The organism is Polaromonas sp. P1_F4, assembly GCF_056405675.1.
Genome location: NZ_JBFUBP010000016.1, coordinates 54,845 through 97,602 on the forward strand (window position 1 = coordinate 54,845; position 42,758 = coordinate 97,602).

The following is a 42,758-nucleotide window of genomic DNA, read 5'->3' on the forward strand; positions in this document are numbered from 1 at the left end:
TGTTCGAGCTGCAGGCCGCCGCCAAGGGTCTCGGGTTCCGCTTTGAGACAAGCGGTCATCTGCCGGAGCTGGTGCGGGCCGATGAGAAACGCGTTCGGCAGATTCTCATCAATTTGCTGGGCAACGCCATCAAGTTCACGGCGCAGGGCCAGGTGATTTTCAGGTTGCGCCACGCGCGCGAAATGGCCTACATCGACATTGAAGATACCGGCCCGGGCATGGGTGAGGCGGAGTTGGCGCAGATTTTTGAGCCCTTTGCACGCGGGGCTACAGCCGGCCAAAGCGCGGAAGGTACACCGGGCGCCGGTTTGGGTTTGACGATTGCCAAGATGCTGACCGACCTGATGGGTGGCGAGATGACGGTGGTCAGCACCCCGGGCGAAGGCTCGATTTTCCGCATCCGGCTGTTTTTGCCCGAAGTGCACGCGGCCGCAGGGGCCGTCAAGGATGCCGCCACCAAACCGGCAAGACGCCAGCCGCGCGGCTATGAAGGGGTTCGCCGCAAGCTGCTGGTGGTCGACAACGAAGAGCCCGACCGTGAACTGCTGGTGCAACTGCTTGAGCCCATGGGATTTGAATTGCGTACCGCCGCCAGTGGTCACGATTGCATGGACCTGCTGGCCAGCGGATACCGGCCCGACGTGATCTTCATGGACCTGGCCATGCCGGGGATTGATGGCTGGGAAACCCTGCGCCGTGTGCGTGCGTCAGGGCACGAGGACATTCATCTCGCCATTGTTTCCGCCAACGCATTCGACAAGGGCGCCGAGAACGATGCCGGCATCCTTCCCGAGGACTTCATCCTCAAACCGGTGCGCCACACCGAATTGATCGACTGGCTTGAGCGGCGGCTGGCCCTCAGGTGGCGTTATGACCTTCCTGTGGATGATCGCGCGCCTGTAGCTCAGGCTGCGCCACCGCGTGTACTGCCCGATGCGTCTCAACGCGCGGCCCTGCTCGAGGTCGTCAATCTCGGGTTTTACCGGGGCATCATGAACAATCTGGCAGAGATTGAAAGGCAGCGGCCGGAGGCCGCGGCCTTTGTGGACGAAATGCGCGTGCTGGCGCGGCAATTTCAGTTTGAAGCCATGGGCCGCCAGCTAGCGAACAAGGAGACGGGCCATGAGCAGCGTGCTTGACGACGGACCAACGCTGGATCGAAAACTGGACCGCACACTGGACCGGGCCAACAGCGATATCGTGCTGATTGTGGACGACGTACCCGACAACCTGTCGGTCCTGCACGATGCGCTCGATGAATCGGGCTATACCGTTCTTGTGGCCACCAGCGGCGAGGCAGCGCTGCAGCGTGCGCTGCAGGCTTTGCCCGACATCGTCCTACTCGACGCCATGATGCCCGGGATGGACGGCTTCGAAGTTGCCAAACGCCTGAAGGCCATGGCTGAAACGGCGCATATCCCCATTATTTTCATGACCGGCCTCACGGAAACCGAGTACCTCGTGGCGGCCCTGGAAGCCGGTGGAGTGGACTACGTCACCAAGCCTATCAAGCCCAAGGAAGTGATGGCACGCATGGGCGTGCATTTGCAGGGTGCCCGCCGTGCCAGGCAGGAAGCGCGGCAGGCAGGGCAAGCACGCAATGCGTTGGACGCTTTCGGCTACGCCAGCATCACGGTGCGCATGGGCGGTGAGGCAGACGGGAAACTGATCTGGCAAACGCCGCTGGCGCGCGACCTGCTCATGCGCTATTACGGTACGTCCGCGCCGCAAACACCCGAACCTGTACTCAACTGGTTGCGTCGCCACATGGCGGAGGCGGAGCGCCAGGTTGAGCCGCCGCGCCTGGCGGTGGAGCTTGGTCCGCGGCGCCTGACCTTCCGGCTGCACCAACAGACCGGCGACGGGGACCGCGGCGGTGACTGGCTGATCGTCATGCGCGAAATTTCCGACGACGCAGTGGTGGAAGCCATGAGCCTGAGCTTCAAGCTCACCGCCCGCGAAGCCGAAGTGCTGTATTGGGTGGTCAAGGGCAAAACCAACCGTGATATCGGCGATATCCTGGGTTCCAGCCCGGCGACGGTGAAAAAGCACCTGGAACGGGTGTATGCCAAGCTGGGCGTCGAAACCCGCACCGCTGCCGCGGGTATGGCGATGAACCGCATACGGCAGCTGCACCCGCAGTTTGAGGGCTAGATATGGCCCCCACGGTCGCTCACTGCGTGTAGCTTCCTGCCCCCCAAGGGGGCCGCTGCGTCTGCGGCCCGGCAAAGCCGGTTCCGCGGCCCCTGCTTGCAAGAAGAAGGGCTGCCTGGCGCTGTATGAGGGGCAAAGATGGAGCCCCCACGTTCGTTCGCTGCGCGTAACTCTCTGCCCCCCGGGGCCGCTGCGCCTGCGGCCCCTGCTTGCAAGAAGGGGGCTGGCCGGCACCGTATGAGGGTAAAAAGCGTGATTTACGCCGGGCGGTTACAATAAGAGCTTCGGTAAAGCATCAGCTTTTTTCATCGAGGCCTTTTCCCAACAGGCTTCCTTCTCAATTGCGGCGCTTCCCAGAGCCCGAATCCACAGTGTTTTCAGTGCCCATACAGCCCTGAACCCTCTCAACACTGTTCCGTTTTTCCGGCGAGCACTATTCCCGACAGTGCCACGCATGGCTCAACCAGCCCAGCCCCTGACAAGGGCCAGGTGGGTGGACACCGAACACCCGCCGGCTTGCTCGCAAGCCGATTACTCCTTATTTATCAAGCCGGGACACATACCCGGCACGGACTTTTTATGAACGTAGATCACACCAAAATCGCGGTGGGCAAGTACCTTGTCTCACCACTGGCCAAGCAGCAAGGCGAACGCTACGCTGCATCGGTCTCCATCCGCTCAGGCAGCGGCAGCGCCACGCATGACCGCGTGATGCGCTTCAGCGGCCTTTTCGACAGTGCGGCCGCGGCCGTGCATTACGCGACGGAACATGCCCTCGGCTGGATCCACGAGCGTTCGACGCCGGCCTGCGCATAAGCCTTGCCAGCCCTTACAACAGACATCACTGACAATTTTTCCAATTCCCTAGGAGTTACATCATGGCCAAAGAAGAACTGATTGAAATGCATGGGCTGGTAGACGAAGTGTTGCCTGATTCGCGCTTTCGCGTCACGCTCGACAACGGCCACAAGCTCGTGGCTTACACCTCGGGCAAGATGCGCAAGAACCACATCCGCATTCTTGCGGGTGACCAGGTGTCGCTGGAGCTCTCGCCCTACGACCTGAGCAAGGGCCGCATCACCTTCCGCCATATCGCTGGCCGCGGCCCCGGCCCGGCACCGCGCCAGGCTCGCTAAACCGGCGGCTCGTCGCGCCCCAAAAAAGCACAAAGCCCGGCAGGCGGAGAATCCTCCGTTTGCCGGGCTTTGTTGTTTTTCCCTGAACTGTGAACAGGCCCTAGCGCCGGCCGGTCGCCATGTGCTCGGTCTTCTTGTTGATCAGCACTTCGGGCTCCTGGGCCTCGACCCAGGTTTCATTGTTGAGCCCGGTCTGGAGCCGCTCGGTGTCCAGATCATTCGTCCATTTGGCGACCACTATCGTGGCCACGCCATTGCCGATCAGGTTGGTCAGCGCCCGCGCTTCCGACATGAAGCGGTCAATTCCCAGAATGAGCGCCAGTCCGGCCACAGGCACGGTACCCACCGCCGACAGCGTGGCGGCCAGCACAATGAATCCGCTGCCGGTGATGCCTGCCGCGCCTTTCGAAGTCAGCAATAGCACCGCCAGCAGCGTGAGTTCCTGCGTGAGGGTCATGGGCGTGTTGGTGGCCTGCGCGATGAACACCGCCGCCATCGTGAGGTAGATTGACGTGCCGTCCAGGTTGAACGAATAACCGGTCGGGATCACCAGGCCGACGGTGGTTTTCTTTGCGCCCAGGTTCTCCATCTTTTCCATCATGCGCGGCAGCACGGACTCGGACGACGAGGTGCCCAGCACGATCAGCAGCTCTTCCTTGATGTACTTGATGAACTTCCAGATGCTGAACCCGTGCAGGCGCGCAATGGTGCCCAACACCACGAAGATGAAGATCAGGCAGGTCGCATAGAAAGCGGCCATCAGCTTGCCGAGCGACACCAGGCTGTCCACGCCATAAGCGCCTATAGTGAAGGCCATTGCGCCGAAAGCGCCTATGGGCGCCACCTTCATGATGAAGCCGACAATGGTGAACAGCACATGCGAGGCTTTCTCGACGAAGTCGAACACCAGCGTGCCGCGCCCGCCGAAACGGTGCAACGCGAAGCCGAACATCACCGCGATCAGCAGCACCTGCAGAATTTCACCCTTGGCAAAGGCATCCACCACGGTGGACGGAATGATGTTCATGATGAAGTCGGTCGTGCCGACCATCTTTCCGGGGCCGGTATAGGCCGCGATGGCCTTGGTGTCCAGCGTGGACACGTCGACATTCATGCCTTCGCCCGGCTTGAATACGTTGACCAGAACCAGCCCGATGATCAATGCGAAGGTGCTGACGACTTCAAAGTACAGCAGCGCCAGGCCACCGGTCTTGCCGACCTTCTTCATGTCCTCCATGCCGGCGATGCCGATCACGACGGTGCAGAAGATGATGGGTGCGATCATCATCTTGATGAGCTTGATGAAGCCGTCGCCCAGCGGCTTCATGAGCTTGCCGGCCTCAGGGTAAAAATGCCCCAGCAGCACACCGACGATCACGGCGCAGATCACCTGGAAGTAGAGCGATTTGTAAAGGGGTGGCTTGCGGCTTGTCTTCGTTGTCGTTGTGCTTGTCATGGCCGGGTCGCATCAGCGAATGCGCGGGTTGTGGGGGACGGGTTCAATATAGCCACGCCACGCGATTTGTCCATGTGGGAAACCACAGATAACAAATCTTTACGCCGCTCCAGCGTAAGCTCAGCCGGCCGGGCTGCCGCTGCCAGTACCCGCGGCCGGCGGGCGGGCCATCCACGCAATCAGTGACGAGCGCATGGCTTCTTCCACCGACATGTCGATAGGCTGCACCCACTCCGTCGGCACAAACACCGTGTAGCCGCCGATCATGTAGCCCATGGGCAAATAAACCGCAACACGCTCACCCGGAAGGAATCCGGAAGGCAGGTCGGCAAAGCTGCGGCGTGTGATCAGGCCCACGATTTCCATCGCGTGCCCAGGCATGCGCAATATCACCACGCTTTGCTCGCCCTGCTTGCCCGAAGGTGAAAAGTAGTCGGCAAAACTCTTGAGCGACGAGTAGATGCTTTTGACCACCGGCAAATTGGTAAACGGCAATTCCGCAAAAGACAGCACTTTGCGCACACTTTGCTGGGATACGAGGAAGCCAATCGCCAGAATGGTCAGGATGCCGAACACCAGGCCCATGCCGGGCAGGTAAAAACTGCCGATGAGAGGGCGCAGGATCCACAGGGCGGCAGTTTCCATCCATGCCAGAAAGATATAGAGGAGGTATACCGTCAGTGCCACCGGCAGGATGGTGATGAGGCCACGAAAGAAATATTTATAGAGGCTTTTCATGGGCTTTTCGTTGGCTTTTCGTTAAGGCGCGCTGCGCATGGTGCATTTTTCTGGCTAGCCTGCAATATAACCATTTCGCATGACACACCTCGCCAGGGAGGGTGTCGGTCTTCTCCTACATTTTCACGGTACTAATCACTGCCGGGTGTCACAGTCTCTTGCTTAAACTGTCGCAGTGCAGCCGTTACCCAACATTAGCCAAATTACCCGTTGCTGCTTCAAGGCAATAACAAAAATCAATCAACCCACAGCCCCAAGCCCAGTGCTGACATGAACCCGGACCCAGGTCTTCTTCCCGCTCACATCGTGCTTGCACCTGAGCAGGTGCCGATGCTGAAAGTTACCTTTCATTCCCTTGATATTTTTCGGCTGCGCTATCAACTGCGCAATAACGTCATGCCTGGCCATCCCGGCCTTTTTCTAGGATATTTATGAGCCAATCCACGCTGGTCAATGCGCAACTCAATGCCCCCTTGCGTTCCCTTGCCCTGACAGTCGAAGAACCCGCGCCAGGCGAATTTTGCTGGCGCATCCTGGAGAGCCACGCGGATTCTCTGGTGTTTGAATCGGTGTCCTGCTCCGATATCAGTTTTGCCGCATATGACACTGCATTGGCCACCGGTTACGGCGAGTTGCAGCGCCTGATCGGCCCCGACCTGCAATACGGCCCGCGCAGCGACGAGCCGCAGCAGGTCGATCTTTTCGGTGCTGCCAGTTCTGCGAAGAAAAATACGGCGGCCGGCAGCCCGGAAATCCGTGCGGCGAGAGACACCGGCATCAAACCGGGTGCGGTACCTGCGTGAAACCCGATCTGCAAGCGGAGTACGTACGGCTTCGCGCACAGCTTGAAGCCCTGGGGGCGGGACCGGTAAAGAATTTTCCGCGCATAGACCAGCTCATCGATGAGCTTGAAAAAATTCAGCTGGCCATCAAGGCCGAGCACGGCCTCAAGGGCAACAATCCCAACGAATAGTCCGCCGGATAAATATGCAGAAACAAGGGGGACCGCGGCATGTGGCGAGTGCGGCCCCATTCAGCGCGGAACGCGCAAGAAATCTGGGCAACCTCGAGTCATTGAATCAGGCCCAGGTGTTTATATTGGTTCGGTGCGTAGCATTTTGTGACCTCGCTTGTCCTACATGACAGGCCGTACCGGACCGACGCCATGTCCCAGGCTCCCCTCGTAAATTGGAATTAGCTGGCAATACGGCCAGCCATTTACCAACCCTGATTGCCTGTGATGGGCATGACTTAAGGAGCAAGACATGAAGTTTTCCAAATCCCTGGCCTCTGCCGTAGCCGCCGCCGCTGTTGTGAGCACCATTGGCCTGGCATACGCCCAGACCGAAACCCCAACGGCACCAGCTGCGCCTGCAGAGTCGTCCGGCCAGACCATGCAAAACCAGGACACCACCACCCCTAGCAGTGCGGCACCTGCCACCACGACTGAAAGCAACACGGCTGGCTTCCAGACCGAGCGCCCAGCACAAGCTGACCGCAACTAAACCCAGACCGTCATGCACCTTGGTGTGACACCGCTCCGGTTTGCCATGTCTTTTAAGGCGCGGCTTCCGGAGCGTTTTCACATGGCTGCCGGATCGTCATTGTTTTAGCGCAGGCCATGCGTCGTATTTTCATGAACATGTTTGCGTCGCCCACGCCCTCGGCCGGCGATGGGCCCGGCACCAGCCGCGCAGACGTTCTTGACGGCATCAAGCAAGGCATCTTGCTGGGCTCGGCACTGCTTGTCCTGACATTGCCGCTTTTTCATGCCCGTCCGGTTTCTTCTCCGGCCCTGAACCCCATCCCTTCCAGCGCCTTGCAGCTGGCGCCGTCTTTGCGCTTTGCCGATTTTGGTGAAGAGCCTGCGTCGGATGAGGCGCGGCAGGTTGCCAATTGGGTGGTTGCCTCGGGGGACAACCGCAGGCTTTTCTTTATCGTCCTCGACAAGATAAATACCAAGGTTTTTGTTTTCGAACCCTCCGGCAAGTTGCGCAGCGCCACGCCCGTGCTGATCGGTGCGGCGGTCGGCGATGATTCCGTGACCGGTATCGGCGGGCGGCCCATTGCGCAGGTGCAACCCCACGAACGCACCACACCGGCGGGCCGGTTTATGGGGGAGCCTGGCCGCAACACCTTGGGTGAAGATGTTGTCTGGGTGGATTACGAGGCGGCTGTTTCCATGCACCGCGTACGAACACTCGAGCCCAAAGAGCGCCGGCTGGAAAGGCTTGCGTCTCCCGGTACCGAGGACAACCGTATTTCCTACGGGTGCATCAACATGCCGGTGGCATTTTTCGAAGATGTACTCAAGCCCGCGTTCAATGCGAGCTATGGCGTGATTTACGTTTTGCCGGAAATCAAACCACTGGCTGAGGTTTTTCCTGCCGCCCATGCGCTTGCCGCAAAACAGGGGCTTCGCCCCGCCGCCTGACACCCGCCTGTTCGCTCCTTCGATCACCTCTCGCGAAGAGTGAGTTGTAACAACCCCTGACGTACTGTTGCGCGCTCGCATCTCCCATGCGAAAAATGCCCACATGTGGCCGCTGTTACCAAATTCCTGAGTAGCTAAATCTGGCTGCAAAAAAAGCATTGCATGACAATGTAGCAAACGATTTATTGCTATTAAAAGCATAGCAAAATTCCAGAGGATTTCAGGGTTTTTCCGTTGTGAACATTTGCTTGCATCGCTAACATGGTGCAACCACAGCCGGGCTCCTACCCAAAAGGTTCGAGGCCGGCTTTTTCATGTGCTCCGCACATGGCAATGAATTCAACCCACGGGATCAGGATGTTGTTCAAAGGAAAGGCACTGCGCGCAAAAACCGTCTGCACGGCGGCTATTGCCTTTCTCGCTGCGATTCCCGCATGGGTATCGGCCACTCCCACAGACCTGCAACCGGTGCGCAGCCCCGATGCCGTGATGCCGGTGCCGGGTGCCGGCAATTCCGCTGACATGACACTGGTGGCGGCATCGGCCGATGCACGCTACGCCCTGCGCTGGATCATGAACGCACGCGATAACCAGGGCCTGCCATTTGTGGTGGTCGATAAAAAAGGCGGGCGCATTTTTGTGTTCGACGCCACAGGGCAATTGCGCGGCGCATCGCCCGCATTGACCGGCCTGACACCCGGCGACCACACGGTGCCGGGCATGGAGCAGCGCAACGTCGCCAGCCTGCGCGCAGACGAACGCACCACGCCGGCAGGCCGGTTTGTTTCCGAACCCGGCCACAACCTTCACGGTGAGGCTATTGTGTGGATCGACTACACGGCCAAGCTGGCAATCCACCGTCTTCGCCCTGCGGCTCCGGCAGAACGCCGCGCCGAACGGCTGGCTTCTGAAACACCTGACGACAACCGCATTTCGCTGGGGTGTGTCGTAGTGCCCGTCAATTTCTACGAAACCGTCGTGAACCCCGTGCTGGGAAAAAGCCATGGCGTGGTGTATGTCCTGCCTGAAACCCAGCCCGTGCAGCGCATGCTGGGCGCGCTGCAGTTCAGCCAGCGCTAAATCCTCAAAGCAGCTTCGCTAACGCCTCTGCATGCCGGGATGCTGCCGGTCCCTGGCCTGTGATTTGTGGCAACTGCCAGAACGGCGAACAGCATTCCTTGCTGATTGAGGTGACAAGGTTGCTATCATTTTCGGAGCTGCTTGCGCCCGTCCCGATTGACCTGCAGGCCGATTTTGCTTGAATTCTGGGTGTTTTCATGCTGGACTGCAGGCGGGCGAGCCGCACAACTACACGCGCGTCAGCGATTCCTTACTTGCAGCAAGCCTTCAGGCTGGCATGGCCGCCCCCGGACGCAATCTACATTGAAGTTGTCTTCAATTTGACAACTTTCAGGAGAATCAAATGCCTCTCATTGCCTGGTTACTGGGTGTTCCCCTTAGTGTGGTTCTTATCCTCATGCTGCTGGGCGTGTTTTAGGCCCCGCATGGTGAGCGGCCTTTATGGCCGTACAGGCAAAAGCCCGCGGACGCGGGCTTTTGCTTTAGTGATTCAGGGAGTGGGGCTCCGACAACGCCGCGGCCGGTTCCCGCCGCCTGGCGCGCAGCCGCGCCACTTTCCACCATCCCGGCAGCAGGCTTTGTACTTCGGGCCGGGTGAAGCGGTCGTCCATGAGATAGACCACGCCGCGGTCCGAGGTGGTGCGTATGACCCGTCCGGCCGCCTGCACGACTTTCTGCAGGCCGGGATAAAGGTAGGTGTAGTCGTAGCTCTGGGCCGCGCCGAAGTTGACGCCCATGCGTTCGCGGATCTGCTCGTTCACCGCATTGACCTGCGGCAGGCCCAGTGTGGCGATGAACGCGCCTATCAGCCGGTCGCCCGGCAGGTCTATGCCTTCGGCGAACGAGCCACCCAAAACCGCAAAGCCTATGCCTTGCGAGGCCGGCGTGAAGCGCGCCAGGAAGGCGTCGCGCGCGGCTTCCTCCATGCCGCGCGTCTGTTCCCACACGGGAATATGCGGGTAGCGCCGCCGGAACAGCGTGACCAGTTTTTGCAGGTAGTCGTAGCTGCTCAGGAACGCCAGGTAATTACCAGGCCGGCTTTCATACTGGCGCGCCATCAGGTCGACGATGGGCGAAAGCGAGTCGTCACGGTGTTGAAAGCGCGTGGAGACGTCGCTCACCACCGAAACCTGCAGCTGCTCGGCCAGGAAGGGTGACTCCACCTCTGTCCACACGGTGCCGGCCGGCAGGCCCAGCGTGTCGGCGTAGTAGTTTTGCGGGCTCAGCGTGGCGGAGAAGAGTGCCGTCGACTGCGCGGCGGCAAAACGCGGCGCCAGGAAGGGCGCAGGCACCACGTTGCGGATGTTGAGCACCGCGAGTTGCTGGCCGAGTACCTGGCCCAGCGCGTCGCGGCCGGCTTCCTGCTGCAGCGTCACGTCAAACAGCGAGTGTTCGCCGAAGTCTTCAGCCATGCGCGAAAAGTGCAGTGCCTCGAAATAAAAATCCTGCAGTTCGCCGTCCATGCGGGTCGGGTTGGCCAGCAGGAAGTCGGTGATCTGGGTCAGCGCCTGCGCCAGGGTTTTCAGAAAAGGCACGGGCAGCTCGGGATGGACCTGGTAGGCCTCGCCGCGCGCCTGCTGCGCCTCCTGCAATTCCAGCAGGCTGCGGTTGAGCCGCTCCAGTGCGCCGCGAACGGCGCGGGGCGCGGTGGCGTGCACCTGTTGCAGCTGCGCCTGGCTCAGCGTGGCTGAGTACATCTTGCGCGCGCGCTCCACCAGGTTGTGCGCTTCGTCCACCAGCACGCCTACGCGCCACTGGTTGCCCACGGCCTGGCCGTGCAGCAGCGCGCTGGTGTCGAAGTAATAGTTGTAGTCGCCCACCACCACGTCTGACCAGGTGACCAGTTCCTGGCTCAGGTAGTAAGGGCACACATGGTGGGCCAGCGCCAGTTCACGCAGCGCCGCCTTATCTAGCGGGCCTTGTGCGGCGGCATGCTGCACCGCAGCGCTGCGCGCCTGGGGCAGCCGGTCGTAAAAGCCCTGGGCGAGCGGGCAGGCGTCGCCGTGGCAGGCCTTGCCCGGGTGTTCACAGGCCTTGTCACGCGCCACCAGCTCCAGCACGCGCAGCGGCAGAGCCGTCGTGCTGCCCTTGATGCGGTCCAGCGCATCGAGCGCCAACCTGCGGCCCGGTGTTTTGGCCGCCAGGAAAAACAGCTTGTCGAGTTGCTTTTTCGGCACAGCCTTGAGCAGCGGGAACACCGTGCCAATGGTTTTTCCGATGCCCGTGGGCGCCTGTGCCATCAGGCAGGTGCCGGCCTGGGCTGTCTTGTAAACCGCTTCGGCCAGCTCGCGCTGACCCGGCCTGAATGCGGGGTGCGGAAATGCCAGCGTGGCCAGCGCAGCATCACGCGCCTGGCGGTGCGCCAGCTCCTGGTTGGCCCAGCCCAGAAAGCGCTCGCACTGCGTTTCAAAGTACTCCTTGAGCGACGCGGCGGAAAAATGTTCGGTCAGCGGTGTTTCCTGCGTGCTGGCCACGTCAAAGTACACCAGTGTCAGGTTGACGTCCTGCAGCTTTTTGGCTTCGCAAAGCAGCCAGCCGTAAATCTTCAGCTGTGCCCAGTGCAGGTGCCGGCGGTTGTCGGCCATGGCGTGCAGGTCGCCCCGGAAAGTCTTGACCTCTTCAAGCTGGTTGCGTTCAGGGTCGTAGCCATCGGCACGGCCGCGCACCTTCAGGGTCTTGTACTCGCCCTCCAGGCTGATTTCGGCCTGATAAGACTCTGAGGACTCTGCACGGCGCGACGCCACCATGGCGTGCCCGGCCATGCCTTCCTGTGCGGAAGGTGATGGCGTAAAACGCAGGTCCAGGTCGCCATGCTTGGCGGTGAACTCGCACAGGGCCCGGACAGCCACAAGGTATTTCAATCGGTAGTCGCTCTCTGAGTCACATGAACAGGGGAAGGGTTCATGGTAGCGCAGGCGCCGGGCGCCGCCTCCCAAAATCAGCCCAAATAACCCGAATTGCCCGAATTGTTCTCCCTATGGAAAAAGAACATTCACCGGGCCACCATTTACTGCTGCGCTGTAGCCGTCTACATTGCATCAATGGGCAACAAAAGCGGAGCTGAACGGCTTTGCAGCCCGCAACGACCCCCGCAGAAAGTAACGCGATTCCATGGAACAGATCATTGTGTGGCTCGAGCACTACGGGCTCGCCGCCGTTTTCCTGAATGTCGGGCTGGAACAGCTCGGCTTGCCGATTCCCGCCTATCCGGTATTGATCCTCACCGGCGCGTTGAGCTTTAACGGTCAATACTCCGCAGCAGGCCTTATCTTCACCGCCGTGCTGGCTTGCCTGGCCGCGGACAGCGTCTGGTACTGGGCCGGCCACCGCTACGGCAGCCGTGTGCTGAAAACGCTATGCCGCATTTCGCTGTCGCCCGACTCCTGCGTGCGGCAAACCGAATCCATCTTCACGCGTTGGGGCGTCAAGTCGCTCATTCTGGCAAAGTTCATTCCCGGGTTTGCTTCGCTGGCCACGGCGCTGGCCGGACGCACCGGCATTCCCTTCGGCCGCTTTTTGGTTTTTGATGCGCTGGGTGCAACGCTTTACGCCGGTGCCGGTGTGGGGATCGGCATGATTTTTCATGACGCGGTGGCCGACGTGCTGGCCATTTTCGAGCAGATGGGGCGCATCGGGCTGATGGTGCTGCTGGCTGCGTTTGCGCTCTTCCTGGCGCACAAATGGTGGCAGCGGCAGCGCTTTTACCGGCAGCTGCGCATGGCCCGCATTTCACCGCAGGAGCTGCTGCAGCTCACGCAGCAGAACAAGCCTGCAGTCATCCTGGACGTGCGCACGGAGCTGGCGCGTGCCGGTGGCGGCATTATTCCGGGAGCGCTGGTCTGGTCGGACCTGGACCGAACCCGGGCATCGCTTGACATCCCGCACGATGTCGCCGTGGTCGTTTATTGCGCTTGCCCCAACGATGCTTCTGCAGCCCTGGTGGCCAAGCGCCTGATGGCGGCCGGGTTCAGCAATGTCAGGCCGTTGCACGGCGGGATTGATGCCTGGCAGGCGGCCGGGCTGGCGCTGGAATACCCCCAGACTGCCTGAGTGGAGTGGTGGTAATAATTGCCAAATACCGAACCGGCAATTCATGTAATTCCGAGGACCTATTAACTGCCGTCATAGGAGGTCTTAAGTATGCAAAAACTAGGCCAATCTAATCGAAGGCACGGCCAAAAGAAATCAGGGTGTTGTCCTATAGTGCAATTAAATGCAGCATTACACACTTGCACTGCGGCAGCTACAGAAAGCGGGGCCTTGATAGAGCCGCGCACCTTTGCAAAGAAAGTCACCACCGGCGGATGAACCCCAGTTTGCCAAGCGCATTCACCGCAGTCCACCGTGAGCCTGGCCTGATGGGTGCGCCCATGCCCCTGCCGCGTCGGCCCGGCACGGTTACCGGTCAGGTGCCGCGATGAAACGCGACGAGACGGCAGAGCAGTCCCAGCAGCGCATGCAGGCTGAAGCGCTTGCGCTGGCAGCCGCCAATGATGCGTTGAAGCTTGAGATCGTTGAGCAGCAGCGACTGGTCGAATCGCTCAGGGACGACATCAGCAGCTTGCGCAGCCTGGCCACCGTCTCGGCGGACTGGTACTGGGAGCAGGACGCGGAGTACCGTTTTACCGACTTCACGGCCGAGTACAGCAGCAAGTCACAAGATAAGGATCTCGACAGTTCCGTCGGCAAATGCCGCTGGGAACTGCCTGGCGCCCTGCCGGTCACCATGTCATGGGAAGACCACCGCGCCGTACTGGCTGAACGCAAGCCTTTCCGCGATTTCGAATACATACGCGTGCTGGAGGATGGCGTCGCGCACTATTTCTCCATCAGCGGCGTGCCGGTGTTCAACAAGCATCAGGAGTTCATGGGTTATCGGGGTATCACGCGCGATGTCACGGCCAGCAGGCGCGCGGAGGAAAAAGAACGCAAAGTCGCCCGCCTGCTCGACGACATCGTTGAGAACATTCCGATCGCCATGAACCTGAAAGCCGTCACGGACCACCGTTACGTCGCATGGAATCGCGCGGCGGAAGAGCTTTATGGTTTCACTCGGGCGGAAGCGCTGGGCCATACCGTCCATGATCTGTGGCCCAAGGCCCATGCCCACAACATGCATGCCTCGGATCTCGCCCTGATTGCTGCCGGCAAGATGCAGGAATTCCCCGACCGCCTTGTCCAGACCAAGCACAAGGGTGTCATTCGCGTGCACATGCGCAAGGTTCCGCTGAAAGATTCCAGTGGTGTGGTGACGCACGTCCTGGTTACGGCGGAGGACATAACCCAGCAGCTGGCGGATGAAGAGCGCTTGCGCAGCAGCGAGCAGCAGTTCCGTAGCCTGACCAGTCTTTCGTCCGACTGGTACTGGGAAACCGATGCCAATTTCCGCTTCACCAAGCTGTCCGGCGGCCAGACGGAAGAAGCCAAGCGCGCGATCAAGGAGCATCTCGGTAAAACACGCTGGGAGATCGACCACAGCCAGGCCAACCAGGAAATGTGGGCACATCACCGCGCCCTGCTGGAGCGTCACGAAGTCTTCCGGAATTTTGAATACGAACGCGTAGAAAAAGACGGCAAGCGCGTGACCTTGTCCATCAGCGGAGAGCCAATGGTGGACGCCAAAGGCCGCTTCACCGGCTATCGGGGCGTGGGTAGCGACATCACCGCGCGGCTGGAGGCCGAGGCCAAACTGCGCCGCAGCGAAGAGCGCTTTCGCAGCCTCACCGGTCTTTCGTCCGACTGGTACTGGGAACAGGACACAAACTTCCGCAACGTCTTTGTCTCCAATGATCCGCAACGCTTCGCCCTGGGAACCCAGGTCATTGGAGAGGGGCAATGCCGATGGGACCTGCCTAACTCCACACCGCTTGTCGGCACATGGGACGAGCACAAGGCGGTGTTACAGGCGCATTTGCCGTTCCGCAATTTTGAATACCGGCTGACCAAGGAGGATGGCAGCGTCGTTTACCGCAGCGTCAGCGGGGAACCGGTGTTTGGCGACGATGGAACCTTTGCGGGTTATCGGGGTGTGGGCGCCGACATCACGTCACGCAAGGAAGTGGAGATCGCGCTGCGGGTCGGCGAAGCCCGCTTCCGGGCGGTTGTGGGTGCCTTGGCCGAAGGCGTGATCCTGCGGGACGCCCAAGGGCATATTGTCGATTGCAATGCCAGTGCAGAGCGCATCCTCGGCCTGGCCCTGGCCCAGCTGAAAGGCCAGACCTCGGTCGAGCCGGAATGGCAAAGATTCCGTGAAGACGGCACGCCAATGCCCAGGGAAGAGTGGCCCAGTGTTGTCGCCGTGCGTACCGGCCAGCCACAGCTGAACCGTGTGGTGTGCCATCGCAGGCCCGACGGCAGTGAGTTCTGGGCGCTGATCAACGTGCAGCCCCTGGTGGACGGGAACGGCGCCCCGTCGGGGTATGTCAGCACCATTACCGACATCAGCAAACGCCGGCAGGCTGAGCAGGAAATCGTCCGGCTGAACGTCAACCTGGAAAAACGCGTGCTGCGCAGGACCGCCCAGCTGGAAGTCGCCACCCGGGAGATCGAGGCCTTCTCATATTCCGTGGCGCATGACTTGCGGACACCGTTGAGCACCATCGACGGATTCTGTGCGCTGCTTGAAAAAGCGGTTCCACCTGAGTCGGGGGAGCGCGCGCATCACTTCATGGGCCGCATACGCAGCAGTGTGCGCCGCATGGGTGAGCTGACCGACGGTTTGCTGTCCCTGGCCCAGTTGTCGCGGACCAGCCTGAACTGGGAGTCTGTCGACATCAGCACCGAGGCGGCCAAGATCATCAAGCAATGGACGGAAAACGATCCAGACCGGCGGGTGCGGATCACTGTCGAGCCCAACCTGTGGGGCCGGGCGGACGTTGCGTTGCTGCGTCAGGTGCTGGAGAACCTGATCGCCAATGCATGGAAGTTCACCTCGAAAAAACCGCACACCGAAATCCTGGTCGGAAAAGAAGCAGGGCCCGAGGACCAGGTGGTTTACTTTGTGCGGGACAACGGTGCCGGCTTCGACATGGCGTATGCCGACAAGCTCTTCGGCACCTTTGAGCGGCTGCATTCACCGGAAGAGTTCGCCGGCAGCGGCATCGGGCTGGCCACGGTCAAACGCATCATTACCCGTCACGGCGGAAAAATCTGGGCCAAGTCAGCAGTGGGTGAGGGCAGTACCTTTTATTTCACGCTCGGAGGCGAGCAGGCCGGGGCCATGCCGGCTGAGGGGGACGTGTTTGACGATTCAGGCGTTGCGCTGACGGACGGCGGCGCCAGTGCGTTCGAGGACGCCGGAGAAGTAAGTCCCAAGGGGGCCGGCCCCATCAGCACGGACAACGATGTCTTCACGGTCAGTGACCAGCAGTTCAGCAATGCGTTTGAACACGCGGCCATCGGGATGACGCTGATCGGCATCGACTCGCGCCGGCTGAAGGTCAACACCGCTTTTTGCCAGATGCTGGGGTATTCAGAGGCGGAAATGCTGTCGCGCACTATCCATGACCTGACTCATCCAGACGATATTGCCTGGGACCTGGAGCAGCGCCGCAGGGCATTGGCCGGCGAAATCGAATCGTTCCACGTCGAAAAGCGCTACATCCACAAGTCCGGCCGCACTGTCTGGGGCTACATGAGCTGCTCCCTCGTGCGCGATGCAGACAGAAAGCCGCTTCAATTTATCGCGCAGATCCAGGACATCACCGAGCGCAAGCAGACCGAGCAGGTTCTGCGTGAAAGCGAGGAACGCTTTCGCGCGCTCACGGCGCTGGCCTCCGACTGGTTCTGGGAGCAGGACGAAAACTTCCGCTTCGTCGAGGTTCCCGGCGAAGCCCCAAGCGCCTCCGGCATCCCGAAATCGGCCCATGGCAAGACTGCCTGGGAGCTCGACTACATCAACATCGAAGCCGGTGCGTTGGCCGAGTACAAGGCCAAAATAGCCCGGCACGAGGTTTTCCGCGACCTTGAAAGTACACGGCGCGACTCCAAGGGGCGGCCGCGCTACTTCAGCATCAGCGGCGTGCCGAAATTCGACGCCAACGGAAAATTCACCGGCTATCGCGGCACGGGACGCGACACCACCGAAATCCGCCGTGTCACCGAGGCCCTGCGCACCAGCGAAGCGCAGATGCGCGAAATCACCGACACCGTGCCGGCCTGGATCACTTACGCTGACGCCGATCAGCGCCTGTGCTTTCATAACCGGGCCTACGAGGAAGTCTTCGGCATGACGCAAGCGCAGCTCGAAGGCAAGACCATCCGGGACATCGTGGGCGATGAGATGTACGCCCTGATCAAGCCCCGGGTGGAAGAGGTGCTGCAGGGCTATCCGGTGGTCTACGAGCGTACGCAGAAAACCGCCCGCGGCGGCGTGCGCGACTACGTGGTCAATTATTTCCCGCGCTACGGCGACGGCGCCGACGAGGGCAAGGTGATCGGCTTCTACACGCTGGCCAACGACGTCACCGAGCTCAAACGCATTGACCGCATGAAGAGTGAATTTGTCTCGACGGTCAGCCATGAACTGCGCACGCCGCTTACCTCGATCCGGGGCTCGCTGGGCCTGATTTCCGGCGGTGTTGCCGGCCAGCTGCCCGACGCCGTCAAGACGCTGGTGGGCATCGCGAAGACCAACTGTGAGCGCCTGATCCGGCTGATCAACGACATCCTGGACATCGAGAAGATCGAGTCCGGCAAGATGACCCTGGATTTCCAGGCCATCGAACTCAGGCCCTTGCTGGAGCAGGCGCTGGCCGCCAACGAAGGCTACGGCGCGGCGAAGAATGTGCACCTGCAGCTCGAGTTTCCCGATGAAGACCTGCAGGTCAGGGTCGACAGCGACCGGCTGACGCAGGTGGTGACCAACCTGCTGTCCAACGCGATGAAGTTCTCGCCCGAAGGCGGCACGGTGGATATTCACGTGGCACGCAGCGAGACGGGCATACGCGTCGAGGTGCGAGACCACGGGCCCGGCATTCCGGAGGAATTCCGCAACCGCATCTTCCAGAAATTCTCCCAGGCCGACTCCTCCGATACACGGCAAAAGGGCGGCACGGGCCTGGGCCTCAATATTTCACGGGCCATCATCGAGCGCCTGGGCGGCAGCATCGGTTTTCATACCGACCCCGGGGTCGGTACCACCTTCTTCTTTGAACTGCCCGAATGGGTGGATTCGCCGGAGCGTACTTCAGGTTTCTCGGCACTTGTTGAACAGCGGCCGCGTGTTCTGGTTTGCGAGGACGACCCGGACATCTCCCGCCTGATCAGCATGATGCTCGACAAGGGCGGTTTTGACACCGAAATGGTGTACACGGCCAAGCAGGCCGTCGCGGAGCTGGCAAGAAGGCGGTACGCCGCCGTCACCATAGACCTGAAGCTGCCCGACCAGGACGGCATTGCGCTGATCAGGGCGCTGCGCGCCCAGCTGCATACACGCGACGTGCCGATCGTGGTGGTGTCGGCCTCGGCGGCCGAGGGGCGGATCCAGTTCAACGAGCAGTCCCTGACCGTATCGGACTGGCTGGAAAAACCCATCGACGAGAACATGCTCGTGCTGGGCGTGCGGCGCGCCATTGCGGGTTCGGTCGAAGCCCGCGCCGTCATCCTGCATGTTGAAGACGATCCGGACATCCAGCGCATCGCAGCGACCATTGCCCAGGGGTTTGCGACCTTCGTCTTTGCCGACACGGTGCAGGAAGCACGCGACAGGCTGAAGGAACAGCGCTTCGACCTGATCCTGCTGGACCTCAGCCTGCCGGGCGGCTCCGGCTGGGATTTGCTCAAGGACGTCGAGGCCATGGACGGTCCGCCGCCGGTGGTGATTTTCTCGGCGCTGGAGGTGGACAGGCTTCAGGCCACACGGGCAGCCGCCGTGCTGGTCAAGGCCAAAACCTCCAACACCGAGCTCCTCGAAACCTTGCGGCGCGTGCTCGGGCAAAGCAATTCTGCGGGATCGCCGACGGACGAAGCCTGAACCTGTACCGGGCCCGCGGCGGGCTACGGGGTTCCTAGCGCGCTAGTGAATAAATCCGGGCTGTAGCCTTTACTGTCGGGCGCAAGCAGCTATGTTTTTCATAGCAAATTCACGCAGAAGGCGTGGTCATCAACGCGGTATAGCGGCGCTGCATTTCTTCTGGCGACACGGTTTCAATGCTGTGCCCCACACTCCAGCGGTAGCCTGCCGGATCGCGAAAGCTGCCCGAGCGCTCACCATAAAACTGGTCTTGCGCCGCCATTTCCAGCGTGGCGCCGGCTTTCAGCGCACGCGCAATCACATCGTCGCAGTTGTCCACATGCAGGTGCAGCGTGACGGTGGCCGGCGCGCCGGCATCGGGCGCCCGGGTGCCGTACTCCGGGAATTCTTCCGACACCATCAGCGTGGCGCCGTCAAAGTCCAGTTCGGCATGGCCGATGCGGCCATCGGGTTCTGTGAGCCGGAATTTTTCCGTGGCACCAAAAACCGAGATGTAAAACGCCATGGCCTTTGCAGCACTTTTGACATGAAGGTAGGCAAACAATTCGTGGGTGGCCATATCGTCTCCGTCGGTGATGTGAAGGAACCAGGCGAGGCCTGAGGTGCTGCCAGCCTGTCCTGAAATTATGAAGCGCATTGGGGCTCAGTGACAACCCGGCGTGCTGCGGGCATGCACCGCCAGGCCAGGCGCCAGAAGAACGCGGCCACGCTACTGTCACCGAACCGTCATGCAAAGGCAACACACTGTATGACCGCCACTGCCCGGGGCAGGTCACCCGATACCGGCTGCCCTGCGCCTGCAATGTCCGATTCACTCCAATTTTGACTACTTCACGCCACTTCTGAATGGACATCACTTATGGCGCCGACAGAACCGGCCTGCTCTGCGGCTACAGGTTTGAAAACGGCGCGCCCGGCATACCGGTAGATCTCCTGGAGGCGGCCGCTTGGCTGCAGGACAAAACCCCCAAGGGAAAATCAGATTTCGTCTGGCTCCACTTCAACCTCAGTGACGCCGCGGCAGAGGCGAGCATCCGCAAGCATCTGCACGCCGTACCCGAGTTCTTCGAGGCCTTGCACGCCGGCTCAAGGTCCACCCGCATAGAAGATGCGCACGACACGCTGATTGCTGTCGTCAACGATGTTGCGTATGAATTCGCGTTTGACCCGGCTGAAATGTCCAGCCTGTGGCTGAACGTGGCGCCCCATATGGCGCTGAGCGCGCGCTCCCATCCCCTGCGTTCCATCGACCGCATGCGTGACGCCATCAAGAACGGCAAGCCGCTGGCGTCATCGGTGTCTTTTCTGAACCAGCTGCTGCGCGAGCAGGGCGATGTGCTGGTGCGCATCGTGCGTGACGCCACTGTCCAGGTGGACGTGGTGGAGGATAAATTCCTGATCGGCCGCCTGCATAACCGCCGGGCTGACCTGGGCAAGCTGCGGCGTGTGCTGGTGCGGCTGCAGAGGCTGCTGGCGCCGGAGCCCGGTGCGCTGTTCCGCCTGCTGCGGCTGCCGCCGCCATGGGTCAGCGAGCGCGACCTGGAGGAGCTCCGCCAGGCGACGGAAGAATTCTCATTGACCATCCGGGACATGTCCGAGCTGAAGGAGCGCATCAAGCTCCTGCAAGAGGAAATTGCCGCGCAGGTCAGCGAGGAGACCAACCGCAGCGTCTTCATCCTGACGATGGTCACGGTACTGGCGCTGCCCATCAACATTGTTGCCGGCCTGCTGGGGATGAATGTGGGCGGCATCCCCCTGGCCGAACATCCCCACGGCTTCATGGTGATCGTGGGGATTATTGGCGTTTTCACCGCCTTCGCGGCCTGGTATGTTTACCGGAAAAAATAGCTTTCACAAGCCATTTCCCGCGTCACCATTTGCGCAAGCCGGCGCGTCGTTTACTGGGGTTTCGGCCCGTTCATGGCACGTTCAAATTCTTCGCGCGACAGCATGTTGTCCTTGTTGGTGTCGGCTTCGTCAAAGTGTTTGGAGACACCGCGAAAGTTGGACGCCTCATCGCGGCTGACTTTGCCGTTGTTGTCCTTGTCCATGAAACTGAACGCGCGCTCAAGGTCTCTGGCCGCGTATTTGGGAGTGGGGGAAGCCGCGGCAGCGGAGGGTTGCGATGCACCGGCCGCAGGCGCCGACGCAGCGGCGGCCGGGTCTGCCGCCTGCGCATGCCCGCGCGGGGCGTACAGCACGGCTGCTGCGGCCAGGGCCAGCGCCACTGCACCCACGTAGCGGGCTGCCACACGGTGGCCGGGCGTAGGGAAGGTTTGTTGCGCGCTGGACAAAATCATCGGGGTCGTGAAAGGTGAATGAGATGAATGGTTCATACCCTGATTGGATGTCAATTCACGTTTCAGTGCCAGCCAACTTGCAGGGTGTTTCGCCGCTTTACAGGGTAGGTGCAAGCCGACACATTTATTTGCACGCTCAAAAAAAGCGCTTCACCCCGGCGGCCTGTCCACAAATCGTGCGTACATAAAGAAACAGATTTCCCGGGCCAACCGGGTTGACAAGCCTCATCATTTATCAAATACTAAGCCAAATGGTTAAGTATAAAAATGATGCGCAAGAAGAGACCCTGAACGCCGTATTTGCCGCACTGGCAGACCCGACGCGGCGCAAGGTGTTGCAGGCCCTGGAACAGGGCAACCTGTCCGTCGGCGAGCTGGCCCAGCCGCACGGCATGTCCTTGCCCGGTTTCATGAAGCACCTGCGGGTGCTGGAAGACGCCGGCCTGGTCAGCCGCGCCAAGGATGGCCGCGTCGTCAACCTGGCGATTTCACCCGAGCCCATGCAGGAGGCCGCCATGTGGCTATCCCGTTACGAGAAATTCTGGTCCGAGCGCCTTGACGCGCTGGGCCGCTACCTTTACCAGCAAGAGGAGTTGAACCCGCCATGGAAAGAAGCACAGCGCAAGGCAAACCGTCCGCCGGCCCGTCCGTCGACATCACCCGCCACTACCCCGTCGCTCCCGAAAAAGTCTGGCGCGCGTGGACCGACCCGCAAGCACTAGCGCAGTGGTTCGGCCCCGACCCGGCCGGCGTGGTGACCATTGCCGACATGGATGTGCGTGTGGGCGGCCGCTACCACATCCAGTTCGGCGTGCCGGGCGGGGAAACACACAACGTGAGCGGCACTTACCTCGAAGTCGAACCACACCGCAAGCTGGTGTTTGACTGGGGCTGGAAGAGCACACCGGAACGCGTGTCGCGGGTCACGGTCTCGCTCAAACCTTCCGGGGCCGGCACCGAGCTGGTGTTCAAGCATGAGCGCTTCTACGACCTGGCCGCACGCGACAGCCACAACGAGGGCTGGGCCGGCGCTTTCCTCAAGCTCGACAAACTGTTTGTTTCATCGGCTGTGACCTGAAAGTCACCCCAAACCGCCACCGCTGTTCAGCCCCAACCCCAGGAGAGACGCACCATGCTTGCCAATCGAAACGCCATGGCCACCATCGCCGTCAAGGACCTTGCGGCGGCGAAGAAATTTTATGGAGGCACACTCGGCCTCACCCCGCTTGAGACCGCCGAGGAGGGCGTGCTCAGCTACCAGAGCGGCACCGCCACCGTGGTGGTGTATGTCTCGTCTTTCGCCGGCACCAACAAGGCCACGTCCGCCACCTGGGGCGTGGGCGACGAGTTCGACAACATCCTGAAGGCGCTCAAGGCCAAAGGCGTGGTGTTTGAGCACTACGACATGCCCGGCATGACGCTGCAAGGCGATGCGCACGTAGCGGGCGACTTCAAAGGCGCCTGGTTCAAGGACCCGGACGGCAACATCCTTCACATCCTGAACCAATAGGCCACCGTTCCAGCAACTCGACCCTTCACTGAACTGACCGTATCCAGGGAGCCCGCCGTGACTTCAACCCCCGCAAACGCTGCCAACGCCGTTTTCCACTCCGTAGTATCCAAAGACGAATGGCTTGCCGCCCGCCAGCTGTTGCTGGCCCGTGAAAAAGAACTCACCGCCCACCGGGATCTGGTGAGCGCCGAGCGGCGCCGCTTGCCCTGGCTCAAGGTCGACAAGCCCTATGTGTTCGACGGCCCCGCGGGCAAGGAAACCCTTGCCGGTTTGTTCGAGGGGCGCAGCCAGCTCGTGGTCTATCACTTCATGTTCGGTCCCGGCTGGAAGGAAGGCTGCCCCAGTTGCTCCTTCCTTTCGGACCACATCGACGGCGCCTTGCCGCACCTGGCAGCGCGCGACATCACGCTGGCTGTGGTGTCGCACGCGCCGCAACCCGACCTGGCTGCGTTCCGCCGGCGCATGGGCTGGCGCTTCAAGTGGGTGTCGTCCTTCGGCAACGACTTCAACCACGACTACCACGTCTCCTTCACGCCCGAAGAGCTGGCCAGCGGACAGTTTGACTACAACTACCGCATGAACGATGTCGACGGCGCCAGCATGCAAGAGCTGCACGGGGTCAGCGTGTTCTACCAGGATGGCCAGGGCAACATCTTTCACACCTATTCCAGCTACGCCCGCGGGGCGGACATGCTGGTGGGCGCCTACAACTACATGGACCTCACCCCCAAGGGTCGCGACGAAGGCGGCTTGCCTTTCCCCATGGCCTGGGCGCGCCACCATGACAAATACGGCACTGAGATACACAGCGCTGACAAGGCTGGCCACAACGCCGCGGCCAGCCAGCCCGCACCGGCGTGCTGCCACGCCGAGGCCCGCGCTGCATGACGGCTTCGCCCAAAGCCACGCGCCGCGACTGGATTGGGCTGACCGTCATCGCGCTGCCCTGCCTGCTGTATTCGATGGACCTGACGGTGATGAACCTGGCAGTGCCGCACCTGAGCGCCGACCTCAAACCCACGGGCGCGCAACTGCTGTGGATGGTCGACATTTACGGCTTCATGATTGCCGGCTCGCTCATCACCATGGGCACGCTGGGCGACCGCATTGGCCGGCGCAGGCTGCTGCTCATGGGGGCTGCCGCGTTTGGCGCTGCGTCGGTGCTGGCGGCGTTTTCCACCACGGCTGAAATGCTGATCGCCACGCGCGCACTGCTGGGCATTGCCGGGGCGACGCTGGCCCCTTCCACGCTTTCGCTGATACGCAATATGTTCCTGGACGCGGGCGAGCGCACCGTGGCCATTGGCGTCTGGATCACCAGCTACTCGGTAGGCGGCGCGATTGGCCCGCTGGTCGGCGGTGTCCTGCTTGAGCATTTCTGGTGGGGCTCAGTGTTCCTGGTCAGCGTGCCCGTGATGGTCCTGCTGCTGGTGCTGGGCCCGGTGCTGCTGCCCGAATACCGCGACCCCGATGCCGGCCGGCTGGATCTGCTGAGCGCGGCGCAGTCACTGGCGGCCGTGCTGGCCGTCATCTACGGCCTCAAGCGCATCGCGGAAGGCGGCCCGGGCTGGCTGGCCGCGGGCTGCATCCTCGCGGGGCTGGCGATAGGCGCGGCATTTCTGCGCAGGCAGCGCACACTGGCCAGCCCGCTGATTGACCTGGCCTTGTTTCGTGTGCCGGCATTCAGCGCGGCCCTGGCCATCAACACCTTCTGCTTTTTCGGCGCGTTTGGCGCTTTTCTTTTCATCGCGCAGTATTTGCAGCTGGTGATTGGCCTCTCGCCGCTGGAGGCCGGCCTGTGGTCCGTGCCGTCGGCCTTGGGTTTTGTGGTGGGCTCCATGCTGGCACCTGTCATTGCGCGGCGCATCCGCGCCGGCCTGGCCGTCACGGGCGGGCTGGCGCTGGCGTTTGTGGGCTTTGGCGTGCTCACGCAGGTGAGTGGCGCCTCGGGCCTGGCCACGCTGGTCACCGGCAGCGTGATTTTTTCGCTGGGCCTGGCCCCGGTCGTGACCTTGGGTACCGACCTCATCGTCGGCTCCGCGCCGCCCGAGCGCGCCGGTGCGGCTGCGGCGATTTCAGAAACCAGCTCGGAGTTTGGCGGCGCACTCGGCATTGCTGTGCTGGGCAGCGTGGTGACGGGGGTCTACCGCCATGCGATGGAGGGCACCGTGCTCAGCGGTGTGCCGGCCGTAGCCGCAGAGGCCGCCCGCAGTACGCTGGGCGGCGCGGTGGCAGTGGCGGCTGAATTGCCCGGCGCCAGCGGTGCGGCCTTGCTCAGCACTTCACGCGATGCGTACGCCCAGGCCTTTCAGGTCACCGCCGGCATCAGCGCCGCCCTGGTGCTGGGCACGGCCATCCTGGCCGCTGTCATGCTGCGGCAGGTGCGTAGCAGCGCCACGCCCATGTAGGCCGGAGAGTCCAGGATGGACGCCTTGCCCGCTTCAAAGAGGCTGTCAGCAGCCCCCAGCGCCCTTTTTAGGCCTGTTTTGATCATGAAAAAGGCCTGAAATCCAATGACACCGGGCGCAAGTAGCTACTGATTTGATAGCATGCGGGAAGGCAGGGAGAAACCCATGCCGTGCAAAGATGGGCTGGCGAATTGATCATGTTCAGTGAAACCGGGGAGAAACTGCAGATGACACACAACATGGAAACCCGAAAGCGCTGGTGGGCACTGATGGTGCTCTGCCTGGGCGTGCTGATGATCGTGCTCGACACCACCATCGTGAATGTGGCGCTGCCTTCCATCCGCACCGACCTCGGCTTTACCGAAACCTCGCTCGTCTGGGTGGTGAACGCCTACATGCTGACCTTCGGCGGTTTTTTGCTGCTGGGCGGTCGGCTGGGCGATCTGTACGGCCAGCGCAGGCTGTTCCTGGCGGGGCTCACGCTGTTCACCGTGGCCTCGCTGGCCTGCGGCCTGGCCAATTCGCAGGGGCTGCTGGTGGTGGCCCGCGCGGTGCAGGGCCTGGGCGGCGCGGTGGTGTCGGCGATTTCGCTGTCGCTCATCATGAACCTCTTCACTGAACCGGCCGAGCGCGCCAAGGCCATGGGGGTCTACGGCTTTGTCTGTGCCGGCGGCGGCAGCATCGGTGTGCTGCTGGGCGGCGTGCTGACCGATTCGCTCAACTGGCACTGGATCTTTTTGGTCAACCTGCCCATAGGCGGCGCCGTGTTTGCGCTGTGCCTGTTCCTGCTGCCCGGCGGCAAGGGGCAGGCCACCGGCGCGCGGCTTGACGTGTGGGGCGCCGTCACCGTCACCACCGCGCTGATGCTGGCGGTCTACGGCATCGTCAACGGCAACGAAGCCGGGTGGCTGTCAGGCCAGACGCTCGGTTTGCTGGGCGTTGCCGCGGTGCTGATGGCGATCTTCCTGGCCATCGAGGCCAGGGTCTCGACGCCGCTGGTGCCGCTGGGCCTTTTCCGCCTGCGCAACGTCGCCACCGCCAACGTGGTCGGCGTACTGTGGGCCGCGGCCATGTTTGCCTGGTTCTTTATTTCGGCGCTGTATATGCAACTGGTGCTGGGCTACAGCGCCCTGCAGGTCGGCTTGGGCTTTTTGCCCGCCAACCTGATCATGGCCGCGTTCTCGCTGGGCTTGTCGGCCAAAATCGTCATGCGCTTCGGCATACGCGCGCCGCTGTCGGCCGGCCTGCTGCTGGCCGCCCTGGGCCTGGCCTTGTTCGCGCGTGCGCCGGTGGGCGGCGGCTTTGTGCTCGACGTGCTGCCCGGCATGCTGCTGCTGGGGCTGGGGGCCGGCATGGCCTTCAACCCGGTGTTGCTGGCCGCCATGAGCGACGTGGACCCGGCCGAGTCGGGCATTGCCTCGGGCGTGGTCAATACGTCCTTCATGATGGGCGGCGCGCTGGGGCTGGCGGTGCTGGCCAGCCTGGCGGCGGCGCGCACCGGTTCGCTGGCCGGTGCGGGTGCCGATGCCGTGGTGGCGCTCAACGGCGGCTACCAGCTGGCGTTTGTCATCGGTGCGGTGTTTGCGGCCTGCGCCGCCTTGCTGGCTGCCGTGCTGCTTCGCACGGGCGCTGCAGTGCCAGGTGCGCACCCGGCGACGGAAGCCGGCGGCTAGCCACGGCTGGTTTATGCATCAAACTGGACTTCAGCCCAATAGGGACGGGCGCAAGCAGCTATTAATTTGGTAGCGAATTGACAGGGATGGCGGCGTGGGTCCGCCGCCCACAGGTGGTCAGTAAACCCCGAACAGGGCGCGAATCTCGTCGCCGGCGGTGCGACCGTGTTTCTGGCTTTTGTACTTGTCGCCGATGTCGGCGCACTTTTCCATGATCAGCAGGGTGAACTCCTGCAGCTCCGGCGTCAGCGCGTCGCCTTCCGTCATGGCACCGGCCAGTTTGGCCAGGTTCACGAGCTGGCGGTCGCTGATGGAGCCGATGGAAAAGTCTGAAGGCTTGAAATCCGGTGGAAGTGACATGGCGTGCACCTGGAGCTGGAGATGTCAGCCGGTGTCAGAAAGTGGACTGCCTGCGTGACGGGTTTTGTCCTACAGGGTACCCCAGACATTTCGTCCTAGCATTCGTTTTTTCCCTAGGAGATGCGTCATGGCAGACGACACAACGAAAACCGGTGTGGACCGCAGGTTCATCGCCTTGGGGCAGGACTATGAAGTTCGCGACTGGACCAAAACCCTGGGTTGCACCGAGCAGCAGCTGCGCGAGGCCGTCAAGGCTGTCGGCAATTCAGCCTCCGCCGTGCGCCAGTACCTGGGTAAAAAATAGCGTCATCTCAAGGGGCAGCGGTTGGCGCCTTCCCCATCACCATTGCGCGTGATTCGCGCCGGTACAAGCATGAAAGAAGGCACAGCATGGCAAAAAGCAGCATTGCGGGTGGCAGCATTCCGCCCGAACAGTGGATGCGCGGAAAAGACACACAGTCGCTCGGCCCGGGTGACAGTTCAGACACCGGCAGCGACACGCTAGGTGCCTACAGCGAAGAGGAACTGGCCAGCGACAGCGACGCTGCGGGTACCGGCGAGCGTGCCGGTGTCATCGGCGATGAGCGGCCTGATGCCGACATCCTGCCCGACCGGACAATGGACGAGGCCGACTTCCTGGAAGAAGGGGAAGGCGCCCGTGATGAAGACCCGGAAGCAAGGGGCGAGGAGGGTGAAGCTACCTGGGCCGCAGGCGGTGCAGAGGAAATTGCCGGCGTCCTGGCCGACGAAGATGAAGAAGATGAAACGGATGAAGAAGACGACGAATACGGGGAAGGTGAAGACGGCGATGCAACAGTTCGTGGAGGTGGCGCATGACGATCACGGGAAGCTGCCATTGCGGCAAAAACGCCTTTCGCATTGACGGCGAAATCCCCGCGCAGCTGACGCGCTGCACCTGCTCGTTTTGCGCCAGGCGCGGTGCGCTGCTGGCGTACTACACGCCCGATCAGTTCCACGTCACCACGCCCACGGACGGCGACGCCATCTACCGCTGGCAGACCAAGCTGGTAGACCACCACTTCTGTGCCGAATGCGGTGTGTCCACCTATTCAGACAGCCCCGCATTCGAGATGGACGGCAGCTGGGACGGCACCACCCGCCGCATCGGCGTCAATGCCCGCCTCTTTGACGGGTTCGACGCGGCCGAAGCCCCTGTGACGGTGATCGACGGCAAGAACCTCTGGTAGTTGGTTGAGCCCAAGGCAAGCGATTGACATCCCGTTTTGACCGCCTTAATATAGCCAAACAGCTATATAAACGATTGGCCATGTAATGACCCCAGACACCCTCAACAGGGCGTTCGCCGCCCTCGCGGACCCGACCCGCCGCGCCATCGTCGCCCGGCTTGCTTCCGGCGAAGCGACGGTCAACGAACTCGCGGCCCCCTTCGACATGACGCAGCCCTCCATTTCGAAACACCTGAAGGTGCTGGAACGAGCAGGCCTGATTTCGCGCGGACGTGCGGCGCAAACCAGGCCGTGCCGCCTGGAGGCCGCGCCCCTGAAAGAAGTCGCCAGCTGGATGGCGCTGTACCGCAATGTCTGGGAAGACAGCTTCGACAAGCTCGATGCGTTTTTGCAGCCGGACACATCCACGTCATCAGCCCAGTCAACTCAGTCAACCCCCAAAAAAGGAAAGAAACATGCCCGCAAATGACGTCAAGACAGCCATGGCTTCCCCGTTCCTGATCGACCGCGTGTTCAAGGCCCCGCGTGAGCGCGTCTGGAAAGCATGGAGCGAGGCCGGCAACATCCAGCAATGGTGGGGGCCCAAGGGCTGCTCCATCGACCTGCTGCGTTTCGAGTTCAGGCCCGGCGGGTTTTTTCACTACGCCATGAAGTTTCCGGGCGCACCCACGATGTGGGGCAGGTTCAATTACCGTGAAATCGCCGCGGGTGAACGCATCGTGTGGCTCAACTCGTTTGCCAACGAAAACTGCGGCATTGCCCGCGCACCGTTCAGTGAAGCCTGCCCCCTGGAAATAGAAAACACCGTGACCTTCATTGAGCAAAACGGAAGCACCATCGTGGCACTGCGCGCGCAACCCTTTGGTGAGCTTGCGGCTGAACGCCAGTACTTTGAAGAGCTCAAGCCGTCGCTCACGCAAGGCTACGGCGGCACCCTCGACCAGCTCGCCGCCCATCTGGGCGCTTGAACGGCGCGGCGCCTAGAAGTGCGGCGGAAGCTCGTCGCGCAGGCTGCGGCCCACCGTCACGTCGCCGTCGCGCACCGGGCCGGCTTTCAGTTCTGCCACCTCGCGCACCAGCGCATCAATTTGCTGCTGCTGCCGCACGATGACCTTGTCGAGCTGGTCCAGCAGGTCTTCGGTAAAGCTGGCCTTGATCTCCAGCGCCGTCAGGCGCTGGTCGGTTTGGGGTGTGTCGTTCGTCGGTTCCATGCCTGTATTGGACATGAAGCTGCGCGGGGCAGGGGCCTCAATGTATTCCAGCGCCCTCCACAGCAACAATTTACGCATCATTTTGGCCTGCAGCCCTTTATGTCCGGGCGCGACCAGCTATGTTATTGATAGCGGTTCGGATGATAAAGCTGTCAGGTTTCGCTGGCGCCACCCCCTGCGCGTTGCTTCGATACGATTTGTGGGAATAAGGGCCTTGTCTTTCCTGCACCGCCTGCCTAAGCTCGCCTGAGTCTTTGCAGGGCGTCGCGTTTCATGGCAACGCCGGAGCCGTCTTCAAAGCCCATGCGGTAGCTGTGTTGTTTGCCCAAGGAGGCGAGATATGACCGAGCCAGGCACTGGAAACCCCCTCACACCGGAACAGGCGCAGGAACAAGCGCAGGAGCGGGCGCAAGAAGAAGAGCGCAAGGCCATTGATTTCCGGCGAGGTTTTATTTACGCCAGTGGCACGGCCCCCCGGGAGTTGTGGGGCCTGGCCTTGTCCGGCGGGGGCATTCGCAGCGCCACCTTTTGCCTTGGCGTGTTGCAGGCACTGGCAAAAGCCGGGTTCAACCTGCCGGGAGAAAGTGGCCCGGGAAGCGGCCCGGGATGCGGCGCCAACGACAGGCAAAAGCCCTGGCCGCTGCTCGCCCGCTTTGACTTCCTTTCCACCGTCAGCGGAGGCGGGTACACCGGCAGTTTTTTCTCGGCCCTGTTTCGCGCCCGGGAACCCCTCACGCCTCCCGCTCCCCACTCGCCGCAAACACCTCTTGCGCCGCCCGCGCCCGAAGTGCTGGCCACCGAAGCCTACGAAGCACTCGCGACCGACCCGCCCGGCAGGCTGAGCAAGGTCCAGACCGCGCTCACCCAGATGCCCGACCGCCCCTTGCGCTGGCTGCGTGAAAACGGGCGTTACCTGGCACCGAACAACACCGGTGATTTTCTCTACGACATCGCCATTGCCATCCGCAACCTCTGTGCGGTGCATTACGTGATCGGCGTGACCTTGCTGACCATTTTCCTTTTGATGTTTGCCCTGCGTTACGGCAGCCTGCAGATTCCATGGGAGTGGTTTCATGCGCTGGGGCTTACGCTGGAATCCATGATGCAGCCCAGGCCTCCGCTGAAGGGTGGAGACATCTGGTTCAGCCCGTGGTTCGGTGTGCTGGGCATCTGGCTCGTGCTTGCGGTCATACCGTGCGGCGCGGCCTACTGGCTCGACCAGGACACCTCGCCTCCCGGCAGCAACACAAAAAAAGCGCCGCTGCCGGCCATTCCCGCCCCGGCGCTGGCGGCTGCCGGCTTGCTGGCCGCGGGTGTGCTGGCTGCCTGTGTCATCTGGAGCCGGGTAGTGCCGCCGGCTTCCGGCGCCGCGTCACTGCTTGAGGCTGTTCCGGTACCTGTTTTGCTGCTGGTGCTGATCGATGTCATCCTGGCTTTTTCTCTGGGCGTGTTTTTTGTGGCGAAGTACCTTCCACAGCAATCACCCGGGCTGTTTCGCAACCGCATCACACGGTGGCTCTCCAGGGTATTGACGTACGCATTCATCGTTGCCGTGCTGGCGCTGATTGAAACCGCGGGGCAAACGCTGTATCTCTGGCTGGCGACAAGCCAGTCAACACCGCTGACCGTTTTCAGCGTGGCCGGCGTGGTCGCGGCCCTTGTGGCGGCGGTGAAGCAGTTTGCGCCGGTGCTGGCCCAGCCCGGAAAAGACGGCCTGCTCAGCAGGCTGCCGCTCAACACCCTGCTTGGCGCGGTCGGGCTGGCGCTGGCCCTGCTGCTGGCCGTGGCCTGGAACTGCGCGGCCGCGGCCCTGCTGTTTGGCATGCAGCCGCCGCTGCCGGGGCTCGGGCAGCTGATGATCGAATCCATGTTCACCACGGTCCGTTTTGGCGCGGACTCATCATGGGTCTGGCAATACTTCTACCCCGTCATCTCCATTGTGTTTTGCCTGACGGCTGTGGCGGTGGCGGGCTACTTTCTGGGGTTCATCAATTTGTCGAGCCTGCAGGTGATGTACGGCGCGCGCCTCACGCGTGCCTACCTGGGTGCGTCCAACAAGGCACGGTTTGAATCGGAACGCCCGAAGATGGACGTGACCGAAGCCGATGCAAGCGACGACTTCACGCGCGAGGCCTACTACCGGAACGACCACCTGGGTCCGGCCCACCTCATCAACGTGACCATCAATGCCACCACGGGCACCGGCGACCAGCTGACACAGCGGGACAGGCAGGGCCTGCCGCTGGCTGTCACGCCCGCGGGCATCACCGTGGACGGCAGGCTCTGGAATGCAAAGACCGGCAATTTTGCGGGCACGCAGGCCAAAGCCGCCAGGCGGGCGCCACCCGAGCTGTCCATCGGCCAATGGGTGGGCGTGTCGGGCGCGGCATTTTCGACAGGGCTGGGCCGCGGCACCTCGCTGGGGCAGGCCATGCTTTTCACCATCACCAACATACGCCTGGGCTGGTGGTGGGACTCCGGCAAAAAGGACACCAAAACACCTTTTTTTCTATGGCGCAACCAGAGCTATCTGCAGTGCGAATTGCGGGCCCGCTTCCTGGGCACGGACGGCTCGCACTGGTACCTGAGCGACGGCGGGCACTTTGAGAACACCGGTGTCTTCGAGCTGTTGCGCAGGCGGGTGGAATTCATCGTCTGCTGCGATTGCGGCGCAGACCCGAACTACAGCTTTGAAGACCTTGCCAATCTGATGCGCCTGGCACGCATTGATTTCGGTGCCGAGTTTGAATGCGTCGGGCCGAGCGCGGTGCCACGGCTTGCACCCAATGCCGCCACACTGGCGCCTTATTTCGCCCGCGACGAATCTGAACTGCGCCCGGCAACCGACCCGCTGGCGCCACTCGACGAAAAGTGCGCACTGCTCTACCGCGTGCGCTATGCCAGCAGCCAGCCGGGCAAGCCGGCTGAAAGTATTTTGCTGGTGCTCAAGCCACGTTTGATCAAGGGTGCGCCCCTTGACCTGTTTGAATACCAGACCAAAAAACCATCGTTCCCGCAGCAAACCACGTTTGACCAGTTCTTTGACGAAGCGCAGTGGGAAAGCTACCGAAAGCTGGGCGTGCTGATCGGCTCCCGCATATTCAGGTAGTGCGTGCGGCGCCTGGCCGGGTCTGCCGCACGGTGGTCTTGCCGGGCTGGTTTGGCATTACTTTGGCCTGCAGCCCTTTATGGCCGGGCGCAAGCAGCTACGTTATTGATAGCAATCCGTGGGGTAACAACCATCATGCTCGCCGTGTCGATCACAAAGCGGTACTTCAGCTAATGGGCATCCGCATGGGTTGACGCATACCGCTCCAGCAGCGCATACAGCACCAGCCCGCCCGCCAGCGGCAACAGATAGTAAAGCGCGCGGTAGGCCAGCACCGCGCCCATCAGCGCCCCCTGGCGCACGCTGCCCGACAGCAGCGCCAGGTAGACCGCCTCCAGCACACCCAGCCCGCCGGGGATCGGCATGATCACCCCCACGATGGATGCCGCCATCAGCACGCCCAGTACCGTGGTGTAGGGCACTTGCTGGCCCAGCAGCAAATACATGGCCGCGCCCATCAGTGCCCAGTTACTGGCCGAAATGCCCAGCTGCACCAGGGCCAGCTGCGCCGAAGGCAGCTTCAGCCGCCGCCCGCGCACCCGCCACACGTGCCCGCGCGCCAACGCGCACGCCACCACGTAGCCCAGTGCAATCAGCACCATCACCACGCCCAGCAGGCGCAGCGCCGCGGCGCCAATGTGTGCCTGGCTGGGCGGCGCAATGGCGCCGGCGGCAAAGAGGCTCCCCGCCACCAGCCCATAGCCCAGCCAGTTGGTCGCAAGGCTCAAGCCCACGATCTGCGCAATGGTGGCTTCGTCCAGCCCGGCCCGCGCATACAGCCGCGCCCGCAGCGCCACCCCGCCGACCAGCGAGCCCAGGTTCAGGTTAAAGGCATAGCTGGTGACCGCAATGGCCCAGGTCTGCAGGCGCGGCAGCTTGTGGCGCGTGTGCTGCCGGCCTATCAGGTCAAAGCAGCCATACAGCGCATGGCTGGCCGTGGCCAGGCCCAGCACGGCAAGCAGCAAAAGAGGCGAGTAGCGCCGCAGCGTCTGCCAGGCGCCTTCCCAGTCCACCTTGTGGGCATGGGAAATCAGCAAGCCCAGGACGACGATGCCCAGCGCAGGAAACACCCAGCGGCGGATGCGCGGCCACAGCGACGTTGCGGCTGCCGGGGACGTGCTGTCGGGAAGGTGAGCCGCAGTGCTGGGCATGATCAGTGCATTTTCAGCAAGGCGCAAAGCGAACTCCAGCGAGGCTGGCGCTGATTTTTGTAGGCGAAAACCGACGGCGGCCCGCCAGGCTGCAGTGCCGCCCTTCAGCGCTCCAGCTCAAGGCCTGCGGGATACAAGCGGTTCCACGGCGTTGCCTTCTCAAACGCAAACGCTGCGCGCAATATCGTGGGCTCGGCGAAGGGCCGCCCGATCACTTGAATCGAAACCGGAAGTCCGCCGTCAGACAGCCCTGCCGGTATGGCGACCGAGCACAGATCCAGCAGGTTCACAAAGCGGCCGAACCTTGACAGCGGCGTGGCCAGTTCGTCGACCTCGCTGACGGGAATGGCGGTAATGGCGTTGGTCGGAAATACACAAACATCCACGCCGTCCATGGCGTCCAGCATCGCGGCTTTCGCAGACTCGCGGTCGCGCAGCAGGCTGATGTACTGGGCGGCCCCGATGTCCCGGCCCAGCATGATCCGCCGCTTGATGTTCGGGTCAAACTCCAGCTCATTGCGCTCGAAAAGCGTGCCGAGATTGGCATAACCTTCGGCACTCATCAGGCTGCCTGCAATGCGCATGGATTGCGCCAGGCTTTGCGGAAGCGGCTTGTCCACCAGCGTCATGCCAAGCCCGGTGAACACGGAAAGCGACCTGTCATAAGCCTTCAGCACTTCCGGGTCCACGTCTTCGCGTTCAGCTTTTGGCAGGGTCCAGACCCGCATTCCCCTGACATCTTTTTCAATCTCTTTTGAAACCGAACGCGAGGGCGAAAAGCGGGATGCCGCGTCCTGCGGGTCAGGCCCCGCCAGCACGTCCAGCAGCGTTGCGCAATCCTTCACGGTCCGTGTGATGGGCCCCACCGTGTCATGCGTGGGGCACAGGTCGATCAGGCCGTAGCGGCTGATCAGACCATGTGTCGTTTTCAGCCCCACCAGCCCGCAGAGCCCGGCCGGAATGCGAACAGAGCCGCCGGTGTCCGTGCCCAGCGCTGCGCTGGCCATGCCCGCCGAAACCGCCACGGCCGAGCCGCTGCTGGAGCCGCCGGGCACACGGTGGGTTTCAAGGTCCCAGGGGTTCCAGGGTGTGCCCATGGAAGTATTGGTTCCCCAGCCGCCAAAGGCAAATTCCACCGTGTGTGTTTTCCCCAGCACGATGGCGCCGGCTGCCCTCAATCGGTCGACCACCGTCGCCGTGATGGTGGAGGTCCGCGGCGGGAGCGATCTGGAACCCGCGGTGATGGCATGGCCTTTAATTTCAAAAAGGTCTTTGACGGCAATGGTCACACCATGCAGCGAGCCGACCGTGAAGCCGGCCTGCCTGAGCTTGTCCAGGCCGCGGGCGGCCTGCAAGGCTTCATCTGCATAGAGGTCTACATAGGCGTGCAGCTTGGCGTCAAAGGCGTCTATGCGTGAGAGCTGGGTTTCGACCAGCGCTTCGCTGTTGGTCTCTCCGCTGGCCAGAGCCTCGAGCGTCTGCTCCATGGAAGCGTAGGCAAGCGGGGTGTTGGAGATATGGGAGGTATGGGCGGTGTCGGTCATGCAGCACCCATGACCCGCCGGCCGCGCGAGAGGCGCTTTTCCAGCGCCCGCGAAAGCATTGACAAGGGGAAAGCAATGGCAAAGTAGAAGGCGCCCACCAGCAGGAATATGTGCAGGGGCAGGAAGAACTCGCTGGACATGGCCCGCGCCGTCAGCATCAGCTCGTCCGTGGCGATCAGTGCGCACAGTGAGCTGTCTTTTAACAGCGCCACATAGGTGTTCAGCAGCGGAGGCAGCATGACGCGCAGCGCCTGGGGAAACACCACATGCATAAACACCCGGTGCGGCGCCAGGCCAACGGCCAGCGCTGCTTCGCGCTGCCCGCGATGAATTGACTGCAGGCCTCCGCGCAAAATCTCGGCAACATAGGCCGCGCCGTGCAGGCCCAGCCCGATCACCCCGGCCCAGAAGCCTGGCAGCGTAAGCCCGAGCGGCGGCAACGCAAAGTGGAGCGCCAGCAGCAGCGCGAGCAAGGGCACGGTGCGCACGAACTGGATGAAAAAGTTCGCGGCAAAACGCAGGGCCGGCCGGCCGCTGCGGATCATGGTCACCAGGGCTGCTCCCAGAACCAGAGCCATCACAAAGCCCGCAGACGACAGCTTTGCCGTTACCTTGGCCGCCTCGGCAAGGCGGGGAGCCCACTCGGGCCAGTATTGCAGGAAGACTGCAAAAAAGCTGTTCATCGCTTGTTCTCCATGCGGCTTTCGGCCTTGGCAAATCCCCAACTGACCGGCAGCACCATGGCCGCATACAACAGCATGGCGGCAAGATAGATCAGGGTGGTTTCAAAGGTGGAGGTCACCAGGTTCCTGGCAAAAAACATGATTTCCGGCGCGGCAATCGCAGAAGCGATGGATGTGTCTTTGAGCAGCTGGCTGGTGTAGTTGCCGAGGGATGGCCAGGTCACCCGCAGCATTTGTGGAAGAAGAATGTGAATCAGCGCCTGCCGCGGTGTCATTCCGACGGAAAGGGCGGCCTCGCGCTGCCCGGCATGAAGGCACTTGAGCCCGGCGACAAACACGTCGCACAACACCGCTGCGCCAACCAGCCCCAGGCCCAAAATTGCCGCCACCAGCGGCGAGAGCCGTATGCCCACAGCCGCCAGCCCGAAATAGATCACGAAGAGGTGGGCCAATGCCGGAACGTTGCGCATCCATTCGATGTAGGTGGCAATGGCCAGCTTCAGCAAACGAAAGCGCGCGAAAGTGACCGTCACCGCCAGCAGCATTCCGCCCGCCAGCGCAATGACGAAAGCACCCAGGGCCACTACCGCGGCGGTGACCGCGCCACCCATCAGCACGGCGAGGATGCCCCCGAAAATTCCCAGCTGTTCCATCACCTGGCCAGCCTCGGGTTGTCCGCCACCTGGCCCAGAAAGCTGCGGGTGCGTTCCAGCTGGGGGTTGTTGATGACATCGACAGCGGGGCCCTGCTCAACAATGTGGCCGCCGTCCATGAAGATCACGCGGTCTGCCACGTCCCTGGCAAAGCGGATTTCGTGTGTGACCAGAATCATCGAGCGGCCCTCTTCGGCCAGCTCACGAATCACCGTGAGCACCTCGCCGACCAGCTCCGGGTCAAGCGCAGAGGTTGGCTCGTCAAAAAGAATGAGCTTGGGTTGCTGGGCCAGGGCCCTGGCAATGGCCACGCGCTGCTGTTGCCCCCCGGACAAACGCTCCGGGTATTCATTCGCCTTGCTGGAAAGGTGAACCTTCTCCAGCATGGCGTCGGCCAGCTCATAGGCTTCGGGTTTCGACATTCCGCCGGCCTTGATGGAGCCCAGGGCCACGTTGTCGCGAACGTTCAGGTGCGGCCACAAATAAAACAACTGGAACACCATGCCGATCTCGCGGCGCTGCGGTGCAAGTTCGCGGTCATTCATAAAGCGGAACCCGCCGTGCCGGGTTGGCACCTGGCCTATCCGTTCACCGTCAAGCACGATGGCGCCTTCGCCCGGCTGCTCCAGAAAATTCAGGCAGCGCAGGCAGGTCGACTTTCCGGAGCCGCTGGGCCCGATCAGCGAAAGGGTTTCGCCTTTACGCAGGTCAAAGGAAATTCCCTTGAGCACTTCGAGCGGGCCGTAGCTTTTTTTCAGCCCGTCGACTCTTAACAGGGTGTTGTTCATTGGATTCAGTTTTTTGACGCAGACGAACGCATGAGAAAAACACGCGTTCGCCTGTATCCATGCTTCGAAGGGCTTACTTGCAGGACGGCAGTTTCCAGTCGGCGGGGCGATCTACACCGGCGCGGAAGTTCTGGCCCACGGGCACATACCAGACGTCCTGCACCAGGCCATATTTGCCGCCAATCTTTTTGAGTTCACAGCTCTGCCAGAGCTTGGCGATTTCCGCGTTCACGGCCTTGGCGAGTTCCGGGTTGTCCTTGTTCAGGCCAAACACCACCTGGCCCAGCCCGGTGAGCAGGGGGTAGTCCGGGTTGTTGTCAACAAAGGCGTTGAACTTGAGCTTCCACTGCGGGTTGCGCGAAATGGCGTACTGCATCACGGGCGGGTCGCCGATGACGGCGTCAATACGGCCGGCCAGCAGGTCGCGCACTGCCGCGTCGGATGTGTCATACATCGTCAGTTGCAGGCCGGTGATTTTGCGAAGCTCGGGAATGAACGAAAAACCGGTGATCGTGCCGACCTTTTTGCCTTCCAGGTCCTTCAGGTGCGACCAGTTGGTTTTGCTCGACTGGGTAATGCCGTTCTTGAAGTAATGGATCGGGTCGCTCAAGGTCATGATCTTCGAACGCTGCTCGGTCCAGCCCATGGTGCCGGCCATCACGTCGACACGTTTGGCCTGCACCGAAGCAATGGTGCCCGACCATTCCATGAGGGCGGGCTTGACCTTGAGCTTGACGGCTTCCGCCACGCGCTGCAGGATCTCACCGTCGTAGCCGATCATGGCGCCGTCCTGGTAGCCGGTGCCCGGCATGTCGCCGGTGAAGGCGATCGTCAACGCGTCTTTTTCAACGGTTTGCAAGGCCTGGGCGTTGGCAGCCGGCAGTACCGCCCCCGCGGCGAGAAGCATGCACAAGAGGCGTGCGGCGAATTTTTTTTTCATGAAAACTCCTGATGGTGGTTTAACGAAACTCTCACTGACGGGGTGGATGGTATGAAGCGCCGTCAACTTGTCATAGGAAGCTTTGGCGTGTAAATTGAACGTATGCGACATTCGGGAAAATTACCTACGAAGGGCGCTTCTGCGCCCAAAGCTGCGGCGGCAAAGCGCGCAAAGCGTGCACCCGCGAAGGCCAACAGGACGGCCGGCGTACAGGATGAGGGCAACCAGCTGGTGGACCGGCTTGACGCGGCCAAGGCCAAAACGCCTCCCAAAACCGGTGTGGAACTGCGGGTCGGTATTTTTCTGTGCCCGCGTTTTCCCCTGTTGTCGCTGGCGGGGCTGTGCGATGCGCTGCGCCACGCCGCAGACCTGGGCGACCAGAGCCGGCAGCTTCGCTGCACGTGGGCGGTGCTCAGCGCCGCCGGCGAGACCGTGGCCTCCAGCTGCGGCGTCGAAGTGGCCACGCTGCCCGCGGCTTCGTCGGACTGCAACTTTGATTACGTGGCGGTGATCGGGGGCTTGCTGCCCTTCATGAAAACGGCCGACCCTCGAGGTGTGAAGTTTCTGAACCACGCCGCAAAAGCCGGTGTGCCGTTGATCGGCATTTGCACCGGCAGCTTTGCGCTTGCGCGGCATGGGTTCATGCAAGGCCGCATGGCCTGTGTTCATCCCTTCCATGTCAATGACTGGAAGGAAGCCTTTCCCGATCTACCCTTCACCACCAACTGCGACTACATCTTTGATGGTGACCGGATCACCTGCGCGGGCGGTATCTCCATCATCGAGCTGGCCACTGAGCTGATTCGCCTGCATTGCGGGCCGGACCGCGCCGCCAAGGTTGTGCACCAGATGACGGTAACCCGCAAATCCGCCATCTCGCACGTCGCGCGCCGGCGCGCGCTGGGTTATGCCTGTGCCGACAACGACAAGCTCCGCCAGGCCATTGTGCTGATGGAAAAGAACATCACCACGCCGCTTGAAATTTCCGTCATCGCCAAAATTGTGGATTCCAGCAGCCGGCAACTTGAAAGGGTTTTTCTCGCAGAAACGGGCGCTTCCCCTTCAGGGTTTTACCGCAACTCCCGGCTGAAATACGGCCGGTGGCTGCTGACCTCAACCGATTCACCGGTGAGCACCATCGCCTACGAATGCGGCTTTGCCGATGCCTCGCACTTCATCCGGCACTTTCAACAGCTGTATGGTGTTTCGCCCGGGCGGTTGCGGAAGGCGTTGCCTGCGGTGGAGGTGTAGGCCCAATTACAGGCCCAGGTACAGGCCCGTGGGGGGCATTTGCGTTTTTCTCAACCTCTTCGTATCGGGGCAGCTCCACCCAGAAGACGCTGCCACGTCCCCGGCGGTCCGTCATGCCCACGGGGTGCCGCAGCAGCTGGCTCAGGCGGTAGACGACCGCCAGTTCCAGCCCGAAGCCCTCGGCCATGCCCTGCTGCGGGATGCCTTCAGAGAAAGTCTGCTGGCGTTCACGCGCAACGCCCGTGCCTGTGTCCCACAGCTCTATGCGCCACTTGCCCCGGCGCGGCCGCGCGGCCAGCAACACACCGCCGCCATGCGTGTTGCGCAAGGCATTGGACAACAGGCAACTCACCAGCCGCGTGAGCAGCACAGGGTCTGACACCGCCCGTCCCGCGGCGGTTCGGGTGCGCAGGCGCAAGCCTTTTTCGCGCGCCTGCGGCGTGTGCTCTTCGGCCAGCGTGTGGACCAGCGCGCCAAGGTCTACCGGCTGCAGGTGCACGCTCAGCGAAGCCGGTTCCAGCCCCGCCAGGCTGAACAGCGATTCAAACAGCTCGTCAATCTTGCGTGTCGAATCGCCAATCTTGCGCGCAATCTGCGCCGCGAACTCCGGCTCTTTGGTCAGCCAGTCGGCATACGGGCCCAGCGCCTGCACGGGGTGGCGCAGCTCATGCGCGGCGCTGGCAATAAAGCTGCTCCGCACGGCCTCCGCCTCCGCCAGGGCCTGTTTTCGCTCCTCCAGAGCCTTGATCAGTTCCTGGCGGTCGAACTGCCGCTCCAGGCTCATGTGCTGGGCCCGGTACATGCGCCGGCCCGTCACATGGGCCACCCACAGGAAAACCAGCACCACCCCCATCTCGGCGCCGGTGTCGAGCACCGAAGGCACGCCCCCCGTCAGGTCTACTCGCCAGGCCAGGGCCGCCAGCACCGAGGCACTCAAGCCGTTGCAGTACGCTGAGACGGTACGCAAGCTCGGCGGGCCCGAAGCCACCGCGACCACCGCGATGCCCCCCAGGATCATGATGCACACCAGCTGGTCTTCAATGGGGGCCTGGCGGTACACCACAAACATCAGCGAGCCCCAGACCACCGCGCTCAAGGGCCAGGCCCATCCAAGGAGCGACATGAACTCCCGCAGCGCCACCCCGTCGGCCTCCGCCAGGCGGTGGCGGTAAGCATGCAGGATGGCATAACGCAGCAGCGTCATGGAGCAGGTGGCCAGGGTCCATACCCACAAGTCCCATGGCGCCACACGCCCATGCAGCATTGCCACCACCACCAGAATGATCAGCACGGCCGCATGCAGCGTAGGCCGCGCATTTTGCATAAACGTGCGGGCCAGCTGCACGCTGATCCAGGTCTCGCGTGGGGTCATCGAGCGGCGCCTTCGGGGGCTGCTGGCGTGGTGGGCGTCATTGAGAGCGGATTCTTCTGTGAGCGGGGCGGGGTGCGGGCAACAACAATATCAGTGATTTTCCCTTGAGTACCGGGTGGGAAGAAGAGGGCGGGAGTGGGGCTTCTACCTAATATTTGGCTTACGGAATCTGCCCCGCATTCGCTTTGGGGAGGTCTTCGTGAAGACCTTCTTTGCGAGGTAGCGGGGATTGCGGCGCGGCCGTTTGGCGGTGCGCCGTATTCCATTGGCTTCACGGCAGCCGGGGCGTGGAAGTCTGGTTTTTGTTGCCCCGCTGGCCTTGTGCTGATCTTGCCAGTGTTGGCGGCGTTGGACGAGTCGTCTTTGGTTGTCTTTGGGCGGTGGTTACACAGGTGGAACGTGTACCTTTTTATTCATGGCTTGTGTGCCATCTGTGTGGAACGGGGCAGGACGCGCGTGAGCAGCTGTTTGACACGGTAGACATGTGCGTCCAAAGCGCAGAGCGCGGCCTGGGTGTTGCCATTGCAGACGCCGCTTTGTTCACTGACCTGATTGCCTCGCGGAAGGTGGTGACGCCCTTCGATATCGAAGTCGACAGCGGTAATGGCTACTTTCTTACCTATCCGCCTGAGAGGCGGGTGCAGCGCAACATCCGGCGCTTTGAGGAATGGCTTTTGTCTGTGTTGCAGGGGTGAGGCTGGCTTCGCCTGACCTACACATACGCATGCCTGTCAACGAGTTAGGAGACTTGCAAATAGGACGTGCATGTTGCGCTAGTTTGCGAACAAGTTTCCCAATTTCGAGACCCATGAAGGCGACGGTGCTGGGAATTGCAGATGCTTTAAATCCTGCAAGCATTGTTTCATTGAAATTACGCTAGAGGCCATGTCTTGACTGACGGGAGAGGACGTATCAAGCGGACCAAAAAACTCGTCCTCGAAGTGGTGCTCTGTGATAGAGCGCCGGAATCGCACCACTGACTCGCGATGTTGGGCGATGCTTGTCGGATCACCAGTGAGTAGCTCCAATCGACCTACACGATAAGAGAAATCCTGAAGCGCTATCTTCAGTTTGATCTCGTTTTTCTGATCACGCTCCACTGAAAAGTGATAGTCGCGGCCCATCTCGAAGATTTTGTCTGCAAAGTCTGTCAATGAATCAACATTTTTTGTGATCATCTCCCGTCGAGATTTGTCTCTTTCTCGGCTGATTGCCATGCGGTTTACCACCCACCAGCCGACTCCAACAATGGCGGCTTGTATTGCAAACTTCAGAAGTTCTGCGGATGAGCTTTCAGGAGTCATGATTTCCCCAGCAACTTCCCAGCATCACGTATGTACTGCTCTACCTCTTCAATGATGGATTTATCTTGGGATGTTGAATTCCGTCGAAATCTGATCCACTTAGCGCAGTAATTTCCATCCAAAACTGACCCACGTAGGCACTACTCTGCTTGTTTTAAAAGCAGGGGGAAATTAGGAGTGATAGACGTGGCGACATTGAATGTCATCAGACGTTGGGCATTGCGGGATCAGATGTCCATCCGCGAGATCTCAAGGCGTACAGGCCTGGCTCGCAACACCGTGAAGAAGCACCTGCGATCAGAGGAGAGCGAGCCTAAGT

Annotated in this window: 43 protein-coding genes (1 of these 43 cut by a window edge); 28 read left to right on the forward strand and 15 right to left on the reverse strand. The window is 61.7% G+C overall.

Going from position 1 to position 42,758, the window contains the following annotated elements:
• The 4 genes from AC1DYQ_RS22185 to infA all read left to right on the forward strand — a co-directional run.
• Nucleotides 1-1,139, forward strand: partial view of a hybrid sensor histidine kinase/response regulator gene (locus AC1DYQ_RS22185; protein WP_477688648.1) — the 3' end only. Its footprint begins 2,392 nt before the window's first position; the window shows 1,139 of its 3,531 coding nt (coding positions 2,393-3,531); its start codon lies beyond the left edge, outside the window; the stop codon is at nucleotides 1,137-1,139.
• A complete protein-coding gene (locus AC1DYQ_RS22190; protein WP_477668209.1) occupies nucleotides 1,123-2,154 on the forward strand; it encodes a response regulator in 1,032 nt (343 codons plus the stop codon). Before AC1DYQ_RS22185 ends, AC1DYQ_RS22190 begins: the two co-directional genes overlap by 17 nt.
• Before the next feature lie 579 nt (nucleotides 2,155-2,733).
• On the forward strand, nucleotides 2,734-2,970 hold the full coding sequence (locus AC1DYQ_RS22195) for a hypothetical protein (protein WP_477668208.1): 237 nt from the start codon (nucleotides 2,734-2,736) through the stop codon (nucleotides 2,968-2,970).
• Between the two features lie 62 nt (nucleotides 2,971-3,032).
• The gene (gene infA, locus AC1DYQ_RS22200) at nucleotides 3,033-3,290 is read left to right on the forward strand and encodes a translation initiation factor IF-1 (protein WP_092132708.1); all 258 of its coding nucleotides are present in this window, start codon (nucleotides 3,033-3,035) and stop codon (nucleotides 3,288-3,290) included.
• 100 nt (nucleotides 3,291-3,390) lie between these two features.
• On the opposite strand, the gene AC1DYQ_RS22205 is transcribed toward infA, so the two are convergent.
• Nucleotides 3,391-4,746 (reverse strand): dicarboxylate/amino acid:cation symporter, encoded by a 1,356-nt coding sequence (locus AC1DYQ_RS22205; protein ID WP_477688618.1) that lies wholly within the window; start codon nucleotides 4,744-4,746, stop codon nucleotides 3,391-3,393.
• A 120-nt stretch (nucleotides 4,747-4,866) separates the two neighbouring features.
• Nucleotides 4,867-5,484 (reverse strand): DUF502 domain-containing protein, encoded by a 618-nt coding sequence (locus AC1DYQ_RS22210; protein ID WP_477688619.1) that lies wholly within the window; start codon nucleotides 5,482-5,484, stop codon nucleotides 4,867-4,869.
• A 210-nt stretch (nucleotides 5,485-5,694) separates the two neighbouring features.
• Here AC1DYQ_RS22210 and AC1DYQ_RS22215 point away from each other — a divergent pair, with 210 nt between their 5' ends.
• From AC1DYQ_RS22215 to AC1DYQ_RS22240, 6 genes are all read left to right on the forward strand, one after another.
• Nucleotides 5,695-5,919, forward strand: a complete 225-nt coding sequence (locus tag AC1DYQ_RS22215; RefSeq protein WP_477688620.1) for a hypothetical protein — start codon at nucleotides 5,695-5,697, stop codon at nucleotides 5,917-5,919.
• Entirely contained in the window at nucleotides 5,916-6,287 is a 372-nt protein-coding gene (locus AC1DYQ_RS22220) for a hypothetical protein (protein WP_477688621.1), read from the forward strand. The genes AC1DYQ_RS22215 and AC1DYQ_RS22220 overlap by 4 nt, the downstream gene beginning before the upstream one ends.
• Complete coding sequence (locus AC1DYQ_RS22225; protein WP_477688622.1) at nucleotides 6,284-6,457, forward strand: hypothetical protein; 174 nt, start codon at nucleotides 6,284-6,286, stop codon at nucleotides 6,455-6,457. Before AC1DYQ_RS22220 ends, AC1DYQ_RS22225 begins: the two co-directional genes overlap by 4 nt.
• Before the next feature lie 292 nt (nucleotides 6,458-6,749).
• Nucleotides 6,750-6,989, forward strand: coding sequence for a hypothetical protein (locus tag AC1DYQ_RS22230; protein ID WP_457282139.1), 240 nt, complete (start codon nucleotides 6,750-6,752; stop codon nucleotides 6,987-6,989).
• A gap of 116 nt (nucleotides 6,990-7,105) precedes the next feature.
• Nucleotides 7,106-7,918 (forward strand): hypothetical protein, encoded by an 813-nt coding sequence (locus AC1DYQ_RS22235; RefSeq protein ID WP_477688623.1) that lies wholly within the window; start codon nucleotides 7,106-7,108, stop codon nucleotides 7,916-7,918.
• Nucleotides 7,919-8,275: 357 nt separating this feature from the next.
• Nucleotides 8,276-8,998 carry a hypothetical protein gene (locus AC1DYQ_RS22240; RefSeq protein ID WP_477688624.1) on the forward strand — a complete coding sequence of 241 codons (723 nt, stop codon included), beginning with the start codon at nucleotides 8,276-8,278 and terminating at the stop codon, nucleotides 8,996-8,998.
• A gap of 482 nt (nucleotides 8,999-9,480) precedes the next feature.
• On the opposite strand, the gene AC1DYQ_RS22245 is transcribed toward AC1DYQ_RS22240, so the two are convergent.
• The gene (locus tag AC1DYQ_RS22245) at nucleotides 9,481-11,859 is read right to left on the reverse strand and encodes an ATP-dependent DNA helicase (RefSeq protein ID WP_477688625.1); all 2,379 of its coding nucleotides are present in this window, start codon (nucleotides 11,857-11,859) and stop codon (nucleotides 9,481-9,483) included.
• 250 nt (nucleotides 11,860-12,109) lie between these two features.
• Between AC1DYQ_RS22245 and AC1DYQ_RS22250 the strand changes: the two genes are divergently transcribed.
• Both AC1DYQ_RS22250 and AC1DYQ_RS22255 read left to right on the forward strand, forming a co-directional pair.
• A complete protein-coding gene (locus tag AC1DYQ_RS22250) occupies nucleotides 12,110-13,048 on the forward strand; it encodes a DedA family protein/thiosulfate sulfurtransferase GlpE (protein WP_457282135.1) in 939 nt (312 codons plus the stop codon).
• A gap of 367 nt (nucleotides 13,049-13,415) precedes the next feature.
• Nucleotides 13,416-18,971, forward strand: coding sequence for a PAS domain S-box protein (locus AC1DYQ_RS22255; RefSeq protein WP_477688626.1), 5,556 nt, complete (start codon nucleotides 13,416-13,418; stop codon nucleotides 18,969-18,971).
• 109 nt (nucleotides 18,972-19,080) lie between these two features.
• On the opposite strand, the gene AC1DYQ_RS22260 is transcribed toward AC1DYQ_RS22255, so the two are convergent.
• Entirely contained in the window at nucleotides 19,081-19,530 is a 450-nt protein-coding gene (locus tag AC1DYQ_RS22260; RefSeq protein WP_477688627.1) for a VOC family protein, read from the reverse strand.
• Between the two features lie 287 nt (nucleotides 19,531-19,817).
• Between AC1DYQ_RS22260 and AC1DYQ_RS22265 the strand changes: the two genes are divergently transcribed.
• Nucleotides 19,818-20,819: a transporter gene (locus AC1DYQ_RS22265; RefSeq protein WP_477688628.1), complete on the forward strand. Its 1,002-nt coding sequence runs from the start codon at nucleotides 19,818-19,820 to the stop codon at nucleotides 20,817-20,819.
• 50 nt (nucleotides 20,820-20,869) lie between these two features.
• Here the strand turns inward: AC1DYQ_RS22265 and AC1DYQ_RS22270 are convergent, their stop codons facing one another.
• Nucleotides 20,870-21,307, reverse strand: a complete 438-nt coding sequence (locus AC1DYQ_RS22270) for an EF-hand domain-containing protein (protein WP_477688629.1) — start codon at nucleotides 21,305-21,307, stop codon at nucleotides 20,870-20,872.
• Between the two features lie 215 nt (nucleotides 21,308-21,522).
• Between AC1DYQ_RS22270 and AC1DYQ_RS22275 the strand changes: the two genes are divergently transcribed.
• From AC1DYQ_RS22275 to AC1DYQ_RS22300, 6 genes are all read left to right on the forward strand, one after another.
• Nucleotides 21,523-21,993 carry an ArsR/SmtB family transcription factor gene (locus AC1DYQ_RS22275; RefSeq protein ID WP_477667664.1) on the forward strand — a complete coding sequence of 157 codons (471 nt, stop codon included), beginning with the start codon at nucleotides 21,523-21,525 and terminating at the stop codon, nucleotides 21,991-21,993.
• Nucleotides 21,876-22,349: an SRPBCC family protein gene (locus tag AC1DYQ_RS22280; protein WP_477667663.1), complete on the forward strand. Its 474-nt coding sequence runs from the start codon at nucleotides 21,876-21,878 to the stop codon at nucleotides 22,347-22,349. Before AC1DYQ_RS22275 ends, AC1DYQ_RS22280 begins: the two co-directional genes overlap by 118 nt.
• A gap of 54 nt (nucleotides 22,350-22,403) precedes the next feature.
• The gene (locus AC1DYQ_RS22285) at nucleotides 22,404-22,781 is read left to right on the forward strand and encodes a VOC family protein (RefSeq protein WP_477688630.1); all 378 of its coding nucleotides are present in this window, start codon (nucleotides 22,404-22,406) and stop codon (nucleotides 22,779-22,781) included.
• Nucleotides 22,782-22,838: 57 nt separating this feature from the next.
• On the forward strand, nucleotides 22,839-23,672 hold the full coding sequence (locus tag AC1DYQ_RS22290) for a DUF899 domain-containing protein (RefSeq protein ID WP_477688631.1): 834 nt from the start codon (nucleotides 22,839-22,841) through the stop codon (nucleotides 23,670-23,672).
• Nucleotides 23,669-25,192: an MFS transporter gene (locus AC1DYQ_RS22295; protein ID WP_477688632.1), complete on the forward strand. Its 1,524-nt coding sequence runs from the start codon at nucleotides 23,669-23,671 to the stop codon at nucleotides 25,190-25,192. The genes AC1DYQ_RS22290 and AC1DYQ_RS22295 overlap by 4 nt, the downstream gene beginning before the upstream one ends.
• Before the next feature lie 227 nt (nucleotides 25,193-25,419).
• The gene (locus tag AC1DYQ_RS22300) at nucleotides 25,420-26,865 is read left to right on the forward strand and encodes a DHA2 family efflux MFS transporter permease subunit (protein ID WP_477688649.1); all 1,446 of its coding nucleotides are present in this window, start codon (nucleotides 25,420-25,422) and stop codon (nucleotides 26,863-26,865) included.
• A 117-nt stretch (nucleotides 26,866-26,982) separates the two neighbouring features.
• Here AC1DYQ_RS22300 and AC1DYQ_RS22305 read toward each other — a convergent pair whose 3' ends face one another.
• Nucleotides 26,983-27,225: a hypothetical protein gene (locus AC1DYQ_RS22305; protein ID WP_477648985.1), complete on the reverse strand. Its 243-nt coding sequence runs from the start codon at nucleotides 27,223-27,225 to the stop codon at nucleotides 26,983-26,985.
• Between the two features lie 127 nt (nucleotides 27,226-27,352).
• Here AC1DYQ_RS22305 and AC1DYQ_RS22310 point away from each other — a divergent pair, with 127 nt between their 5' ends.
• The 5 genes from AC1DYQ_RS22310 to AC1DYQ_RS22330 all read left to right on the forward strand — a co-directional run bounded on the left by AC1DYQ_RS22310 (nucleotide 27,353) and on the right by AC1DYQ_RS22330 (nucleotide 29,401).
• Nucleotides 27,353-27,529 carry a DUF3606 domain-containing protein gene (locus AC1DYQ_RS22310; protein WP_457282123.1) on the forward strand — a complete coding sequence of 59 codons (177 nt, stop codon included), beginning with the start codon at nucleotides 27,353-27,355 and terminating at the stop codon, nucleotides 27,527-27,529.
• Between the two features lie 86 nt (nucleotides 27,530-27,615).
• Complete coding sequence (locus AC1DYQ_RS22315) at nucleotides 27,616-28,062, forward strand: hypothetical protein (RefSeq protein WP_477688633.1); 447 nt, start codon at nucleotides 27,616-27,618, stop codon at nucleotides 28,060-28,062.
• Nucleotides 28,059-28,433 carry a GFA family protein gene (locus tag AC1DYQ_RS22320; RefSeq protein WP_457282121.1) on the forward strand — a complete coding sequence of 125 codons (375 nt, stop codon included), beginning with the start codon at nucleotides 28,059-28,061 and terminating at the stop codon, nucleotides 28,431-28,433. The genes AC1DYQ_RS22315 and AC1DYQ_RS22320 overlap by 4 nt, the downstream gene beginning before the upstream one ends.
• A gap of 85 nt (nucleotides 28,434-28,518) precedes the next feature.
• Nucleotides 28,519-28,902 (forward strand): ArsR/SmtB family transcription factor, encoded by a 384-nt coding sequence (locus AC1DYQ_RS22325; RefSeq protein WP_477688634.1) that lies wholly within the window; start codon nucleotides 28,519-28,521, stop codon nucleotides 28,900-28,902.
• The gene (locus AC1DYQ_RS22330; RefSeq protein ID WP_477688635.1) at nucleotides 28,889-29,401 is read left to right on the forward strand and encodes an SRPBCC family protein; all 513 of its coding nucleotides are present in this window, start codon (nucleotides 28,889-28,891) and stop codon (nucleotides 29,399-29,401) included. The genes AC1DYQ_RS22325 and AC1DYQ_RS22330 overlap by 14 nt, the downstream gene beginning before the upstream one ends.
• 12 nt (nucleotides 29,402-29,413) lie before the next feature.
• Here AC1DYQ_RS22330 and AC1DYQ_RS22335 read toward each other — a convergent pair whose 3' ends face one another.
• The gene (locus tag AC1DYQ_RS22335) at nucleotides 29,414-29,644 is read right to left on the reverse strand and encodes a SlyX family protein (RefSeq protein ID WP_457282270.1); all 231 of its coding nucleotides are present in this window, start codon (nucleotides 29,642-29,644) and stop codon (nucleotides 29,414-29,416) included.
• 340 nt (nucleotides 29,645-29,984) lie between these two features.
• Here AC1DYQ_RS22335 and AC1DYQ_RS22340 point away from each other — a divergent pair, with 340 nt between their 5' ends.
• On the forward strand, nucleotides 29,985-32,753 hold the full coding sequence (locus AC1DYQ_RS22340) for a hypothetical protein (protein ID WP_477688636.1): 2,769 nt from the start codon (nucleotides 29,985-29,987) through the stop codon (nucleotides 32,751-32,753).
• 170 nt (nucleotides 32,754-32,923) lie between these two features.
• On the opposite strand, the gene AC1DYQ_RS22345 is transcribed toward AC1DYQ_RS22340, so the two are convergent.
• From AC1DYQ_RS22345 to AC1DYQ_RS22370, 6 genes are all read right to left on the reverse strand, one after another.
• Nucleotides 32,924-33,904: a lysylphosphatidylglycerol synthase domain-containing protein gene (locus AC1DYQ_RS22345; protein WP_477688637.1), complete on the reverse strand. Its 981-nt coding sequence runs from the start codon at nucleotides 33,902-33,904 to the stop codon at nucleotides 32,924-32,926.
• Nucleotides 33,905-34,008: 104 nt separating this feature from the next.
• Nucleotides 34,009-35,448 carry an amidase gene (locus tag AC1DYQ_RS22350; protein WP_477688638.1) on the reverse strand — a complete coding sequence of 480 codons (1,440 nt, stop codon included), beginning with the start codon at nucleotides 35,446-35,448 and terminating at the stop codon, nucleotides 34,009-34,011.
• Nucleotides 35,445-36,131, reverse strand: coding sequence for an amino acid ABC transporter permease (locus tag AC1DYQ_RS22355; RefSeq protein WP_477688639.1), 687 nt, complete (start codon nucleotides 36,129-36,131; stop codon nucleotides 35,445-35,447). Before AC1DYQ_RS22355 ends, AC1DYQ_RS22350 begins: the two co-directional genes overlap by 4 nt.
• On the reverse strand, nucleotides 36,128-36,784 hold the full coding sequence (locus AC1DYQ_RS22360) for an amino acid ABC transporter permease (protein ID WP_477688640.1): 657 nt from the start codon (nucleotides 36,782-36,784) through the stop codon (nucleotides 36,128-36,130). The genes AC1DYQ_RS22355 and AC1DYQ_RS22360 overlap by 4 nt, the downstream gene beginning before the upstream one ends.
• Nucleotides 36,784-37,572, reverse strand: coding sequence for an amino acid ABC transporter ATP-binding protein (locus AC1DYQ_RS22365; RefSeq protein ID WP_477688641.1), 789 nt, complete (start codon nucleotides 37,570-37,572; stop codon nucleotides 36,784-36,786). The genes AC1DYQ_RS22360 and AC1DYQ_RS22365 overlap by 1 nt, the downstream gene beginning before the upstream one ends.
• Before the next feature lie 73 nt (nucleotides 37,573-37,645).
• Nucleotides 37,646-38,512: a substrate-binding periplasmic protein gene (locus tag AC1DYQ_RS22370; RefSeq protein ID WP_477688642.1), complete on the reverse strand. Its 867-nt coding sequence runs from the start codon at nucleotides 38,510-38,512 to the stop codon at nucleotides 37,646-37,648.
• Between the two features lie 102 nt (nucleotides 38,513-38,614).
• Between AC1DYQ_RS22370 and AC1DYQ_RS22375 the strand changes: the two genes are divergently transcribed.
• On the forward strand, nucleotides 38,615-39,763 hold the full coding sequence (locus AC1DYQ_RS22375) for a GlxA family transcriptional regulator (protein WP_477688643.1): 1,149 nt from the start codon (nucleotides 38,615-38,617) through the stop codon (nucleotides 39,761-39,763).
• On the opposite strand, the gene AC1DYQ_RS22380 is transcribed toward AC1DYQ_RS22375, so the two are convergent.
• Nucleotides 39,687-41,135 carry a sensor histidine kinase gene (locus tag AC1DYQ_RS22380; protein WP_477688644.1) on the reverse strand — a complete coding sequence of 483 codons (1,449 nt, stop codon included), beginning with the start codon at nucleotides 41,133-41,135 and terminating at the stop codon, nucleotides 39,687-39,689. The genes AC1DYQ_RS22375 and AC1DYQ_RS22380 overlap by 77 nt on opposite strands.
• 287 nt (nucleotides 41,136-41,422) lie before the next feature.
• Here AC1DYQ_RS22380 and AC1DYQ_RS22385 point away from each other — a divergent pair, with 287 nt between their 5' ends.
• On the forward strand, nucleotides 41,423-41,830 hold the full coding sequence (locus tag AC1DYQ_RS22385) for a type 2 periplasmic-binding domain-containing protein (RefSeq protein ID WP_477688645.1): 408 nt from the start codon (nucleotides 41,423-41,425) through the stop codon (nucleotides 41,828-41,830).
• A 78-nt stretch (nucleotides 41,831-41,908) separates the two neighbouring features.
• Here the strand turns inward: AC1DYQ_RS22385 and AC1DYQ_RS22390 are convergent, their stop codons facing one another.
• Nucleotides 41,909-42,439 (reverse strand): hypothetical protein, encoded by a 531-nt coding sequence (locus AC1DYQ_RS22390; protein WP_477688646.1) that lies wholly within the window; start codon nucleotides 42,437-42,439, stop codon nucleotides 41,909-41,911.
• 177 nt (nucleotides 42,440-42,616) lie between these two features.
• On the opposite strand from AC1DYQ_RS22390, the gene AC1DYQ_RS22395 reads away from it, so the two are divergent.
• The coding region (locus AC1DYQ_RS22395) for a winged helix-turn-helix transcriptional regulator (protein WP_477685834.1) at nucleotides 42,617-42,758 on the forward strand (142 nt) is incomplete at its 3' end.

Excerpts from the sequence above, each read along its gene's own strand:
- AC1DYQ_RS22335 (WP_457282270.1), bottom strand. The coding sequence starts at position 29,644 with ATGGAACCGACGAACGACACACCCCAAACCGACCAGCGCCTGACGGCG.
- AC1DYQ_RS22265 (WP_477688628.1), top strand. The coding sequence starts at position 19,818 with ATGGACATCACTTATGGCGCCGACAGAACCGGCCTGCTCTGCGGCTAC.
- AC1DYQ_RS22355 (WP_477688639.1), bottom strand. The coding sequence starts at position 36,131 with ATGAACAGCTTTTTTGCAGTCTTCCTGCAATACTGGCCCGAGTGGGCT.
- AC1DYQ_RS22255 (WP_477688626.1), top strand. The coding sequence starts at position 13,416 with ATGAAACGCGACGAGACGGCAGAGCAGTCCCAGCAGCGCATGCAGGCT.
- AC1DYQ_RS22305 (WP_477648985.1), bottom strand. The coding sequence starts at position 27,225 with ATGTCACTTCCACCGGATTTCAAGCCTTCAGACTTTTCCATCGGCTCC.
- AC1DYQ_RS22340 (WP_477688636.1), top strand. The coding sequence starts at position 29,985 with ATGACCGAGCCAGGCACTGGAAACCCCCTCACACCGGAACAGGCGCAG.
- infA (WP_092132708.1), top strand. The coding sequence starts at position 3,033 with ATGGCCAAAGAAGAACTGATTGAAATGCATGGGCTGGTAGACGAAGTG.
- AC1DYQ_RS22295 (WP_477688632.1), top strand. The coding sequence starts at position 23,669 with ATGACGGCTTCGCCCAAAGCCACGCGCCGCGACTGGATTGGGCTGACC.
- AC1DYQ_RS22380 (WP_477688644.1), bottom strand. The coding sequence starts at position 41,135 with ATGACCCCACGCGAGACCTGGATCAGCGTGCAGCTGGCCCGCACGTTT.
- AC1DYQ_RS22285 (WP_477688630.1), top strand. The coding sequence starts at position 22,404 with ATGCTTGCCAATCGAAACGCCATGGCCACCATCGCCGTCAAGGACCTT.
- AC1DYQ_RS22220 (WP_477688621.1), top strand. The coding sequence starts at position 5,916 with ATGAGCCAATCCACGCTGGTCAATGCGCAACTCAATGCCCCCTTGCGT.
- AC1DYQ_RS22350 (WP_477688638.1), bottom strand. The coding sequence starts at position 35,448 with ATGACCGACACCGCCCATACCTCCCATATCTCCAACACCCCGCTTGCC.
- AC1DYQ_RS22250 (WP_457282135.1), top strand. The coding sequence starts at position 12,110 with ATGGAACAGATCATTGTGTGGCTCGAGCACTACGGGCTCGCCGCCGTT.
- AC1DYQ_RS22205 (WP_477688618.1), bottom strand. The coding sequence starts at position 4,746 with ATGACAAGCACAACGACAACGAAGACAAGCCGCAAGCCACCCCTTTAC.
- AC1DYQ_RS22360 (WP_477688640.1), bottom strand. The coding sequence starts at position 36,784 with ATGGAACAGCTGGGAATTTTCGGGGGCATCCTCGCCGTGCTGATGGGT.
- AC1DYQ_RS22230 (WP_457282139.1), top strand. The coding sequence starts at position 6,750 with ATGAAGTTTTCCAAATCCCTGGCCTCTGCCGTAGCCGCCGCCGCTGTT.
- AC1DYQ_RS22300 (WP_477688649.1), top strand. The coding sequence starts at position 25,420 with ATGACACACAACATGGAAACCCGAAAGCGCTGGTGGGCACTGATGGTG.
- AC1DYQ_RS22345 (WP_477688637.1), bottom strand. The coding sequence starts at position 33,904 with ATGCCCAGCACTGCGGCTCACCTTCCCGACAGCACGTCCCCGGCAGCC.
- AC1DYQ_RS22310 (WP_457282123.1), top strand. The coding sequence starts at position 27,353 with ATGGCAGACGACACAACGAAAACCGGTGTGGACCGCAGGTTCATCGCC.
- AC1DYQ_RS22390 (WP_477688646.1), bottom strand. The coding sequence starts at position 42,439 with ATGACTCCTGAAAGCTCATCCGCAGAACTTCTGAAGTTTGCAATACAA.
- AC1DYQ_RS22260 (WP_477688627.1), bottom strand. The coding sequence starts at position 19,530 with ATGGCCACCCACGAATTGTTTGCCTACCTTCATGTCAAAAGTGCTGCA.
- AC1DYQ_RS22190 (WP_477668209.1), top strand. The coding sequence starts at position 1,123 with ATGAGCAGCGTGCTTGACGACGGACCAACGCTGGATCGAAAACTGGAC.
- AC1DYQ_RS22375 (WP_477688643.1), top strand. The coding sequence starts at position 38,615 with ATGCGACATTCGGGAAAATTACCTACGAAGGGCGCTTCTGCGCCCAAA.
- AC1DYQ_RS22210 (WP_477688619.1), bottom strand. The coding sequence starts at position 5,484 with ATGAAAAGCCTCTATAAATATTTCTTTCGTGGCCTCATCACCATCCTG.
- AC1DYQ_RS22195 (WP_477668208.1), top strand. The coding sequence starts at position 2,734 with ATGAACGTAGATCACACCAAAATCGCGGTGGGCAAGTACCTTGTCTCA.
- AC1DYQ_RS22235 (WP_477688623.1), top strand. The coding sequence starts at position 7,106 with ATGCGTCGTATTTTCATGAACATGTTTGCGTCGCCCACGCCCTCGGCC.
- AC1DYQ_RS22330 (WP_477688635.1), top strand. The coding sequence starts at position 28,889 with ATGCCCGCAAATGACGTCAAGACAGCCATGGCTTCCCCGTTCCTGATC.
- AC1DYQ_RS22365 (WP_477688641.1), bottom strand. The coding sequence starts at position 37,572 with ATGAACAACACCCTGTTAAGAGTCGACGGGCTGAAAAAAAGCTACGGC.
- AC1DYQ_RS22270 (WP_477688629.1), bottom strand. The coding sequence starts at position 21,307 with ATGAACCATTCATCTCATTCACCTTTCACGACCCCGATGATTTTGTCC.
- AC1DYQ_RS22325 (WP_477688634.1), top strand. The coding sequence starts at position 28,519 with ATGACCCCAGACACCCTCAACAGGGCGTTCGCCGCCCTCGCGGACCCG.
- AC1DYQ_RS22280 (WP_477667663.1), top strand. The coding sequence starts at position 21,876 with ATGGAAAGAAGCACAGCGCAAGGCAAACCGTCCGCCGGCCCGTCCGTC.
- AC1DYQ_RS22315 (WP_477688633.1), top strand. The coding sequence starts at position 27,616 with ATGGCAAAAAGCAGCATTGCGGGTGGCAGCATTCCGCCCGAACAGTGG.
- AC1DYQ_RS22275 (WP_477667664.1), top strand. The coding sequence starts at position 21,523 with ATGGTTAAGTATAAAAATGATGCGCAAGAAGAGACCCTGAACGCCGTA.
- AC1DYQ_RS22370 (WP_477688642.1), bottom strand. The coding sequence starts at position 38,512 with ATGAAAAAAAAATTCGCCGCACGCCTCTTGTGCATGCTTCTCGCCGCG.
- AC1DYQ_RS22240 (WP_477688624.1), top strand. The coding sequence starts at position 8,276 with ATGTTGTTCAAAGGAAAGGCACTGCGCGCAAAAACCGTCTGCACGGCG.
- AC1DYQ_RS22320 (WP_457282121.1), top strand. The coding sequence starts at position 28,059 with ATGACGATCACGGGAAGCTGCCATTGCGGCAAAAACGCCTTTCGCATT.